Raw genomic sequence first — 57,671 nt, forward strand, 5'->3', positions numbered from 1 at the left:
TAATGATGGCAGAGAGGTCACACCCGTTCCCATACCGAACACGGAAGTTAAGCTCTCTAGCGCCGATGGTAGTTGGGACCTTGTCCCTGTGAGAGTAGGACGTTGCCAGGCTAATATTATTCCGCAGTAGCTCAGTGGTAGAGCTATCGGCTGTTAACCGATCGGTCGTAGGTTCGAGTCCTACCTGCGGAGCCATTATGCTTCCATAGCTCAGCTGGTAGAGCACTTCCATGGTAAGGAAGAGGTCACCGGTTCAAGCCCGGTTGGAAGCTTGGGAATAGGTTTAAAACTTTTTTGGCCCGTTGGTCAAGTGGTTAAGACACCGCCCTTTCACGGCGGTAACACGGGTTCGAATCCCGTACGGGTCACCACTTTTGGAGGATTAGCTCAGCTGGGAGAGCACCTGCCTTACAAGCAGGGGGTCGGCGGTTCGATCCCGTCATCCTCCACCATATATATTTAAAATGTCGGAGGGGTAGCGAAGTGGCTAAACGCGGCGGACTGTAAATCCGCTCCTTCGGGTTCGGCAGTTCGAATCTGCCCCCCTCCACCATTTTCTTTAAAATAACCTGAGAGGGTTTATTTTTTTGAAAAGATAACCATACTAGTAAATATTAATGGGCTATAGCCAAGCGGTAAGGCAACGGACTTTGACTCCGTCATGCGCTGGTTCGAATCCAGCTAGCCCAGCCATTTACGAGCCATTAGCTCAGTTGGTAGAGCATCTGACTTTTAATCAGAGGGTCGAAGGTTCGAGTCCTTCATGGCTCATCATTTTTGCGGAAGTAGTTCAGTGGTAGAATACAACCTTGCCAAGGTTGGGGTCGCGGGTTCGAATCCCGTCTTCCGCTTAATTAATAAGGGGCCTTAGCTCAGCTGGGAGAGCGCCTGCCTTGCACGCAGGAGGTCAGCGGTTCGATCCCGCTAGGCTCCATCTAAATAAAAAAGCTTACATCATACGATGTAAGCTTTTTTTGTGTTTAAAAAGACAACTTTTATACTTGTCGTTTAAAATGAAGAAAACGTAAAAATAAGGGATGGGGAGATAATTGTGAAAGTTGTTATTGCATCTGATTCATATAAAGAAAGCCTAAAAGCTATAGAAGTATGTGGAGCTATTGAAAGAGGTTTTAGAGCAATTTTTCCTAATGCAGAGTATGTGAAAATACCAATTGGAGATGGAGGAGAAGGGACGGTTGAATCACTTGTTGATGCTACAGGGGGGAGAATTATATCAATTAGTGTGACAGGACCGCTTAGAGAAGGTATACAAGCTTTTTATGGCATTTCTAAAGATAAAAAGACAGCGTTTATTGAAATGGCAGCAGCATCAGGATTACAGCACGTTCCAGTTGAAAAGCGCAACCCACTTATTACAACGACAAAAGGAACAGGAGAACTTATATTACATGCGCTAGATCAAGGAGTGGAGTACATAATTTTAGGACTTGGAGGAAGTGCTACAAATGATGGTGGGGCAGGTATGTTAGCGGCTTTAGGAGTAAGGTTTATAAATGGCAAGGGTGAAGTAATAGATCCATCTGGAGGCACATTACACTCGATTGTTACTATTGATTTTTCACGAATGGACCCACGCTTAAAGGGGGTAAAGATAGAAGCGGCATGTGATGTGGATAATCCATTAGTCGGAATGCAGGGAGCATCTTTCGTATTTGGGAGACAAAAGGGTGCAAATATAGAGATGATGAAAGAGCTAGATGAGAATTTACAACATTATGCGAATATGCTTAAACGATATGTATCTTTTGATGTATCTGAAATACCTGGTGCAGGGGCAGCGGGAGGAATGGGAGCGGCTGTTATTTCAGTGTTAAAGGGAGACTTGCGTAGGGGCATTGAAATTGTATTAGATTATACAAATTTCGATAAACATATAGAAGATGCACATCTTATTATAACTGGTGAAGGTAGAATAGATAAACAAACTGCATATGGAAAGGCTCCTGTGGGTGTTGCGGGGCGTGCAAAACGTTTTTCTGTGCCTGTAATTGCTATTGGAGGGTCTGTATCATCTGATTATTCAGCTGTGTACGAGAAAGGAATAGATGCGGTATTTAGTATTACAACGAGACCGATGACACTAGAAGAAGCATATAAAGTAGCAGAAGAAAATATTGAAATGACAACGAAGAATATTGCAACAGTATGGAAAATAGCATCAGAAAAACACTTCTAAATATAGGAGTGTTTTATTATTATTATTTAATAATAGTGATTGCGATTGTTTCATTAAGTTAACTTTATACATAGAATAGTCTTAAAATTTGGTTTTCAACGTGAATATAAGTGAATAAATTGTATATCCATACAGAAAAATGTCGAGTTGAGTCAGACTATATAAAAGATTTAAAATATTTAGTGAAGGCATAAAAGGGGGATACTATCTATGAAAAAAGAAATCTCAGTTATTGGAGTTCCAATGGATTTAGGACAGATGCGTCGTGGAGTTGATATGGGACCGAGCGCGATCCGTTATGCAGGGGTAATTGAAAGAATTGAAGAAATTGGATATGACGTTAAAGATATGGGAGATATATGTATAGAGAGAGAAAAAGAGATAGATGAAAATACAAAATTAAGAAACCTTACACAAGTTGCAACTGTATGTAATGAATTAGCAAGTAAGGTGGATCATATTATAGAAGAAGGTCGTTTTCCACTTGTATTAGGTGGTGACCATAGTATTGCTATCGGTACATTAGCTGGTGTAGCAAAACATTATAAAAACTTAGGCGTTATTTGGTATGATGCACACGGTGATTTAAATACAGAGGAAACTTCACCATCTGGAAATATTCATGGTATGTCACTTGCAGCAAGTTTAGGTTATGGACATTCTTCACTTGTAGATTTATACGGAGCATATCCAAAGGTGAAAAAAGAGAATGTCGTAATTATCGGTGCGCGTGCATTGGATGAAGGAGAAAAAGATTTCATTCGCAATGAAGGTATTAAAGTGTTCTCAATGCATGAAATTGATCGTATGGGGATGACGGCTGTGATGGAAGAAACAATCGCATATTTATCTCATACCGATGGTGTACACTTATCATTAGATTTAGATGGTCTTGATCCTCATGATGCACCAGGTGTTGGAACGCCTGTAATTGGCGGTCTATCTTATCGTGAAAGTCATTTGGCGATGGAAATGTTAGCAGAAGCTGATATTATCACATCTGCTGAATTTGTTGAGGTAAATACGATTTTAGATGAGAGAAATAGAACGGCAACAACAGCAGTTGCTTTAATGGGTTCTTTATTCGGTGAAAAACTAAAATAAATGTAAGAAAAGCAACTGAGAAGTTGCTTTTTTTATTTGAAAATAAGCGTATAATAATGATTTATATTATACTGTACAATAAAAATGTTTGACATCTTACCAATTTGAGCTAAAGGGGGTTGTTTGTAATTGTCGTTTGTTTCATGTATGGTATAATTAACTAGTTGTTGGAAATACATACAGATAGAGCATAAAACAATATTTCAATATATGGATAGAATTGCTCGTAAGTAGGAGGAAGGGATAGCATGCCTTTTGAAGATACGACCATTTTGAAATATCTTAGTACGGCATTAGATATTGCCATTGTATGGTTTATTATATATAAGCTAATTCTTATAATCCGAGGGACGAAAGCTGTTCAACTTTTAAAAGGGATTACAGTTATTATCGTCGTTAAGATGATCAGTATTTTCCTTGAATTGCGTACGCTATCTTGGCTAACTGAACAAGTATTAACGTGGGGATTTTTAGCCGTTATTATTATCTTTCAGCCAGAATTGCGAAGAGCACTTGAGCAGCTAGGGCGCGGGAGTTTATTTTCGCGTGTTGGAACGCATGAGGATGATGAACCTGAAATGGTTGCAACAGCGATAGCAAAAGCAACCGAATATATGGGGAAACGTAGAATTGGTGCATTAATTACTTTGTCAAAAGAGACCGGTATGGGTGATTATGTGGAAACGGGTATTCCGCTTAATGCAAACGTATCATCGGAATTACTTATTAATATTTTTATTCCAAATACACCTCTTCATGACGGAGCGGTAATTATGCAAGGAAGTACAATTAAAGCAGCAGCATGCTATCTTCCATTATCAGAAAGTCCGTTTATTTCTAAAGAATTAGGAACTAGACATCGTGCTGCAATGGGAGTTAGTGAAGTTACTGATAGTATTACAGTAGTTGTGTCTGAAGAAACTGGTCAAATTTCTTTAACGAAAAATGGTAAGTTGCATCGTGATTTGAAGACAGAACAGCTGAAAGATATGTTATTAGCTGAATTTAGTGGAAACGAAAAAACGACTTCTTCGTCTTTATGGAATTGGAGGAGAAAGCGTCATGGATAAGTTAATGGAGAATCATTGGTTTTTAAAAGGAATCTCATTACTATTGGCGTGTATGCTTTTTATGTCAGCGACGTTAACTGAAAAAAATACGACATCAGGTATATTACCTTTTGCAAATGATACGAAAGAAACATTAACTAATTATGCTATTAATCTTAAGTATGATGAGGAGAAATATATTGTAAGTGGTATTCCGGCAGAGGGCGTTAAAGTAAAATTAGAAGGCCCAAAAGCATCAGTTGCTACAGCAAAAGCAAAAAAACAATTTGACATACCGGTTGATTTGCGAGATAGTCCAAAAGGAACTTATGAGATTTCTTTAAAAACGAACGGGCTTCCAGATGATGTGAAAGGAACAGTTCAGCCATCAACAATTAAAGTTACTCTTCATGAAAAGGCGAGAAAATATGTTCATGTAGATCTGAAATTATCAAATGAGGATCAGATGCCAGCGGGGGCTACTCTAGAAAAATCAAGCCTTAAACCGGATACTGTTGAGGTAGTTGGGACGAAAGAAGAAATTGAAAGCATTTCCTCTGCCAAAGCGTATGTTGATTTAAAAGGTGTTAATAAAACTGTTACAAAAACGCCCGAAGTTACATTATACAATAAAGAAGGAAAACGTTTAAATGTAAGAACAAGTCCATCTAAGATTAGTGTAACGTTGAATGTGGCAACGCAAACTACAGCCAATAATACTGAAAAAACTGTTCCTGTAACGTATACGAAGAAGGGGAGTTTAGCAGAAGGATTGGCGGTTACAAATATCAGTGTTGAACCGAGAGAAGTAACGATAGCTGGTCCAAAAGATATTTTGGATAATATACAATCGCTAGAGGGGGTCGAAGTAGATCTTAGTCAATTGACAGAGTCTACAACATTCGATGCCTCTGTTTTATTACCCAAGGGTGTAACAAGTGCAAAACCGAATCAAGTGAAGGTTTCGGTGGGAGTGCAAAAAACAAAACAAACGAAAACAAAAACGATTGATGGTATCCCAATCCAGAAAAATGGACTGTCTAAAGATGTTACTGCTCAGCTACTTTCGCCGCAAGATGGAAAGATAAGTGTTGATATTTCAGGAGAAGCAAGTATAGTAGATAAAATAACAGCTGCTCAAATAACAGCGGTAATTAATCTGCAAAATGTATCCTCAGGGACGAAAGATATTTCCATTCAAGTGAGCGGTCCTGGTAATATTTCAATAGAGCCAAAACAAAAAAGTGCTAAAGTTACTATTGTGAAGAAAGAAAAACCAGATAAAGAAGTACAGGGTAACGGTCAACAACCGGATTCAAATACGGATCAAGAAAATCAAAATGAGAAACCAAAAAATCCTGAACCTGATTCAGAAAAAGAACAGGAAAAGAATCAAAACCAAAATCAAAATCAAGATAAAGATAAAGAAACGAGTCAAGAACCAACAGTAGATAATCAAAAAGAGCAAGAAAAAGGAGCGAATCATAATGGGTAAATATTTTGGTACAGATGGAGTACGCGGAGTTGCAAATAAGGAGTTAACACCTGAATTAGCTTTCAAAATTGGACGTTTTGGTGGTTATGTATTAACAAAAGATACAGATCGTCCAAAAGTAATTATCGGTCGTGATACACGTGTATCTGGTCATATGTTAGAAGGAGCTTTAGTAGCAGGTCTATTATCAACTGGAGCAGAAGTAATGCGCCTTGGCGTTATTTCTACACCGGGCGTTGCTTATTTAACAAAAGCACTAGATGCACAAGCGGGTGTTATGATTTCTGCATCTCATAATCCAGTACAAGATAACGGTATTAAATTCTTTGGTTCAGACGGCTTTAAATTAACAGATGAGCAAGAAGCTGAGATTGAAGCTTTATTAGACAAAGAAGTTGATGAACTACCACGTCCGACAGGTACTAATCTTGGACAAGTGAGCGATTACTTTGAAGGTGGACAAAAATATTTACAGTACATTAAACAAACTGTTGAAGAAGATTTCTCTGGCCTACATATCGCTTTAGATTGTGCACATGGTGCAACTTCTTCTCTAGCTCCATACTTATTTGCAGACCTAGAAGCTGATATTTCAACAATGGGAACTTCTCCAAACGGTATGAATATTAATGAGGGTGTAGGATCTACACATCCAGAAGGCTTAGCTGAATTGGTAAAAGAAAAAGGTGCGGATATCGGACTTGCTTTTGATGGCGATGGCGACCGTTTAATTGCTGTAGACGAAAAAGGAAACATCGTTGACGGTGATCAAATTATGTTCATTTGTGCGAAATATATGAAAGAAACTGGTCAATTAAAACATAATACAGTTGTTTCAACTGTTATGAGTAACTTAGGTTTCTACAAGGCACTTGAAGCAAATAATATTACAAGTGATAAAACAGCAGTTGGTGACCGCTACGTAATGGAAGAAATGAAGCGTGGAGGTTACAACCTAGGTGGAGAACAATCAGGCCATATTATCTTACTTGATTACATTACAACTGGTGATGGAATGTTAAGTGCACTTCAACTTGTAAACATCATGAAAATGACGAAAAAGCCATTATCTGAGCTTGCAGGAGAAATGACGAAATTCCCACAATTGTTAGTAAACGTTCGTGTAACAGATAAAAAATTAGCATTAGAAAATGAAAAAATTAAAGAAATTATTCGTGTTGTAGAGGAAGAAATGAACGGTGATGGCCGTATTCTTGTTCGTCCATCTGGAACAGAGCCACTTATTCGTGTAATGGCAGAAGCACCAACACAAGAAGTTTGTGATGCATATGTACATCGCATTGTAGAAGTTGTGAAAGCCGAAGTTGGCGCTGAATAATTAGCTGAATTTATATGAAAAAGGAGCACAAAAAGTGCTCCTTTTTCATATGTTTTATAGACGATGAAAAAAATTTCATTGACGGTTTATCCATGTTTGTTATAAGATGGTCTTGTTCTTTTTCTCAAAGGAAATATTGTAAATTATAAAAGCGCCAGAACTACAAATAGTGTAGTTGACGAGGTGGGGTTTATCGAGATTTCGGCGGATGACTCCCGGTTGTTCATCACAACCGCAAGCTTTTACTTAAATCATTAAGGTGACTTAGTGGACAAAGGTGAAAGTGTGATGAGAGAAGAGGAACGGATGAAAACTAGCTGTATAAGTATATACGGACTTAAACCCAATCGAGAGGAAGGTGAAAGCCGTTACAAGCTTACAGGGCTAGCAATATGTAATCCGTTTTTTAGTATAAATAAAAATGGTATCGGACTATGTCGTTACATGTTCGCAGAGCAGTGTAAGCATTTGTAACGGCGACTAAACATGTGTGGAATCGTAGGATTTATTGGAGAGCAAGATGCAAAGGAAATTTTATTAAAAGGTTTAGAAAAGTTAGAATATCGTGGATATGATTCAGCAGGTATTGCAGTACAAGCAGAGAACGGTGTTGTTGTATACAAAGAAAAAGGCCGTATCGCAAAACTTCGTGAAATCGTAGATGAGAACGTAGCAGCAAGCGTGGGTATCGGACACACACGCTGGGCTACACACGGTGTTCCAAGTAAAGTAAACGCGCATCCGCATCAAAGTACATCAAAACGCTTTACATTAGTTCATAACGGTGTAATTGAAAACTATGAATTAGTGAAAAAGGAATATTTACAAGATGTAACGTTCGTAAGTGAAACAGATACAGAGGTTATCGTACAGCTTATGGAACAACAAGTGAGCACAGGATTAAGTGTAGAAGAAGCGTTCCGTAATACGCTATCTCTTTTACATGGCTCTTATGCAATCGGATTACTTGATGCTGAAAATCCAAACATGATTTATGTTGCTAAAAACAAAAGCCCGCTATTAGTAGGTGTTGGTGACAACTTTAATGTTGTGGCAAGCGACGCTATGGCGATGTTACAAGTTACAGATCAATTTATTGAGTTAATGGATAAAGAAATCGTAATCGTAACGAAAGAAAGTATTACAATTAAAAACTTACAAGGTGAAACGATTGAACGTGCACCGTTTACAGCGGAATTAGACGCAAGTGATATTGAAAAGGGAACATATCCTCATTTCATGCTTAAAGAAATCGATGAGCAACCACTTGTAATCCGTAATATAATTCAAAAGTATCAAGATGAAAATGGCGAAATTGAATTAAATCAAGACATCCGCAATGCGATCTTAGATAGCGATCGTATTTACATCATTGCATGTGGAACGAGTTATCATGCAGGTCTTGTTGGAAAACAATTTATCGAGAAGTTTGCAAAAATGCCAGTTGAAGTACACGTGGCAAGTGAATTCTCTTACAACATGCCATTATTAACAGAAAGACCATTCTTCATTTACATTTCACAAAGTGGTGAAACAGCTGATAGCCGTGCAGTACTTGTGCAAACAAATGAAATGGGCCATAAAGCATTAACAATTACAAACGTGCCTGGTTCTACGCTTTCTCGTGAAGCTGATTATACACTTCCGTTATACGCTGGACCAGAAATTGCAGTTGCATCAACGAAAGCTTACACAGCACAGCTTGCAGTACTTTCAATTTTAGCGGCTGATATTGCTAAAGCAAAAGGTGAAGTTCTTGATTTCGATTTAACACACGAACTAGGACTTGTAGCAAATGCAATGATAGAACTTTGTGATCAAAAAGAAGAAATGGACGCATTAGCAAAACAATTTTTAGCGACAACGCGTAACTGTTTCTTCATCGGACGTAGCGTAGACTTCTACGTAGGATTAGAAGGTGCGTTAAAACTAAAAGAAATCTCTTACATCCAAGCAGAAGGATTCGCTGGAGGAGAGTTAAAACACGGTACAATCGCTTTAATCGAAAATGGTACACCAGTTATCGCACTTGCTACACAAGAGCACGTAAACCTTGGAATTCGCGGCAACGTGAAAGAGGTAGTAGCACGCGGAGCTAACCCATGTATCATCTCAATGAAAGGCTTAGAAATGGAAGGAGACAGCTTCGTATTACCAGCTGTACACGAAGCGCTAGCACCGCTAGTAGCAGTTATTCCATTACAACTTATCTCATACTACGCAGCACTTCACCGCGAGTGTGACGTTGATAAGCCACGTAACTTAGCTAAGTCTGTTACTGTTGAGTAGGAGATTGGTAGGTTAATAAGTATAGTATTGATTTGAAATAAAGATTAACTGTTTATAAAAAAGACGCGATGTTTTGAATAAAGTCGCGACGTTTATAAAAAAGTTGCGATGTTTTGCCCCTTTGGATTTGTTTATCTAAAGGGGTGTTTTTATAGTGAAAAGTGAAAAGAAGATCTGAGCTGAATAGCGGATTAAGGAACCGTTGAGTAGCAATAAAGTTACTCAACTAAAGGGCCTGTTTGTGGAGGATTTTAACAGGTTTTTTAGAGTTATTATTTAAAAAAGGATTTTGAAGTCTTTTGGTGAAAATTAAATATTAAATCTATAAAAGATAGAGGTTGTTGTGATGTTGAAGCTGTTTCAATATAACTGGCAAGTTCGTGATGATTGGTTTACATTGTGCGAAGACATACCAGATGAAGAACTATTAAAGAAACGGGTCGGTGGGTTCGGCAGTATACTACATACCCTATTTCACATTGTAGATGTGGAATATATGTGGATCTTAGGTTTGCGAGGTGCACCAGTGCCTGAGGAGCCATTGTTTGAGGATTATGCTAGCTTACAAAAAGTGAAAAATCTTTCAGCTCAATATCATGAGAAAGTGAAGCCATTTGTAACATCTTGGACAAATGAAATGGATTCTCGGAAACTTTCAGAAACTGATTTCAATGAAGAACCGATTAGCTCTAGAGACGCACCAATCAGGCGCCGAGTCATTGAATGTACACACGGAGAGATTATACGTCATGTCATTGTCCACGAAATCCACCATATTGGCCAGTTATCTATATGGGCACGTGAAATAGGAAAGGAGCCTGTTTCCGCAAATCTGAGAGGAAGAGGGCTATTCGATAATTAGACTGCCTTTGCCAATTTCACAAACAGGCGCGATTGTTGAACAACATAGGTAGAAATGATCAAACTTTTTTATAAAAACCAAACTTAAATCTGCTGGGGAAGAATCCATTTTGATTAATCTTTTTCAAAATCGATTCTTTTTATTTATCGTAAAACTTTGGATTGCGAGGTATTTTTAATCAAACTTTATTTCACAGCTACATATAGTTATACGTTTGAAATAAATTAAAACTAAGAAAAAACTCTGTAAAAATCATTTTACAGAGTTTTTTTAGTTATTTATTGTTTTACATAACAAATTGTTACTTGTTCGTCTATGTGGAAAATCTGTAACGCTTTACCATCTAAATTTTTAACCTCATATGATGAATAAATAGGTCTTTCCAATTTCACTTCTTGACCATTTTGAGTTCCTTTTTCCACCATTAGCGTTAACTGATGGGAAGAAACGTCTGCTTGGTATGTTCCTGTTAAGTAATTATCTTTATTTGGATAAGAACCATTTGCATATGTTTCAAATGTCTTATCTGCTTTTAGGACTAACGTAGTTTTGACTCCGTCTCCGTAATCAATACCCCAATTACCTACAAGCTCTGTACCGTCTTTATAATTGTTCTGTACATTCTTAAACTTAGCGGAATCCTCGTCTGGTGTATCAATTTTTCCTTTGAATATACCAGTTTTATCTTGGGTACTGTATGTTTTAACTGTATTACCACTAGATAAACTCGGTGAGTTAGAAGAACTAGTACCACTTGTTGTAGAAGTAGTTGTTGAACCACCCTTAGCTTCCGCTTTTAACTTATTAAATACAGGTTTCCAAATGCGTTTTGCTTCATCTAATTTATTGTTTGCTTTATCTATGATTGCATCATCCGTATCTTTAAGTGTTTTAGAGTAATCAAATAACTTCGATACTTCTTTGAAAGATTCTTTTAACTTTTGAACAGCTTTTACAATTTCCTTATGATCTTCCTTGTATTTTCCTGGTGCATCTATACGCTCTATTTTATTAAATACTTTATCTAAGTCTTTAATACTATCTCGTACCTCTTCATTTGACTTACTTCCCTTTTTATTATCCCTCACAGAAGCATCATAGTAATCTAGACGTCTTAATAAGTCTTCTTCAATGTCTACCATAAGTTGTGGGTAATCCTCAGGCAAAACCATAATCATCTTAACATCTTTACTTTCTTCTTTTGAGTTAGTTGATTTTTCCTTTGTTTCAGATGATTTACCTTCTGTCTTAGTTTCTTTACTTTCTTGTTTACCAGATTCAGCATTTGTTTTTTCTTTTTCTCCAAATAAATTTGTTACACTACAAGCTGACATAGAAACTACTAATCCAGATGCTAGTAAAATTTTACCTGTACTCTTTTTGAAATTCTTCATATGATTTTTCAATTCTCCCTTTAAAAACATAAAATAGATGTGCTTTAGCCCCTTTAAAACTAAAAAACATACCCCTTCTATATTTATTTTATAATACCTTTCTACGTATAATATTTTACAATTAATTACAGATACGGTCAAAATTTATCTTAGTTTAACGATGTTCACAAAAAAGATGCGAAGCTTTATTCCTTCAAGTAAAGATTCTAAGTGAGTTTTGATTAAAATTTTTTTATGAAAATCTCATACTTAGTTAAAAAGAGTGATTCTATTTTGATCAATCGTTTTTTCAAAATGAATTTTTTTGTTGTTAAATAAAGATTTGTGACTTCATTTTTATCAAATTTTATTCCAAACCAACATATAGTTATAGCTTTAAAATAAATTTACAAATTTGTATCTAAAAGGGGTGTTTTTGTGTCGAAAAAGAACATCTAGAATTGGTAAGTGGATAGAACTCCATAAATTAAAGTTTTACTTTATCGACTTCACTTTTATTTATCTGAATTTTCCGTTATTATTTTAAGTATTCGTGAACAATTTCCTTTATTACGGCAAAAAGAGACGAGAGATTTATGGACATTTCAAGGGGGTATATTGATGAAAGTGAATGAAAAAACATATTTAAGTATAGAAGAGATTATTTCATTACCAACCGTATCAAGTACAAACATAAGTGATGATGGTAAAAACGTAGCATTTGTTAAGAAGACGGCTGATTGGAAAGACAATATATATAGGAATCATGTATGGATATATGAAAAAGATAAGAAGCAGAGTTACCCATTATCAAATGGGGATATAGATAGTACACACCCATTATGGTCTCCAGATGCTAGGTGCCTCGCATATCTTAGTCCAGTTGGTGATGGGGAAAATCAGATATTTGTTAAGTCACTAGATGGTTATAGAGAGGTTCAAATTACTGATGAGAAAGAAGGAGTCAGTACATTCAAATGGGGGCCTACTGGCAAGGGTCTTTATTATGTTACGCAGTCAAAACAATGTGAGGAGATAAAGAAACGTAAGGACCTATATGGAGATTTTCAACATATAGGTAAGGAACACCAGAATAATTGTTTATATTACATTGAAATAGAAAAGGTGATACAAAGTGATACAGATGAACACGAGAACAGAGTTGTTTATCAATTAACGGATGGTAAGGATTTTCATATCCATGAATTTGATATTTCAAATGATGGTAAAAAGGTTGTATTTATGGTGACACCAAGCTCAAATATGGCAGATTATATAAATGGAGATCTATACATACTCCATATTAAAGCTGGAGAGCTACAAAAGCTGAATGTAGATAAGTTGTTGGGAGGGAGTGTTTGCTTTTCTCCTGACGGGAGTAAAATATGTTACACAGCAAGCATAAGAGAGAAGGATTACTATAGAAACCATATACAAGATAGTACGTTAGAGATATATGATATAAATACCGGAGAGGTAATTCAACCTTTAACAGATTTTGATAGTACGGTTATGCCATTACAGTGGACAGCTAAAGGGGTTTTAATTAGGTGGCAGAATAAAACGAATTATCTTATTGGATTGCTAGCCGAAGATGGCACTGTGGAAATATTAAGCGAAAAAGTAGATGGCTTTATAATGGATGCTTCTATAACAAAGGATGGCAAACATATATCCTACAATAAGGCAATAACAAATGAAACCTTTGAAATCTATTTAGACGATAAAAAAATAACGGATGAAAATAGCTTTTTCAAAGGGAAACTTAGAAGTAACAGGGAAATCATCTCATGGAAAAGTAGCGATGGTCTTGAAATAGAAGGGGTTTTATCAAAGCCAGTAGAGTTTGACACTAATAAAAAATATCCTTTATTAGTAGTAATTCACGGTGGTCCGGCTTGGGCATCTTTTCCGATATTTTCAGACTGCTTCAATGAGAAATATCCGATTGAACAGTTTGTTGAAAAAGGCTTTATCGTTTTAGAACCAAATTACAGAGGAAGTTCAGGTTATGGTAATGAATTTTTAAAAGCTAACTATAGAAAACAGGGGATTGCTGATTACGACGATGTTATATCAGGAGTTGATAAACTAGTTGATCAAGGGATAGTAGATAAAGATAGAGTAGGAGTTATGGGATGGAGCAACGGAGGATATATATCAGCTTTCTGTTCTACATTTAGTAGTAGGTTTAAAGCTATTTCAGTTGGAGGTGGAATAACTAACTGGAATACTCATTATGTAAATACAGATATACCTTACTTTATTAGAATGTATTTAGGAAATACTCCATGGAATGATCCGGAGATCTATACGAAGACATCACCAATGACGTATATTAAATCAGCTTGTACGCCTACCTTAATCCAACATGGCGAAAAGGATGCAAGAATTCCAATTACAAATGCATATGATCTATATCAAGGATTAATGGATATGGAAGTTGATACAGAATTAATTATATTTAAAGGAATGGCATATAGTTCTGACCAACCAGGAGTTCATGTGGCTATTATGAAGCAGAACTTGATGTGGTTTTCACACTATATTCTTGGAGAGAGTATGGAGGGTTTTAGGACTTTGTAATGGATGTTTGTACAAGACATAAGGTTGAAACTGTCTTTATATTGAGATGATTTATTATAAAATATATACTTAAACTACTATCAGTACATACATTAGGGAGGACTAATATGACAGGGAATAAAAATGACTTACTAGTAGAAAAACGTGAAGAGTTATTGAAAGTATTGCAAGTTCGTTTTGAGAAAAACATGAACCGCCATGAAGGTCTTGAATGGGCTAAAGTTGAAGCGAAGATAGAAGCTAATGCTGAAAAATTATGGTCACTTAACGAAATGGAAGTAACTGGCGGTGAGCCGGATGTTGTCGGTTATGATGAAGAAAAGGACGAATATACTTTCTATGATTGTTCAAAGGAGAGTCCTAAAGGCCGCAGAAGTCTTTGTTATGATCTTGAAGCGTTAGAATCAAGAAAAAAACATAAACCAGAAAATAACGTTATTGATGTTGCCAATGCTATGGGCATTGAACTATTAACGGAAGAACAATATCGGGAATTGCAACAACTTGGCGATTTTGACATGAAATCATCAAGTTGGGTACAAACACCTTCAGATATTAGAGAACTCGGTGGTGCTCTATTTTGCGATTATCGCTTTGGACATGTTTTCGTGTACCACAATGGAGCAGACTCTTACTATGCTGCCAGAGGTTTTCGTGGCTCGTTAAAAGTTTAAATTAGGATAAATAAGAAAAAGAGCCTATATTCAGGCTCTTTTTCTTATTTATATTTTAAAAGTAAACTGTTACTACGCAGTTTTACTTAATTTATATGTTCCGTGGTTGTTTTTACGGAAAAGTTTAGGGAAAACAGAGCCATCTAATCCAATACGTCCAGCGTTCTGCCCTGCAACTAAAATGAACATAGTCAAAATAAGCAGGTTTGGGTTTACACTAACAGTTCCACTTAATAAAAATGAAAGATTCATTATGATTCCGAAAAATGCAGCTGTTTTTGTTAATCCGCCTAAAATTAAGCCTAGACCTACTAAAATTTCTCCCCATTGAACTAAAAAGCTAAATAGGTCTGCGTTTGGAAGGACAAAATGTTGAAGAAAATCTGCCCACCAACTTTGTACTGCAGGGTGGTCACCTGATGCTTGAGCAATAGCACCCTTTAGAAAGCCACTTGCGTCAAAAGATTGTCCGAAGACTTTGCCTATCCCAGCAGCGAGCCATGTATATCCTATGTAAAGCCGTAAAAGTAATAATATGAAAGTAGCACGTTTATCAGTTCTAAAAAAATTGATAACCATTGAAATCCCTCCAATATTGTATTTACAAGTTTATTATATATCCATTGTGAAAAGATTCACAATGGATATAATGTGAACAAGGATAGGCTGTGAGTAATTGTTTTATTTTTTGTAACATTTTATCTGTTTTGGTAAACTAAGAATAGAGATATATGGAGAGGAGACAAAGACTCAATATGTGGGTGAACTTGTAATGATTAGAAACTACTAGATAGATGAATTTTTCTCTCGTAAGCGAGGGTTTATTTAGTTATCTGTAAATCATTCAAGGAATGCATATTTGGCTTGTACATCCCTTTTATAAGGATAGGTGCCTATTTTATGTATCTGTCTTTTTTGTGGGAAAGTTTATATCTCTTATATAAAATATGCGTCCTTTAAACTTGGAGGAGTATATGATGAACCAATTAAAAAATAAAGTAGCAGTTATTACAGGGGTAAGTCGTCTAGACGGTATAGGCGCAGCAATTTGCAAAGAATTGGCTGAATCAGGATACGATATATTTTTTACGTATTGGACGGATTATGATAAAGAGATGCCATGGGGCGTTGAGAAAAATGAACAAATACAATTAGAAGAAGAGCTATTACAAAACGGTGTTAGAGTATCAAGCATGGAGTTAGATTTAACTCGGAATGATGCACCGAAAGAGCTTATAAATAAAGTTAATGAACAATTAGGGTACCCTCATATATTAATTAATAATGCAGCATATTCTACGAATAATGATTTCTCTATGTTGACTGCTGAAGAATTAGATAAGCATTATATGGTGAATATTCGTGCGACTACATTGCTCAGTAGTCAATTTGCCCGTGGATTTGATAAAAAATCTGGTGGTAGAATTGTGAATATGACTTCGGGGCAATTTCAAGGTCCTATGGTAGGAGAACTAGCGTATGCAACAACGAAGGGAGCTATTGATGCTCTTACTAGTACGTTGTCAGCAGAGGTAGCTCATTTAGGAATAACAGTGAATGCAATTAATCCAGGACCAACTGATACAGGATGGATGACTGAAGAGATAAAACAAGGGTTAAAGCCGATGTTTCCTTTTGGCAGAATTGGTGAGCCAAAGGATGCAGCTAGACTCATTAAATTTCTAGTAAGTGAAGAAGCTGAGTGGATTACTGGGCAAGTTATTCATTCAGAAGGTGGATTTAAAAGATAAAAAGAAGGTATCTCACCTTGGTGAGATACCTTCTTTTTTAATCTTTCTTCAATCTTCGTGCAACACCATTCCCTAAAGACTGTAATCCTTGAACGAGGATAATTAAAATAAAGACAGTTGCATACATTACTTCAGGCTCGTAGCGTAAATGTCCGAAGCGGTATGCTAAGTCCCCTAGCCCACCAGCGCCTACAAGACCAGCCATTGCTGTTGCGCCGATTAAGCCAATCGTTGCAATTGTTAATCCAAGTACAAGGGAGGGACGAGCTTCTTTCACCATAACGTGCCAAATAATTTTTATAGTAGAGACGCCCATCGCTTGGTAGGCTTCAATGACACCGCGATCGACTTCTAGTAAAGCTGTCTCCATTAAACGTGCGATATAAGGGGCTGTGAAGACGACAAGCGGTACGATAACACCTTGCACGCCAATGGATGTTCCCATTAGAAACTTTGTAAAAGGCAAGATAAAGAATAATAGAATGATAAATGGAAGAGAGCGAATAACATTAATAACCGTATTAAGAATAGGATAGATGATTTTATTTTCATGCTGTCCACCAGGTCTCGTTAAAACAAGTGTGACGCCAAGTGGCAGTGCAATAAGGATAGAGATGAGTAATGAAATAGATGTCATTTGAAAGGTTTGGATTGTGGCTTCCCATATGACTTTACCCCATTCATCCAAAAAGGACTTGTTTCCCATAATCTGTTCTACCTCCTTCTACGATGATTCCTTGCTCTTGTAAAAATGATAAAGCACGGTGGATTTCATTTTGTTCCCCTTGCATATGAACGACTAGTTTCCCATATGCTTCATGTTTTAACTGCGTAATATTACCGGATAAAATATTCGGATACACTTGGAAACGTTTTGTGGCAACGGCTAAGGCAGGTTCCCCTGAAGTAGTGCCAATAAATGAAAGTGTTACAATTTCTCCAGTACGTTGTAGTTCTTTCTGTACCTCTTCTGAAATTTTCGCTGCAAATGCGCTATTTACAAATTTTTTCGTGGTTACATGTTGTGGGTTTGTGAAAATATCTTTTACAGTCCCACTTTCGACTACAGATCCATGTTCCATAACAGCAACGCGGTCACATATACGCTGGATGACATTCATTTCATGTGTAATGAGTAAAATCGTAATTCCGATTTCTTCGTTAATCTTTAATAGCAAATCAAGGATAGAATCGGTTGTTTCTGGATCTAATGCGCTCGTTGCTTCATCACTTAATAACACTTCAGGTTCATGTGATAGCGCACGAGCAATTGCAACACGCTGTTTTTGACCACCAGAAAGTTCGCTTGGATACGCATCTTTTCTATTAAAAAGATCGACAATGCGTAAATACTTTTCTACTCTTTTTTCAATTTCTGGTTTTGGAATGCCAGCAAGCCGTAACGGTAATGCGATATTTTCATAAACGGTAACAGTTTTAAGTAAATTGAATCCTTGAAAGATCATTCCGATTTTTTGTCTCGCTTTTGCTAGTTCTTTTGTCGATAACGTTGTTAAGTCTTGTTCGTTTACAATGATATTTCCTGTCGTTGGTTTTTCTAATAAATTTACACATCGAATCAATGTACTTTTACCAGCGCCACTATACCCAATGATTCCAAATACTTCGCCTTTTTCTACTTTAAGGGAAGTAGACTTAAGAGCCTCAACATTCCCTTTTTTTGTTGTAAATACTTTGGATATGTTTTTTAATTCAATCATTATCGTCAGCTCCTACCAAGATGGTAAAACTGAACCATCAAATTTTTTCTCGATAAACTCTTTTACTTCTTTAGATTGATAAGCTTTCTTTAATTTGTTTACAACGGCATCATCTTTATTTTCAGTACGAACAACGACCCAGTTCACATATGGTGAATCTTTTCCTTCGCGGAAAATAGAATCTTTCGCCGGACTTAATTTCGCACCTAATGCAAAGTTTGTGTTAATTGCAGCTGCTTTCACTTCACTTAGTTGCGTTGGTAATTGAGATGCCTCTAATTCGACAATCTTTAATTTTTTTGGATTTTCAATTACATCTTTTGCAGTCGCTTTTTCTGTAGCCTTTGGATCAACTTTTAAAACCCCTGCTTTTTCAAATAATTTTAAAGCTCGGAGTTCATTCGTTGGGTCATTTGGTACAGCAATTGCGTCGCCCTCTTTTAAGTCTTTTACATCTTTTATGTCTTTAGAATAGACGCCCATAGGGAATGTTACTGTTGAAAATACTTCGGTTAATTTCATATTACGTTCAGCTTTAAATACGTCTAAATATGATTTCGTTTGATAGCTATTTACATCAAGGCTTTTTTCATCGAGGGATACGTTTGGTGCTACATAATCATTAAATACTTTTATATCAATTTCGAGGCCATCTTTCGCTGCCACTTCTTTTACCTTTTCAAAAATCTGCTCATGCGGCCCGCCTGTTACACCGACAGTAATCTTTTTCTCATCTAACGCTTTTACTTGTTTATCTGAACCTGCGCTACATGCGCCTAATAATAGTACCGCTCCGCTTACAATGCTTAATAATACTTTCTTCATCTATGATTCCCCCTTCATATACGTTCCAAAATAAAAAGCACCTCTCAAAATAAGAGAGGTGCCGAATAGACGAAATAGGTTCCTCTCTTATCTTCCAAAACGAAAACTCGTTTTGCAGGAATTAGCACCTTAGCTTATACGTCATAAGCTCGGTTGCCGGGCATCATCGGGCCAGTCCCTCCGCCACTCTTGATAAGAGTATGTGTATGTAGTTTTTTAGTATGGTACTAATAGTAAATCTTACAAAAAGAATTGTCAATTATATTTTCAGAATATATTTTATTTTAAGGTAATCGAAACGTTCCCCTTTTTATGTCCTTTTTCTACATATATATGAGCTTCAGCAATTTCTTCTAATCGGTAAGTTCTATCAATAACAGGTTTTAGCTTTTCTGTTTCAGCTAGTTGTTTTAGTAGGTTCATATCTTCTTTACTGACTTTTGCCATCATTCCGTTCACAGATACATAATTTCCATTAGGCATTAATGCATCTGTACAAAGAGACTTATTATATTTTCCAACTGCATCAAATATAATGTCATAGTGCTCGCCCCGCTTAGTAAAATCTTCTTTCATATAATCAATTACGTTGTCTGCCCCTAAAGCTGTTACTAAATCGAAATTCGAACTACTACAAATGGCTGTGACAGTCGCCCCGAAGTATTTCGCAAGTTGTACGGCAGCTGTCCCTACTGACCCAGAGGCGCCGTATATAAGTACTCGTTGCCCTTTTTTTATCTGTCCTTTTCTAAGGAAGTGCAATGCTGAAGTTCCGCCAAAAGGAATAACGGCAGCTTCTTCATATGTCACATTGGTAGGTTTTAATGCTATTAATCCACTTTCATGCACGCATGTGTATTCGGCATAACCACCAAGGTTTAGTTCTGTTAATGCAAAAACTTGATCTCCTTTTTTAAATTGTGTTACATCTGTTCCAATGTCTTCGATTTCACCGGATAACTCTACGCCAAGTATAGGTTTTCTCGGTTTTCTGAAACCTAATATGATCCGCATAGGAATCCAAAATAAGAGGGGGCTATTAAAGCCACGTATTCTACAATCTCCAGTCGATACACTTGTTGCGTGAATTTTAACTAATACTTCATTTTTTTTAGGTTTAGGCTTTTCTATATTTTGAAGTTGGAGAACATTAGGTGGTCCATACTTTGTGCAAATAATAGCTTTCATAATGACCTCCTGAAATGAGTTGTTATTATTTACATCATATTTAAACTTTTTCTCAAACATGTTGCTATATAGGAAATAAATTTAAAGAAGAATATTACGAATTATATAGATTTCATAGGAAAAGAGGTGATATTATTTTGGGAAAGGGGGCAACAGTATGAAAAAAATTATTTTTGTTTCAAGTTTAGTACTTGCAATCAGTCTAGGGGTAGGGTGTAGTAATGAGAAAACAGCAAAGACGGATGAGCCGAAAAAAGAATCCGTTCAAAAAGAAAAGGAATTAACGGCGAAAGATGTTTTCAAGAAAACGAATGAAGCTTTTAAAAATGAAGAACATGTAACGATGACATATGGTGTAGGGGTAAAAGCTGAGGGAACAGAGATGGATATATTAAAGGCTAAGATGCAATTAGAGCCAAAGACAAAGAATTCTCGTTCTGAAATGAATATTTCCGGTACAGATGTTGTAGTGTATACTGTGGATGGTAAAGTTGCTGGTGAGGTAAAAAACCCTAATACAGGAGAAGTTGTAACCGTACCAGAGGAGCAATTAAACGCTGGTGGAATGAAAGCGACTCAAGATATTATAGATAAATTAGAAGTACCGGAAGTAGTTTTAGATAAAATGAAGCTGGAGAAAAGCGGAGATAAATATAAACTGAAATTTACATTAAAAGGGCAAGAAACAGAAAGTATGTTAACTAGCATGGATGAAACGCAGAAGAAAATGTTACAAGCACAAAATGCGAAGATAGAAGAAGTGGATGCAGAATATATCATTACAAAAGATTTTAAATATGAATCAGCAAAGATAGACATGATTATGAGTAGCAATGGCAAGGATAAAGCACACATTATTACGAACGCAAAATATACGTCGTATGAAAAGTTTGACCCAATACAATTGCCAGCAGCAAAGTAACAGTTTTGATAAGGAGGAACCTAAAATAAGGTCCCTCTTTTTTGTATTCTTTCTTCATAGGAAAATAGGTACAATATAAAGAGGAAAAGATGTAGAAGAGGAGAGTGTCATTTGAAAAAAGGAAAGATAGCGGCGGTCATTGTAGCATATACAGTGTTGCTTGCAACGTCTGTACATACGTATAAAAAACAAATTGATCATCCTATTATGAGTGATGTAGGTAAATTGCTTCCGACAAAAATAAAACGTGTTGAAAGTGCTACGGAAGAGCACTCGTTAATAAAATTAGTGCGAGATGCAAAAGTTTCAGGAGAGAAAATTTCCATTGCAGGCATGCAACATAGCCAAGGAGGACAGACATATTATCCGAATGGCACGATGCTCGATATGAAAGGATATAATAAAATATTAGAATTTGATCCAGAGAAGAAGCGGATTACAGTTCAAAGTGGTGTCACCTGGAATGATATTCAGAAGAAAATAAATCCTTATGGCCTTGCGGTACAGGTCATGCAGTCTCAAAATATTTTTACTGTTGGCGGTTCATTAAGTGTAAATGTACACGGGCGTGATATTCGTCATGAGGCACTGATTGATACAGTAGAGTCATTTAGATTGTTAATGGCAGATGGCACGGTACGTAATGTAAGTAGAGAAGAAAATGCAGAGTTATTTCCGTATGTCATTGGGGGGTACGGTTTATTTGGAGTTATTTTAGATGTGACGCTGAAGTTAACAGATGATGAATTATATGAAATGCACACGAGAATGATAGATTATAAAGAATACGAATCTTATTTCAAAGAGAAAGTGAAAAGAGATGAGAATGTTCGTATGCACTTAGCGCGTATTTCTGTTGCTCCAAATTCATTTTTAAAAGAGATGTATGTGACAGATTATACTTTGGCACAAAATCAAAATATGAGAGAAGAGTACAGTGAATTAAAGGAAGAAAATATTATAGCTGCACCGAAATTTTTACTTGGGTTATCACGTTATAGTGATTGGGGAAAGAATACATTTTGGGATATACAAAGAGGTTATTTTGAACGTACAGATGGAAAGTATGAGACGCGTAATAATGTTATGAGATCAGATAGTGCTTTTATGGAATATGAAAATCCAAATAGGACCGAAGTGTTACAAGAATACTTTGTGCCTATAGATGCTTTCACGGAGTATATAGATGATTTACGTAACGTATTAAATGAAGAAGAGTTTAATTTACTCAACATTACGATTCGTTACGTGGAAAAGAATGGAAATGCAGTTTTGTCCTATGCGAAAGATGATATGTTTGCGCTTGTTCTTTTGATTAACCAGGGACGCTCAAAGAGTGAGATAAAGAAAACAGAGGATGTCATTCGAAAGATGATTGATGTTACTTTAAAGCATAACGGTAGTTACTATTTGCCATATTATTCTTATCCAACGAAAGAGCAGTTAAAGAGGGCATATCCTCGCATTGAAGAATTTCTCAAGAAAAAGAAGGAAGTAGATTCAGAAGAGAGATTTGTGAATTTATTTTATAGGGAGTATACGAAATGACATATAGAAGATTTGTGGCTTCGCAAAGTATCATCATGATGGCAGGAAGTATGGTATTTCCTTTTTATATATTATTGCTTCGAAACGTTGGAAATAGCTTCTCGCAATTTGGCTGGGCGTATGGCTTATTTGCTTTAACATCAGCACTTGTATATCCACTAGTGGGAAAGGTATCTGATCAAGTAGGTGATAAAAAATTATTAATCATATACGCTTGGTCCATGGCAATCTTAATGCTTTGCTTTCCAATTGCCACGGAAGTATGGCATGTATATATTCTTCAAATTGTAATGGGCATTTTAGGTGCTGTGCAGCGTAATACTGAGAAGACTTCGTTAGCACGAAAGGTTGCGCAGGAAAAGGCTGGTTATGAGATTGGAAAATACCATGTGTGGACATCCATTGGCGGAGCAGTAGCGGTTATTGCCACGGGATATTTAGTAGATTTCTTTACGATTGGTACAATTTTTTATATTGCATCTATTCTATATGTAGTGAGCGGGATTGTATTAAGTAGTAAAAAAATATAACTATTCCTATTTTCACCTTAATACCCTTTATTTGTTATACTAAAAGGGAATACAAAAGAAAAGGGGACAGTGCCTTTGATGAAATTTGTAGTTTTAGCTATTCTTACTTTGTTTTTGATTCCATGGACAAGAAGTAGTAGTAAGCTTCGAGCAGTGGATAAGAAGGGAGATAAGAAGGTTGTAAAGGGTAAGAAATCATCTATTTTAGTTATTCCTGTTTTATTTTGGATAGGTATTGCAATCTATGAATACTTTTGGCTAATTGATGATCGGGTAGACTCGATTCTTACTCATTATTCTGTTGCAGTAGCAATTTTAATTGGGCTTGTTTTATTTTCACAAGATCAAATAGGGAAATTAGAAGGTACATTAAAAGGACTTCTAATGTTTATTTTACTCGCAAGTTACGGCTACTTTGGTTATTTGCACGATATAGTAATCTCGCAAAAGAAATATGATTCTGTTGTTAAGATAGAGAAAGATATTTCAGAGCCATTTACTGAAAATGACCAGCCGTTTACAGTGCCGCCAAAGACAGCGGAGAATAAGATGAAAAAAGTATTTGGTGATATTCCGAAAGTAGCTTATTTTGAGCTAGGAGAATTAACGCCACAAATGGTAAACGGCGAAGCTTTATATGTAGCGCCGATTGAAGTTTCAGGATTTTTTAAAGCGCGTAAAGCTGAGACAATTCCAGGGTATGTAACGATGTCAGGTACGAATCCTGATGCGGAAGCGAAACTGCACCTCGGTTATAAAATGAAATATGTGCCAAGCATGTTTTTTGGTAATAATTTAGAGCGTGTGGTAAGGCAAGCAGAACCAAATTTAATCTTTAAAGGAAAACCTAAATTTGAGGTTGATGATAAAGGAAAACCATATTATACAATGACGTATGGTGAATTTATTTCAGGAAGATCTGGATTTGAGGTAGAAGGTGTTGTCGTAGTAGATGCACAAACAGGTGAAGTGAAAAGATATGATAAAGGAAAGGCACCTAAATTTGTTGATGGTGTATTAAATCATGAGACTGCATCTACGTTAAATACGTACTTTGGTAAATATATTCACGGATTTTGGAATACGAAATTCTCACAAACAGATATGAAAATTCCGACTGAGTGGGGAACGAAAGAAGGCGTGACCCCGATCTTTGGTAAAGATGGAACACTGTATTATTTTACAGACTTTACTTCTCCAAAGGAAGGAGTAGATTCAGCCCTAGGCTATTCATTAGTAGATGCACGCACAGGCAAGCTATATTACTATAATGGAAAAGAAGTAAAGGGGATTATGGATGGTTCAGCAGCTACAGAAGTAGTAGATAATTCCTTTAAGAGAGAGAAATGGCATGGGACAATGCCTGTCATTTATAACGTATACGGTAAACCAGCTTGGATTATTCCGGTTGTTGATGACGGAGGCCTAGTACGTGCACATACAGTTGTATATGCTGCTAATGCAAAAATATTTGCGACAGGTTCTTCGCAGAAAGAAGCGCTTGAGAATTATAAAAACGTAATGAGCGGTAATGGTGATACATTTAGACCAACCTCAACAGGAAAAGAAGCGCAAAAAGAAGGTATTGTACAACGGGTATATAAAGAAAAAACAGGTGAAAATACAATCGTGTACGTACTTTTAGAGAATGAACAAAAGGTATTTATGATACCGGTGAAGAAATTCCCATATGCTATGTTTACAGAAGTAGGAGACCCAATTCAAATTACATATTTAGATACGGGAGAGATGATGTCCTCAGTATCTAAATTTACGAATAGCAATGTGAAAAAGTAAAGCGATAGAATTTCTATCGCTTTTTTTACATTATGAAAGAGGAAAATGCGCTGTACTTGACGTATGTTTATGATGTAACTATAATTGTTACGATTCAGTTTGTATAGGAAAGGGTGAATTGAAAAAGTGAATGAAGTTAATCACGAAATATATAAACCTGTAAAGGCAAACAGGTTATGGATGATTCTTGTATTAGGAACACTTACGGCGATTGGACCATTATCTATTGATATGTATTTGCCTTCATTACCGAAGTTAACGGATGATTTGCAAACAGGTGCATCCCTCGCGCAGCTTACATTAACAGCTTGTTTGCTTGGGCTGTCAGTAGGACAATTATTTGTTGGCTCAATTAGTGATATTTACGGAAGACGCAAACCTCTTATTATTGCTCTTATTATTTATGTTGCTTCTTCTTTACTTTGTGCTGTTGCGCCATCTATTTGGACATTAGTGTTATTACGCTTCCTACAAGGAGCTTCAGGATCAGCCGGGATTGTTATATCACGTGCGATGGTACGTGATATGTATTCAGGTTCTGAAATGACGAAGTTTTTCTCACTGCTTATGTTAGTAAACGGAGCAGCACCTATTTTGGCACCGATTATTGGGGGGCAATTATTACAGTTTACAACGTGGCGCGGTGTTTTCATCGTTCTTGGAGCAATTAGCGTATTCATGTTAATATCAGCTACTTTTGTATTGCGTGAAACATTACCTCCTGAAGAAAGAGAAACGGGTGGTTTGTCAGGGACTTTGGCGACGTACGGAAAATTGTTAAAGGACCGTCTGTTTATGGGATATGCATTGTCACAAGGATTAGTAACAGCGGCAATGTTTGCATACATTTCGGGCTCACCATTTGTGTTGCAGAACATATACGGAGCATCACCACAGCAATTTAGTTTATTCTTTGCGATTAACGGCATCGGTATTATTATTGCTAGTCAGGTAACGGGTCGTTTAGCGGGGAAAGTGAATGAGAAGACATTATTTGTTGCTGGTATTATTATCGCAGCTGTTGGTGGCCTATCTTTACTACTGACAATCGTACTAGGAATAGGTTTAATCGGTGTTTTATGTTCGTTATTCCTTGTTGTATCAAGTGTCGGGGTTGTATCAACAACTGGGTTCTCATTAGCGATGAGAAATCAGAAGCAAGCTGCAGGAACAGCGTCAGCTTTATTAGGCTTATTACAGTTCATTTCAGGAGCGCTTGTCGCTCCGCTAGTAGGTATTGGTGGAAGTAATACAGCATTACCGATGGGTGTTGTTATTGCGCTTTGTGAAGTAGGAGCAGTGTTATGTTATCTATTTATGGCCAGAAGAAGTGAGAAGCAGTTTGAACTGCAGCAAAAACAAAATTTAGAGGCTTAACAAAAAAGAACTGATTCAAAGGGAATGTTTGAATCAGTTCTTTTTTCATTTCTTTGAAATACCTCATACAGTTTTTTAAGGTGATGTAGTAAAGCATTGCAAAAGTTATTTGTATAAAGTGACGATACTGTGACAAACATGTTGGTATATATATTACGATGTCGTCTTAAGTGTAAAAAGTAGGATGTTCTCGGTATAATAACAAGTGGAGATAAAAGAAACTATAATGAGTAGTAGCTGTAGATAAAAGGAGAAGAAGAGATGAAGAAGGTTTTGGGTATTGCTGTAATGGGAAGTATGATCCTTCTAGCAGGATGTAATGGAAATAAGGATACGAAAGAACCGAAAGAAAAGGTAGAGCAATCTACAGAACAAACAGAAGAAATGAAAGAATACCTTGCAGTACATGAAAAATACGATTTGAAAATGAATAAAGAAATTAATAACGCACTGCAGTTATTTGAAGTGGCAAAAGAAAAGGGCGGTAAGGAAATAACGACTGCTACATATAAAGAAGATGTGCAAAAGGTAACAACGAGCATGTTAGAAGATATTGATCATATACGAAAAGAAATTCGTGTTCCGAAGTCGAAAGAGCAAGAACATGAGGTATATGTCGGTTTCTTGAATGAATCGGAACAAGCAATGAAAAAATTACAGAAGTTAGCTAAAGAAGAAGATTCATCGTTGATTCGTGATATAGAAATTAATTTTGCAACAGCATCGACATACTATAAACGTTTTCAAGCAGAAACGAAAAAATAACCTTGCCTGTGCAAGGTTATTTTTTCTTCTTACTACGGCCTACTTCTTTATTTTATTTCTCTTTTATATTCTTTTTTCGTTCCATCAGAGAAGACAACTTCTAAATCGAATTTTTGATAGTCTTTATCAAGTTTGAACACGTTTACTACTTGATCAATTACTTCTTGGTCAGGAGTATCTTTATCAAATTTTAATTCTTGTAGAAGTGGGCTTAATTTTGTGATAGCTTCGTCTCCTGTTAAATTTACATCTGCTTTATGATCTTCAATTTTTGCTTCCATTTTCTTATCAGCCGCTACATTTTTATAATCTGCTTCGTAGTCTTTCTTTGTATCCTGATAGTCTGTATCTAAACTAAATTCATTAAAATTAAGTTTTAAATCTGCAGGGGCCTCATTTTTTGCTTCTTCAGTCGTCTTTTTATTAGAAGTTGTGTCTTCTTTGGCAGGAGCTTTACATCCTGTTAATGCAGGTACTAGCATAAGAGCTAATAAAACTGATAGTAGAATTCTCATTATAAATTCCTCCTTATGTAAATTCGTTCTATACAAGTTTTTCCCAAAAACATGTAATTATGTATGTGTTGAAAATAAATTATTATCCTGCAGTCACAAGGACTAATCCGCAATTTAAATCAAAAACGATTTGTATGTATATGGTAAATTGAAGTTGTGAGGGAGGGGCTAAAATGCATGAAGAATATAAAGAGATAATAAAAAAATCAATTGAATATATAGAGAATCACTTACATGAGGAGCTTACAACAGAAAGAGTGGCATCTCACAGTGCAGTATCGATGTACCATTTTCATCGCATCTTTCAAAGATATGTTGGGATGAGTGTAACAGATTATATTCGAAAGAGAAGGTTAACTCATGCTGCGCAAGTTTTAGTGTCAACGGAGAGAGCTGTTATTGATATTGCAGTGCAATACGGTTTTTCCTCACAAGAGGCATTTACGAGAGCTTTTAAAAGAATGTTTCAATTGCCACCAAAGAAATATCGAAAGTACTTTCAGTCATTTTATATAGAAAGAGAGGGTGTTTCAATGCAAAAAGGTATACCGAAAGGATGGATCTTAAGTGGAAGTCATCCTGCTGAATATGAGATGGGTTTAGATTATGAAGTTGTCCATCAAGGAAAAGTATCTGCATACATAAAAGCAAAAGAGAATGTTACGCATGGAGGATTTTCAACATTAATGCAAATGTTCCGAGCGGATAAATATGTAGGGAAGAGATTACGTTTTACAGCATTTATTAAGAGTGAAAATGTAAGAGATTGGGCAGGATTGTGGATGCGAGTAGATGGAAAAGATACAGAACCGCTCGCTATGGATAATATGCAAAATCGCCCCATTAAAAATACGAATAACTGGCAATCGTACTCGGTTGTATTAGATATAAAAGAAGAAGCACTTGGTATTGCATTTGGTGTTTTATTATCAGGAGAAGGTTGTGTGTGGCTAGATAGTATTCGATTTGATGAAGTAGATGAAAAAATCCCTTCAACAGATTTGGCAGAGAACTTTTATGAAACACTTTTAGAAGATCCGGTGAATCTACAGTTTGAAGAAGTAGAAAAATAAAAACAAGGAGAAAAGATATGCTCAAATATGTAAAACTAATAAGTATTAGTTTAGTAATATCGTCTTGTATTATGGGAATTAATTATTTAGTTAGCTATCTTTGGTCAGGGCATATACCTTCTTTGACGTGGAGAACATATTTGATGTTTGTGTTTATATTTATGATGAGTTTTGGTTCAATGCAAAAAGAAGGAAAAGAGGATTATTGACAATAGTCTTTTTCGCCTTTCTTTCATTAACACAAATGGTTGTAACTGTGCCACATGAAATGCTTGCTAAAACATATCAAACAATTAGTGAATTATTTCCTGCAACATATGCAGCGAATGGCTATTATACAATAATATTTGGAGGAGTTAGTTTAGAGAGAAATATTATTTCATTATTAGTTATTGTATTGGTTACACAATCAGTAGCAGTGATGACTTTAGCTATAAAAGGAATGGTAAAGGGAAGAAGAAGCTCTGTAGTTAAAGAAGTATAAAATAAAAAGGTATCCTCGGTGGGATACCTTTTTATTAGCACTTATTATTTTGTAACTTCTGTCCACTTGTAGTTAAACTCACCACCGAAGTCAGTTGTTACAAGTCCTTTAATGAAAGAGCGTTGTAAGTAAGAACGGCCTTGTTGGTATAAAGGAGCGACAGCGCCGTCTTGTAATAGAATTTTTTCAGCTTGCTTCATTGCTTCAAAGCGTGCTTTTTCATCGCCAGCTAAATCTGTTTTCACTTTATGAATTAGCTCATCGTACTCTTTGTTAGAGTATTTATCGAAGTTATAAGCACTATCTGTTGTAAATAAATCTAAGAATGTAATTGGATCAGCGAAGTCAGGGCCCCAGCCGTCAATACCAATTTCATAGTCACCACTTAATAGTAGTTTTAGCTGTTGTTTACGTGGTTGTGGTTTTAAATTCACTGTTAATCCATCTAGGTTCTTTTCTAATTCACCTTTTAAATATTCACCAGTCTTTTTAGCTAAAGCATTGTCACTTGTTAATAGTTCGATTGTTACTTTGTCAGTACCAAGTTCTTGTTTTGCTTTTTTCCAGTTTTCTTTCGCTGTTTTCACATCATCCTTGACTAGATTTCCATTTTCTTTACGGAAGTCATTGCCTTCTGGGCTCTTTGCAAATTTCGCAGGAACCATTCCTTCAGCTGGAACAGCGCCGTTATTTAAGATTGTTTCTACGTAAGCTTTTTTATTCATTGCGCCGTTAATAGCAAGGCGTGCATGTTGATTTTTTAATGTTTCATTTTTCTGATTTAATCGTAAGAATTGAATACCGACTTCAGCGCGTTCTTTGAAGTTTGGATCGCTCTTATATTTATCAACAAACTCTGCAGTTAAAGCAACACGATCAATTTGTCCTGAATCATATAAGTTTACTTCTGTAGACTTATCTTTAACGACATTGAAGTTGATTTCTTCTAATTTTACAGTTTTAGCATCCCAATAGTTAGGATTTTTCTTCAATTGGAAGCTTTGTTCATGTTTCCAGTTATCTAATGTGAAAGCACCGTTATAAATTAAATGATTTGTTTCTAAACCATATTTATCGCCTTGAGACTTTAAGTACTCTTCATTAATTGGTAAGAATGTTGAGAATGTAGTTAAGCTTAAGAAGTAGGGAACAGGACGGTCTAGTTGTACTTCTAACGTTTTATCATCAACAGCTTTGACCCCTAGTTGATCAATTGGCAATTGTTTTTGGTTTATTTGTTTCGCATTCTTTATATCGAAGAATAAGAATGCGTATTCAGCTGCTGTATCAGGATTTACGGCACGTTGCCAAGCGAAGGCAAAGTCCTTTGCTGTAACAGGAGTACCGTTTGACCATTTTGAATCACGGAGATGGAATGTATATTTTGTTTTATCGGGACTAATGTCAACCGACTCAGCGACACCAGGAACCGGTTTATTATCTTCTCCCATTGCATATAGCCCTTCAAAAACATTACGCATTACGTTCATGGATTCCCCATCCGTTGCTTTTGCAACATCCATTGTTGGAATTTCTGAAGCGAATGATAAGTTAATTGCCTGTTTATCAGGTGCTTTATCTTTTGCTTTCGCTCCGCTTGCATTATCTTTATTTCCCCCGCAAGCAGTTAGTAATAGACTTGCCCCTAAAACAGATGCAACAACAGGTACAACTTTTTTCTTCATTGTTCGTTCCTCCCTAAATGTGTTGTTCGTAACGTCATAATGTCCGTGTCTTGAAGTAGCTATAGAAGGAGATAAAACCTATTATAAATATTTGTTTATAGGTAATCAGGTGTTCTATATGTATATACATGTCGAACTATAATCTATCGTTATATGTTTCAACGTAGTAGACATTATATTTTGATGGTGAAATATTTTGTTTCTTTGATTATTTAGAATATTAACACTGAAAAGAACTATATGTCAATAATAAAAATAGATTGTTAATTTCTCAGAATAATATATTAAAAAAAGCAGATTCTCATGTGTGAGAGAACCTATTTTTAATATATTTTGCTAAAAAAACAATTGGTGTGGGCTAATAATAAGTGGGGATGAAGAAACCCCCACTTATTAAAGTTTCACTTTATTTTTCAATTTTTGTCCACTTGAAGTTTAATTGACCTGCAAAGTCTACTTGCACAATTCCTTTCACATAAGAACGTTCTAAATAAGATTCGCATTTTTGGTAAAGAGGAGCGATAACAGAGTCTTTAAATAATATTTTCTCGGATGCTAGTAATGCTTCCCAGCGAGCTTTTTCATCACCAGCTAAAGTTGTTTTCACTTTTGCTATTGTTTCATCGAATTCCTTATTAGAGTAATGATCTAAGTTATAAGGGTTATTCGTTGTAAATAGCTCAAGGAATGTAATTGGATCCGCAAAGTCAGGGCTCCAGCCATCAATTCCGATTTCGTAGTCACCTTTTAATAAAAGCGAAACTTGTTGCTTACGCGGCTGAGGTTTTATATTTACTGTTAATCCATCTAGATTCTTTTCTAGTTGTCCTTTTAAGAATTCACCAGTTTTCTTATCAAGGTCAGCATCACTCGTTAATAATTCTAATGTTATCTTTTCAGAACCAAGCTCTTGTTTAGCTTTTTTCCATAACTCTTGTGCAGATTTTGTATCAACTTTTGTTAAATCGCCGTTTGCAGTACGGAAGTCTTTTCCTTCAGGTCCTTTTGCAAAGTTTTTTGGAACGAGACCAAATGTTGGTGTAGAGCCATCATTTAATAACGTATTTACAAAGGATTTTCTATCAATTGTTTGATCAATTGCTTGGCGTGCAGAAACGTTTTGAAGTACTTTGTTTTGTTGATTCATACGTAAAAATTGTACGCCTACGTTTGGACGTTCTTTAAAGTTAGCATCCTTTTTATATTTATCGACGAAGTCAGATGTTAGTTTTATACGATCTAATTGTTTTGACTCGAATAAATTTACTTCTGTTGATTTTTCTTTTACGACATTAAAATTGATTTCTTCTAGTTTGACAGTATCTTTATCCCAATAGGTAGGGTTCTTCTTAAATTTAAAGCTTTGTTCGTGCTTCCAATCGCTTAGTGTAAAAGCTCCATTGTACAAGATTGTATTATCTTCTAAAGCGTATTTATCACCTTGTACTTTAAAGAATTCCTCATTAATTGGTAGAAATGTTGGGAACGCTGTTAAGCTAATAAAATAAGGAACAGGACGCTCTAATTCTACCTCAAACGTATGGTCATCAACTGCTTTTACACCAAGTTGGTCGGCTGGAAGTTCTTTGTTGTTAATTTTTGTTGCGTTTTTAATATCAAAGAATAAAAATGCATATTCAGAGGCTGTTGCTGGATCTACGGCACGTTGCCAAGCGAACACAAAATCTTTAGCTGTAACAGGAGTGCCGTTTGACCATTTTGAATCTCGCAAATGGAATGTGTATTTCGTTTTATCGCCACTTACTTCATGAGATTTTGCAACACCAGGAACAGGTTTGTTACCTTCACCAAGATTATACAAACCTTCAAATACGTTTCTCATTACTTGACCAGAATCAGTATCTGTAGCACGAGCCGTATCCATTGTTCGTATTTCAGTAGGTGAAGATAAGTTTAAAACCTGTTTACTAGGTGCCTCGTCTTTTGCATTTGCTCCGCTTGCTTCGTTTTTATAACTACCGCAACCAGTTAATAAAATACTTACTCCTACAACTGATGCAATACCGGGTACAAACTTCTTTTTCATTTGATTTTCCTCCTAAATAATTAAGTTTGGATGATGATGAGGGAAATGAAAAATAAAAAATCCCTCTTTTCATATTGAGAAAGAGGGATTTTTACGTACAAGTTATGCACCCGTATATAAACGAAGTCCCTCATTCTATCTTTCAAGCATAAAGCTTGCAGGAAGTGGCACAGTATTCAAAATGAACCTGTTGCCGAGGTTTCAAAGGGCCAGTCCCTCCACCTCTCTTGATACAATGAGTAAACGAATAAATTTTATTAATTTTTGTGTTTCTTTGATAATTCAAAATCTTACACCTTGAATAATGAAGTGTCAACTAAATGAAATATAGTTTAAATTTTCAGTTTTCTTAAATGAAAAAACCACTGCATATGGCAGTGGTTTTTCTACTAGAAGTTAAAGTTATCTGGATCTGGACCAACGCGACGATCTTCATTTAAAGCTTGAATTGCTTTCATATCATCAGCACTTAATTCAAAGTCGAAGATGTTTGCATTTTCAATAATGCGATGTTCTTTAATTGATTTGGGAATTGTTACAACTTCGTTTTGTAAATCCCAACGTAAAATAATTTGCGCAGTTGATTTATTATATTTTGTCGCAATTTCTTGTAACGTTGGATTATCTAGTAGTTGTCCTTGCATTAATGGTGACCAAGCTTCAAGCTGGATATTATGTTCTTTACAGAATGCATGTAACTCTTCTTGTGCTAAACGTGGGTGGTATTCCACTTGGTTGACCATTGGCTTAATTTCAGCAATTTCAAATACGTCTTGTAAGTGGTGAATGTGGAAATTACTCACACCGATAGCGCGAACACGGCCATCTTTATAAAGTGTTTCTAATGCTTTCCATGATTCAGTATATTTCCCTTTTACAGGCCAATGTACTAAATATAAATCTAAATATTCTAGACCTAATTTCTCTAATGTAGTTTCAAATGCTTGAAGCGTTGTTTCATATCCTTGATCGCTATTCCATACTTTTGAGGTAATAAATAATTCTTCACGTGAAACACCGGATTCACGAATCGCTTGCCCAACGCCTTCTTCATTTTGATAGATTGCTGCAGTATCGATGCTGCGGTAGCCATTTTTAATTGCTGCTTTTACAGAATCAATTACTTCTGAACCATCTTCTACTTTAAAAACACCTAAACCAAACCAAGGCATTTTTACACCGTTATGTAATGTTGTATAGTCTTTTAAACTTGTTAAAATCATATTATTTCCCCCTAGCTTTTTTGTTTGTTGCTTCTACTGCTTTTTGAATTGCCTCTGAAAAATTATATTCGTATAAAGTTTTGAGACCTTCAGCTGTGGAACCACCTGGCGTTGTTACTTGTTCGCGAAGGTTAGCTGGATTTTGCGTTTGTTCAAGCATAGAAGCAGAGCCAGAAATCATTTGAATGACAAGATGTTTTGCGGTTTCTTCATCAACTCCATAACTTTTTGTTGCTTCAATTAAGCTTTCAGCAAAGTAATAAAGGAAGGCTGGTGCACTTCCAGTAACTGCAGTAAGCTGATGAACTTCTTCCTCATTACAAAGTTGCGAAGTACCAATACCTTTTAAAAGTAGTTGCAGGGTTTCTTGATGTATCTCGTTTACTGATTGTCCCATTGTATATAAGGAGATAGACTTTCCAATTTCAGCAGCTGTATTAGGCATAATCCAAGCAACAGGCGTGCCTTTTGGGAGTCTAGCTTCTAAATAAGATGGTCCAATGCCAGCTGCTACTGTTACGACTAGTTGATTTGATATTAACGGAGATAGCTCAGCTAATAACTCTTCATGAGCCGAAGGTGGCATTGCTAAAACAACCGTATCAACAGATGTAACATGCTGTTTCCAATCTGTTGTAGTAGACACATTATATTGATGTTGTAACTGTTTTAGCTTTTCTATGTTGCTTCGGTTAGAGACGATAATTTCTTCGATGTACTCTTTGCTTGTTTTAAGTAATCCGGAAAATATAGCTTCTGCCATACGACCGGCACCAATAAATAAAATTCGATGTTTAGTTAGCATATCCTTTATTCCTTTCTAGTAGAGATATGTTATAAAAACGATATCATCTTTAAGAGAATTTTGTAAAAAGAAAAGACTTATCGTAGATGGAATGGATAATGAGAAGGAGGAAATTCATGCTAATATTAGCTATTATTAATCTCTTTATATGTGTAGCTGGTTTGCTAGAGTGGAAGAGCAATTATAAGAGGCAAGAACATACAAATAATTATATCTAGAAAATAATTAGAATTAAAAAACCCCTGAAGTACATATGCTTCAGGGGTTTACTAATAGAATATAAGATTATGCTTTTGTCATACCAAGTAATACAGCGCCGCCAATAATTAAAACACTACCGAGTGCAATAAAGATCAATTGACGTTTTGTTTTCTTTTCACCTAAGAATACAATCGCACCGAATGTTGAGATAACGATTCCAGTTTGAGATAATGGGAAGCTTGTTGCTACTCCAACACGTGGTAATGAAAGAAGTAAGAATAAGTTTCCAGTTCCCCATAGTAAACCAGACAAAGCATTACGGATTGCATATTTGTTAAATGGTTTATGTTTAGACGTCAGTACAACCGCACCAACAAACATACCAACTGCTTGTGGTAAAATAGCAGACCAACCATCGATATTATACCAACGAATAATAATTACATATACAAGATAGCCGAAAGTAGAAACAATTAAAGTAAGAAGTCCTTTTTTCAATTGTCCAGGTGGCTGAGCATTTTCTTTATCATCTAATGATGTGAATACAACACCAACTACGATTAATAGGATTGCAATCGTTCCCAGAATGATCGTTGTAGTAGTAGTCCACTCACGGAAAGCGATAACCCCAAAGATAGAAGTTGCAACAAGTTGCATACCAGTAGAAATCGTTACAGTAGTTGAAACACCTAGTTTTTCAACTGTTTTTAATTGGTTTACTTGTCCTAAAGCCCAGAATAAACCTGAAATAAAACCAACAATTAAGATTGTCATTGTTAAAGCTGGTTGAGTAAATACATACATAATTGTTGCGAAGAATAGAGCACCGATTGTCATACCTACCGTTTGGCTATATGCACCACCGCCCATTTTTACGCTTACTAATAAGATGTTTCCCCATGCAATTGCAGGAAGAAGCGCTAATAAAATGTCCATTACAAGACTCCCTTCGGTTTGCTATACCAATATAGTTACATATCGTTCTAACGATCGGTAATGCCCCACTAATAGAGTAGAAGATTACCGATCGCTAAAACAGGATGAAGAATTCACGATATAAATGCGTTTTCATTTCTTCATTTTTTGAAACACCTCCATATAATAACAGGAAATTGCCTATTTTAGAAAGTGAATTCAAATAAAATGTATATTTTAATAAGAGGTAAAATTCAGTTATTTCCCGGTGGTATATTTTATTTCCTAAGAAATAAAGAAGCAGCTTCGAAAAAAGCTGCTTTAAGAGTTAGTAATTCTTTTATTAATAAGTTGAATACATAGTAGAAATACGAGTGACATACCGATAGTAATAACTACAAGTGTCCATGCGAGTTGCATATTACTTGCATCAATAGCCATGTAAATTGCAGTTGGGATTGTCTGTGTTTTACCAGGAATGTTCCCGGCAAACATAAGTGTAGCACCAAACTCACCGAGCGCGCGGACAAAGCTCAAAATCATCCCGCTTAGTAAGGCAGGAAATGCGAGCGGAAGTGTAACGTGCAGAAAAACTTGATATTCACTTGCGCCAAGGTCACGAGCACTTTCTTCAATTTGTACATTTGCGATAGAAAATCCCGTTTTCGCTGATTGATACATAAGCGGAAATGCAACAACTGTAGAAGCAATGATCGCAGCAGTAGATGTGAACATAATAGACTGCTGAAATAATGATTCAACCCACTTTCCGATCAGGCTGTTGTTTCCAAAGATGATAATGAGAAAGAAGCCGATAACAGTTGGTGGAAGTACCATTGGTAATAAAAATATGGTTTCTAATAGTACTTTATATCGCCATGAGGAGCGAGCTAGTGCTCGCCCGACAATTGTCCCTAAAATTGTAACGAGAATAGTGGCGCATGCAGCTACTCTTAAAGATAGAAAGACAGGCGATAAAATAGCATCAATGCTCATAGTAATTACGACAGGACTGTAAATCCATATTTTTTAAAGATAGATTGTGCATCTTTTGACTGCAAATACTCATAAAATGAAGTCGCCTCTTTCTTATGTTTAGATTCCTTTATAACACCTAAAGGATAGTGGATTGGCTCATGAGAAGTAGCTGCTGCTGTCTCACCAATCTTTACTTTATCCGAAATGAGAGCATCTGTTTTGTATACAATACCAGCATCGACATTCCCTGTTTCTACATATGTTAACACTTGGCGAACATCTTTTGTAAATACGACTTTATTTTGAACATCATTCCAAAGGTTTTCGTGTGTTAGAGAAGCCTTTGCATATTTGCCAGCAGGTACAGATTCAGGTGTACCAAGTGCAATTTTTTTTATTTTTTCATCTTTTAAATCTTGAATTTTTGTAAGAGAACTATCTTTTGGGACGACTAGAACGAGTTCGTTTCCAAGGAGATTTTTCCCCTCTTTTTCATTAATGAATCCTTTTTTTACAAGGGTTTGGAATTTATCTTCTGCTGCTGAGAAGAATAAATCAGCAGGTGCACCTTGTTCAATTTGTTGTTGAAGTGCTCCAGAAGCACCGAAGTTAAAAGAAAGTTTGATATTTGGCTCTTTTTCTTTATATTGTTTTTCGATTTCTTTTAATGCATCTTGTAAGCTTGCAGCAGCTGAGATAGTCAGTTCAACTGTTTTATCCTCTTTAGCAGCTGACTTTGTATGCTTTTCCCCACTTGTACAAGCAGCGCTAAATATAAGAAGGAAAGAAAGTATAAGTACCCCGATGGAACGTAATATAAATTTATTCATAAAAAAATCCCCTTTCATTTTGACACATCTAATTATAACTAAATATAACTAAATATAACTAGTTATAATTGAATATAATTTGAACATATGTCTATTTTTAAAAAATAGGAGAAATATTCTTTTCTTTGTTACAATGAAAGGAGAAAGTGAGGAATCGTCTATGGATCATCATTCCTACACAACGGAAGAAGTAGCAAAGCGATTAAAAGTATCAAAATTAACTGTATACGACTTAATTAAAAAAGGAGAACTTCCTTCTTATAGAGTTGGTAGACAGATGCGCATTGATGCAGCAGATTTAGATCAATATATAAAGCAAATGAAAACAGGGAAAGTACAAGTTAATCCTGTAAAAAACGATGGTAGTAGTATCTTGAACACGTGTATTATTAGTGGTCAAGAACTAACGTTAGATATGTTAGCTAAACGTATAGAAAATCGTTTGCCAAGTTCTAATGTTTTAAGAGCGTATCAAGGTAGCTTAACGAGTTTAGTGAAAATGTATCAAGGAGAAGGAAGTATCGTTAGTTTGCATTTGTTTGATGGTGAAACGGGTACATATAATATTCCTTACGTAAAACGTATTTTAGTAGGACAGCCATGTCTTATGATTAATTTATTGTCCAGAAATGTAGGGTTTTATGTTCAAAAAGGAAATCCGAAGAAAATAAAGACATGGGCTGACATATCCGGGTCCACTATAAAGTTTGTGAATCGAGAAAAGGGTTCTGGTATTAGAGTGTTAGTGGATGAACAATTAAGAATCCGAAAATTAAATAAAGCTGATATTAGTGGATATGAATGGGAAGAATCGAATCATCTTGGTGTTGCCACGCAAGTTGCAAATGGAAAAGCTGATGTAGGAGTAGGTTCAGAAAAGTTTTCGCAAATTGTAAATGTGGACTTTATTCCAATCATGAAAGAACAGTATGATTTAGTAATTTTGAAGAATAAAGAAAATGAAGAGCTGATTGAAGTTGTGAAAGACATTCTGCAATCGGAAGAATTTCATAATGAATTAAATGCGATTGGCGGATATGATATTACGAAAACAGGTCAAATTGTATATGAAATAAAGTGAAACTTTAATCAGTGGGGGGTCTTCATCCCCCACTGATTATTAGTTGAACCAATCGGGCTGCCCATTAAAGCGGGACAAACTAAAAAGCTGCTTGTCTATAAGACGAGCAGCTTTTTCTATATATAAAGGGGTTTGGGGAAACAAAGTGTTAAATAAGACCTTGAGCAAGTGTATAAATGAAAGCCGTAAGAAGAGTAGCTCCACTTGCAAGTCCGATAAAGTCTGATTTGTTGAAAGTAATGTTGTTCATTATAATCTCTCCTTATTTGTTTAATGTAGTTGCAACAGCTTTTGCATCGACAAGTGCGGATAGCACCATGCCCATTGTATTTAAAAATTTATTTGATTTCATATTGTTCATCATGCGTATCCGCTCCTTTTCGAATAGTTGTTGCCCTGCTTATGTCTTAATTATAGGGAATATGGATACTTCCAACTATCGAATTAGCTTACGAAAGACTTACACTTTTGTAAGAAAAAAAGACATTCATGTAAGAATGTCTTTCACAGCATATTGATATGATGATGGTCTTCAATTGTTTTTAAAAAACTACGCATTGAATTCGTCATATAGCTATCTTTACGGCGTATGAAAACCGTTGAAATACTGCCGTATTTTTCAGGGATTGCATGACAATGTACCTTACCTGCTTTAGAAAGATGATGGACAGCAGACTGTGGTACGAGTGTAATTCCGAGACCGAGTGCAACACTGTTTAATATTGTCTCTAATATATTGAATTCCATAATTCTTTTTGGTAGCAAACCTTCGTCTTTAAGCCAACGTTCTAGTTTGGAGCGGTATCCACATCCTTGGTTAAAAACGAGTAGAGGCGTTGTTGTAAATTCTTCTATATGAAAGGCTTTATTTTGTGTTATAAGCATTAATTTCTCTGTACTAACATCGTATTGTTCGATTAGTGGATGTTTAATAGGACCTGATATAAAGGCGCCATCTAATTGATGATCAAGTACTTCTCTAATTAATTCTTCTGTTAGACCCGCTTGTAATGATAAATCGACATTCGGATAGCTTTTATAGTAAGAAGATAAAATGGTAGGCAGTGTACTTACTGTTTCGACTGTACCGATTTTTAATATACCAGAAGGTGTTTCGCTATCTAAAAATACTTGTTTTAGTTCGTCGACATCTTGCAAAATTTTACTAACATAAACGAGCATTTTTCTTCCTTCAGCTGTTAAAGTCATTCCTCGTTTATGGCGGTAAAAGAGTGGGGTTTTTAATTCGTTTTCTAGTTGTTTAATACGTGCAGTTACATTTGATTGTACATAATTTAATTCCTTTGCTGCGCTACTTACACTACCCTGATCGGCAACGCTTTTAAAGATTTGTAAGTCTCTTAATTCCATTTTGTAATCCCCCTTGATGTTAACTATCATTATAAATGATAGTTAACATCATTTTGAATCATTTTACGTGATATATTTTTTCTTTTACAATTCTCTTTGTGCAAATAGAAAGAAACGGGGGATTGCGGTGAGAAGAGGTCAAATGATAATAGGGGCTTTGGCGTGTTTAATTGCGAGTATGTCATGGGGAGCGATGTTTCCAGTTGCTGATCATGCGCTAGAATACATAGATCCATTTTATTTTTCGCTTATTCGCTATGGAGCAGTGGCGATAATGCTGATTGTATTGTTGTTAGTGAAAGAAGGAAAACAGGCATTTTGTTTAGAGGGAAGAGGAAAGTTACTCGTCTTTTTTGGAACGATGGCATTTACAGTATATAATGTCCTCATATTTTTAGGGCAAATGTTAATGGGTAAGTCGGGTGTAATGGTAGCTTCCATTATGGAAGCACTTATGCCGATGATTTCTATTTGTATTTTATGGGGATATAAGCATATAAAACCGAAGAAGTATATGATAACGAGTATGGTTATTGCTTTTGTAGGAGCTGTGTTTGTTATTACAAAAGGTGACATGAGTTTCTTTGTAACATTGAAAGATAATATGTTCCCATTAGCATTTATATTTATTGGTGTTGTAGGGTGGGTTATTTATACGATGGGTGGTCAAACTTGTAGTGATTGGTCAACATTACGTTATTCTACGTTGACGTGTGTATTCGGTACGACTGTTACAGCGATTATAACGGTAATTATTACGTCGCTTGGATATATTTCAGTTCCAAGTATGGGAACGATTTCTATTGTGAAATATGATTTGTTATTCATGATGACATTGCCAGGTATTGTAGCGCTACTTGCTTGGAACTATGGTGTGAAAATTTTATCATCCATTAATGGGATTTTATTTATTAATTTTGTACCAATTACGACTTTAGCTATTATGATGATGCAAGGGTATCAAATCACAATGTTTGATATTATAGGGACTGTACTTGTTATTGCAGCGCTTATTCGCAATAACGTTTGCCAGAGAAAAGAAGAAAATATAAATAAGAGAGTTTTACAAGAAGAACAATTACGTCAAGCTGTTTAATAGGCAAATGGAGGATTTCACATGTTAGAAAGTTTATTGTTTTTCTTCGCCGTCGGAGTTGCCTGTGAGCTTGCAGCAATTAATCGAAATGGTCGTAAAAAGATAAAACAACAAGCTGAGCTGATACAGCTTTTAAAAGAATTGAAAGAAAGAAAAAATTAAAAAGACGACCGGGCATAGACGGTCGTCTTTTTCTATATAAAGGGGAAAGGGGACACAAAGTTATACAAGCGTAGCAGCGTAAATGAAAGCAGTAAGAAGAAGAGAGCCGCTAGCTAATCCTAAAAAATCTAATTTGTTAAAAGTAATGTTATTCATAATACATTCTCCTTACTTGTTTAATGCAGAAGCAACAGCTTTTGCATCGAAAAGAGCCGATAATACCATGCCCATTGTATTTAAGAAATTGTTCGTTTTCATTTTGTTCATCATATTGATCCACTCCTTTTCGAATAATTGTTGCCCTGTTTCTGACTTAATTGTATGAAATATAGTAAGAAGTAGCTATCGAATTAGCTTACAAGAAAATTACACTTTTGTAAGAATTGAAATTTAACAATTCATCCTCAATTTTATTACCAACTCCTAAAACTTAGTGTTATAATTATTATAAGAATATGATTATACTTCGGATGTTTAGAAAGGAACGAAATAAATGTATAAACCAATTACATTTTTGTTGAAATATATATTTAAAACAGCTGGGAAAGTAGAAGTACAAGGAAGAGAAAAGCTACCAGAAGGTGGACCCTATGTTGTTGCATGTACACATACAAGTTTTATGGATGTATTAATGTTAGCTACAGGGATGTATCCAACTCAAATTCATTACATGGCCAAAAAAGAATTATTTGAAGGGAAATTCAAAAATTGGTTCTTTAAAAATGTAAATGCATTCCCTGTAGATCGTGCGAATCCAGGACCAAGTACACTTAAAATTCCATCACGTTTATTAAAAGAAGGAAAGGTAGTAGGGATTTTTCCGAGTGGAACAAGATCAGCGGAAGATGTTTCATTAAAAGCGGGTGCTGTGACAATTGCGATGCGTTCCAATGTTCCATTAGTACCAGCAGCTTATGTTGGTCCATCAAGTGTAAAAGAATTAATAAAGGGGAAAAAGGCACAATTGATTTTTGGAGATCCAATTCAAATTGAGGCTGGAGAACAAATAGATCGAAAAACCGCTATGAAAATGATGACGGATCAATTAAATGAGAAGTTTGAGGAGTTAAAAGAAGCTTTGCAATCAAATCAAAAATAAGAAAAGACGACCGGGCATAGACGGTCGTCTTTTCTATTACTATTTATAATAAAGGGGAAAGGGGACACAAAGTTATACAAGCGTAGCGGCGTAAATAAAAGCAGTAAGAAGAATCGAGCCACTAGCTAGTCCTAAAAAATCTAATTTGTTAAAAGTGATGTTATTCATAATACATTCTCCTTACTTGTTTAATGTAGAAGCAACAGCTTTTGCGTCGATAAGAGCGGAAAATACCATGCCCATTGTATGTAAGAAATTGTTCGTTTTTATTTTGTTCATCATATTAATCCGCTCCTTTTCGAATAGTTGTTACCTTGTTTCTGACTTAATTGTATGAAATGTTGCGGAAAGTCACTATCGAATTAGCTTACAGAAAAATTACACTTTTGTAAGAGAAACGAATGAAGGTGTAATGATAAGAAGATTTGACATATGTTCATGAGATTCATTAAGTTAAAGGTAGAGGTGAGTGTATGGCTAATATTAAAGATATTGCAAAGATGGCGGGAGTTTCAGTTACGACTGTTTCGAGAGTGTTGAATGATCACCCATATGTAAGTGAAGAAAAAAGAAAAGCGGTTATAGAGATAGTTGAGAAATTGAATTACTCGCAAAACGCAAATGCTGTTCATTTATCAAAAGGAAAAACGAATATTGTTGGTGTGATTTTACCGTATATTAATCATCCGTGTTTTGATGCGATGGTGAGCGGAATGATGGAGACTGCGTTAGCGCATAATTACAGGGTGCTACTTTGCCAAACGAATTATAATAAAAAAGAAGAAATGAAAAGTTTACATATGTTAAAAACAAAACAATTGGATGGTCTTATTATTTGTTCACGTGCAAATGATTGGGAAACGATAGAACCGTATGCTTCTTACGGCGCAATAATTGCTTGTGAAGACAATGATATTTCAAACATCTCAAGTGTATATACGAATCATTCAGCGGCCTTTCAATTAGGAATGGATTATTTGATTGAGAAAGGTTATAAAAAAATTGGTTATTGTACGGGAAGAAAATTAGGGCCGAGTAGTCAAAAGCGTTTTGATGTTTATAAACAGCAATTGCAATCTATAGACGAAGAGGTTAATGAAGAATGGATTTTTACAGAATGTTTTACACTAGAAGATGGTGTAAAAGTGGCTCATAAGTTAAAAGAGATGCAGGATCTTCCTGAAGCATTAATAGTAGCAGGTGATGAAGTTGCGATTGGGGTTATGACAGAGGTTGAAAAATTAGGGATTCAAGTTCCTGAGGATTTAGCGATTATTGGCTTTGATAATCAACCTATCTCGCAAGTGTTACAATTAACAACTATTGATCAAAATTTAAAGGAGATAGGGAAAACTGCTTTTGAAATGTTGCATAGAAAAGTGAATGAAGAGAGTTCTGAACAAGAAAAGCTGGAAATTCCATACGAACTTGTGGAACGCTCTACAGTTTAATCGTAATCCGTTATGTGTATAATCGCATAACGGATTATTTTTTTGAAATATCTTTGACAGGAAACGCGTTTCATACTTTATAAAGGAGTTAAACCGGTCTGTAATAATCCATGGATTCTTTTCAAGTGTTAATGCAGTGAATAGAATTTGGAGGAATATGCATGAATGAACTTTTATCGAGTATGAAAAAGTATGTAGATGATGATGAAAAGATTCTGGCTTTTGTGGTAGGGATATTTGAGAAGGATAATTTTATATTATCGTATCAACATGGGGTTTTTGTTGCCACTACTAGACGTCTCCTTTTTTACGGGAAATTTCCGTACTATTCTTCAACATTTAAAGAGTATTCATATTTGTATATAGATAGCATAGATTTTCATCCGTATTTTGAATTTACTTGTAGTCATGAAACCATTCGCGCTAAGTATATTCAGAAAGGGAATGTGGAGCGATTTGTCCGTGCAGTTAGAGCAAATATGAATAATTAATCAACCCTCTGTTTAAACATAATATTTCAATTTTTAAGAGGGAAAATGCGGAATAAAAACCACTTCTAAACCTCTAGGAGATAGTGATACAATGTCAAATGGGGGGAGGGTATGAACTATGGTTAATCAACGTATAAAGGAAATAACACTAATTACAATTGGTTCATTATTATTCGCAATTGGTATTAATTACTTTGCAATTCCAAACCGTTTATCGGAAGGTGGAATTATTGGTTTAACGGTTGTTACGTACTACTTATTTGATTGGTCACCAGGAATTGTGAACTTTGCTATAAATGCAATTTTACTAGCTGTTGGTTATAAATTTTTTGATAAGAAAACAATGATTTATACAATTTTAGGGATTGTAGAAACATCTTTGTTTTTATACGTTACAGAACATATTGAGTATCATGTAAATAGTGATACATTATTAGCAGCTTTATTTGCTGGTTTATTTGTGGGAATTGGATTAGGTTGTATGTTCAAAGCCGGAGGTACATCGGGAGGATCAGCAATCTTAGCTCAGTTAGCAAATCAATATTTAGGTTGGAGTGTAGGTAAAGGCGTACTAATTATTGATATTGTTGTAATTGCTGGTTCTGTATTTATAATAGGGCAAGAAAAGGCGATGTATACACTTGTGGCTGTGTTCATTGGAGCGAAGGTGATTGATTTCATTGTAGAAGGAATGGACACAAAAACGGCTGTTACAATTATTTCGAATCAACCAGATTTAATTCGTGAAGCTATTACGAAAAATATGACACGCGGTGTTACTGTATTAGAAGGGCGCGGCGGATATACTGGTAAAAATAAAGAAGTTTTATATGTTGTTATTAATAAACAAGAGCTTGTTAAGTTAAAACAAGTTATTAGCCGGGTAGATGAAGATGCTTTCGTTGTTATACATGATGTACGTGATGTACTTGGCGGTGGCTTTAAAGCAAGCTAAAAGGTGAACGAGCAAATTCGTTCACCTTTTTTAATTCTTACAAAAATGTAAGTGTAATGTAATGAGATTCAATAGTAGATTTTATTCCACCTTTTTAAAATGGATGTATATATATCCTGCAGAGGAGGAATGTTTATTATGAAGAAAAAAATGATCACTACTATAATAGCGATGATAGTGATAGTAGTAATGTTACTGCCTACGAAACTTGGACCAGTTATCGATAAATATAATCCATTTTATAAGACGAAAGAATACTATACGGTTGTGAATACAATTGGTCAGCATATTGGTGATGAGTGGTATGAATATGAATTTATTGCATTCGATGAACGTGGTAGAGAGCAGAAAATAAAGAAAACGGTTAAGCATATGTTAAAGAGAGATGAAGCATTAAAGGTTTTTGCAAAAGGACGTTACGGTGAATCGATTGAAGAGATTGAGGTTGCAAATATTCCTATAAATGCGAAGAGCAAACTTTTAACGATGAGATAGTGAAATATACCCCCGGCTATTTTTTGTCGAAAATAAAAATACTGGGTAAGGGTATTTTTGAGATTAACAAAAAAGCCTTAGTCCATATAGACTAAGGCTTTTTTATTATATAAAGGGGAAGGGGGTACATTGTAGTAGCATGGGTGAAAGGTATAAGAAGAGTAGCTACTAGCAATGTAATTTGGTTATGTGAGTGTTCTTCTTATTTGGCTTACTTTCTAACTTTATTGTACGAAATATAAGTAAGGGGAACTATCGAATTACATTACACATAACTTACAAACATGTAAGCCTTCTGTAATGTAATTCGATAGTTAAAAGATAGTAATTTTCATATAGTGTAACTAGAAAGTCTCAATGTATTACTTTCTGTTTGTAATGAAGAATGAAAAACCAACTAACTTTTAATAATCCTCATCTGAATAAAGATGGGGATCCTTTTTTAAACCTTACAACATTGTAAGGTTTACGTAAGTTAATTCGATAGTAAATTTGTCATATTTTTTGCATAATAGATACAGATAGAAAAATAATTAGGGATCTAGTAAGAAGGGAGAAGAATGGGATGCGTAAAGAAGAAGTAGTGAAGTTACCAATTAAAGATTTCTGTAGCTACTTTACTGTTGCCGTAGTGTGTATTGGATTATTTGATATCATAACAAACTTAATTGTTAAATAATATAGATGCTAAAACAAGAAAGGAAGTCCTTTCTTGTTTTTTTATGGGGGCATAAAGATGAAATGGATTGATAGTCATATACATGTTGATCAATATAAGGATGAAGAGAAGAGCAGATTACTAAAAGAGGTGGAAAATAGTAAGGAAATAAAGGGGCTTATTGCGGTATCTATGAATTATCAATCTTGTAAGGAAACGTTATCTTTAGCGAAGAAGTATCCCTTTATATATCCAGCGATAGGGTTTCATCCAGAGCAACAGATTCATAAAGAAGAGTGTGAACAGATTTATCAACTTATTGAACAGAACGCAGAGAAAATTGTTGCGATTGGTGAAGTAGGTTTGCCCTATTATTTGAGGAAAGAAGATGAAAGAATTGCTGTAGATCCATACATAGCTGTATTGAAAAAATTTATAGAACTAGCTAGTAAGTATAATTTGCCGATTGTATTACACGCAGTTTATGAAGATGCTGACATTGTATGTGATTTGCTAGAGAAATATAAAGTTTCACGTGCACACTTCCATTGGTTTAAAGGAAGCGATGAAACAATGAAACGGATGATGAGAAATGGTTATTATATTTCGATTACACCGGATGTTTTACATAAGGAGAAGATTAGAAAAATCGTTTCGTATTATCCGCTTGAATATATGATGGTAGAAACAGATGGTCCGTGGGAATTTCAAGAAGATGTTATAACGCACCCAAGAATGATTCGAGAGGTATTAAAGGAAATTAGTTCTATAAAAAACATATCCATTGATAAGGTCGCAGAAACAATATATGAAAATACAAGTCGATTTTATTTGAAAGGATAGGAGAATTATAGTTTTAATCATGTAACGGAAGAAGTAAAAGTTGAATTTATTTAATAAAATGCCACGGTTTGATATAGGACAAAAAACCACCAAGCGGTCCGCTCGGTGGTTTTGTATTAGGATTCTAATTTTTTCGCACGTTTTAATAATAAAAGAAAGACAATGATAACGAACCCTAGTATAAGGAAGATGCCATATTGCTTTATATAATCAATTATGTCATTCGCACTGGTTGGTTTTTCAACGTGAATGCCTTCTTTATTCGTCGTAATATGAATATCTTTCATTTTTACTTCATTCTTTTCCTTTTGTAAATCAATCCATTCTATATTTGGAATACTTTCTAGGTCCTTTAACACTTCTTTTAATGGTTTCACACCTAAGTAAGGATGATAGAATGCTCCAATAACTCCATCGGATAATTTAGAAACAGATAGAGCACGTTCTTTCATTTTAGCAATAGTTTGTGGTTTATTTTCTTCAATAAATCCGACTGTTTCAGGCAATAGTTTCATTCCATGTAAAAATGACGGAGTACTTGTATAATATGGTGAGTGCATGGATTTCCAAGTTGTATCATTTAACTGTAGTTGTCCTACATAAGTTGAAAAGTATCTTGATAATATTTCATATCCTTTTTGAGACATCGTGTAATGAGGTGCTTCAAAGGCAACAGGATATAGTTTAGCAGCTACAAGTTCTTGAATTCCTTTTTCGATATGATCTTTCGTATATTTTTCCTCAAACTCTTCCCCTTTTTTTACATATTGGTTATATGCCTCTATATTTGGAAAGTCATCTTTTGTCTTCGGTTTTTCATGTTTCGGTTGGCGAATTGGTTGATCTGTCTTTACGTCCCAAAATTCAAACCCTTCACCGGTTTCACTGTCATAAAATTGGTGAGTATAACCATGCATAATAATTGCTGCCCCATCATTTTGCATAGAGCGTAAAAGATCGACTAGTTCGGGTTTATCTTTTAGATGTATTGTCTTTCCCGTATTTGGATCTTTATATACAGGGATGACCGTAATCATATAAGGAATTTTTTTCCCTTTTAGTAATTCAGCAATTTCTTTTAATTGATTTATATCTGCGGCCGGATGAACGTCCTCAAGACGTAAATAAGCTTCTACTTTATTTGTCGTTGGCTCTTTTCCGAAGTAAGAAAATAACATTTCACCGATGTAATGAGACATCCAGTCAAAGAGATTTGGCGTTGCAACGTAATAAGATGTTTCATGCTGAACGATTAGTGGGTTAGTGTTATTTGAGCTTAAGGCGCTAGCAAGCACAGTTCCATTCGTATCAAATGATTGAATTAATCGTTCCGCTTCTAAAGTATTTTTTAGCTTCTTGTCTGGATATTCAATTTTATTAACTCGTATATCATCACTATTCAATGTAATGAAAGAAAAACGCTTAGATAATTGTTCAACATTTTGTCCTAATACTAATACAGGGCCGGAGAAGTTTTCTAGAAATTGTTTCGTTTCATCGGAAAACACTTCTTTTGTTTCACCGATATAAACAATATGTGTATAGGAGGATACGTTATTAATTGAAGTTGCTTCTTTTAAGTTTTTTACGGTTATATCATTTGTAAAATGTCCTAATTGAGTATTAAGGATTTGAACATTATTTGAAAATTTATCGTCTTGTGTACTATACAAAACAAGTACTTTTGGTTTTGATGATGTTTGTGCAGAGGTGTAGGTAGGGATGAGTAGTAAAATGCTGAACAAGAGTGTTAGGCATTTTTTCATTTTGTATGCTCCTATTCTATATATAGAGTTCAGTTTACAATTATATACAATAAATGCGTTATAGTCTATGAAAGTTACATTTTTGCACGTATTTACCAGCTGTTTTTTCACAAAATCGGTCTAAAGCATGATGATAATATGTATAGTTATTTGCTATGATAAAAGAGTAATAGAATGTAGGTAATTGTAAAGGGAAGGCTGAAAGGGGACAAATTTCAGCGGAGAAAGAGGTAGAGGTAGTGAAGAAATTCTTTGTAGGATTTTTAGTTGTTCTTGGAGTATATTTATATTTCCAAGGAAAGTCTGAAGGAATGGATAAGCTAGTGAATGGAACAAGCTATGTTGATTCAGAAGAAGCAAAACAGATGAAACAAATCATTATAGAGGAAGCGAAGAAAGTAAATCTTCCAGAATGGATACCTCTTGCAATTGCCGAGCATGAAAGTCGATTAAATCCAAGAAGTGTTGGAGATAATGGAACTTCATTCGGATTGTTTCAACTACACCGCGGCGGCGGGCTTGCACCAGAGCATTTAACTGATGATGAGCTGAAAGATCCACGTACAAATGCGCAAATTGCAATGCCGCATTTAATGAAAGGATATAAGCGTGGGGTGCAAAAAGGTTTGACTGATTTTGCATTACTGAAATATATAGCGAATACATCTGGATGGCCAGGGAATTTAGGGCCAGAGTGGACGGATAATAACATGAAGTATAACATCGGATTAGAAGATGTGTACTATCGAAATAAAGGTGTAATAAAAGAGTAGGTTTTGATACCTACTCTATTTTTTTTGATAATCGTGTCATTTTGTGAAATACTCCGCTAGTTGTATTTTTACGTCTTCTAGTTTTGTAGAAACTTGCGGTATTTTATATCCTACATACAGCGGTGAAACGACAAACCTAGGAACAACTTTACAAATAATTTTTCCATTTAAGTAATAGAAGAATAAGTTATAACTACTGCATCCTTTATGAAAATCTATCAGTATGTAACGTACAGTTTGCTGAATGTAATTTGCCATTTCATCTATATATGAAATATTATCAATGATTATATTGAATTCAGTGAAGCCAATAATGGGACGCTCTGAAATATTAAGCTCAATGCGTTCATTTTTTTGAACAATTACTCCTTGGAAATTTTCCTCTTTAATATTTTCAAGATAATCTACATATTTCATTCCGATAATTTGCATGTGTGCATGATGCAAACTTCCACCTGAAAATGGACCGTGATTTTTATATAAAATCACAGATGCGAACTCTTCGTTCTTCTGTAAGTGTAACCAATGTTGAATAGAAAATTGCATTAATTTTCTCATATGTTCTTCTGTATATGTTGCGATATGATCTTCGCAATTATTGGTTTCGATTAACACTGTTTGAAATGTATCTTGTAATGTAGGAAATTTATTTTTTAACCAAATAATAGAACCATCAGTTGCTAAAATATCCGTTAATTGTTCTTTATCGCAAAATGGACATGCAGCGCTTCTATTCCGAATACTTTCTGGTTTTTGTTTACCGATATCGTTTAAAAAATATAGTTGTTGTGTATCCATTTGTATATATGCCCCTTTAAAATATGTGTAAAAATCCCGCTTAATACATTCGGGAAAAGGAGAAGGAAATCCTCTAAAGGAATAGGGGAAAAATAAAAGACAAGATATCCTCATTACGATAGGGTACCTTGTCTTTTATTTTTTCTCTAATAGTGTGTATGGATAATATAGAACATTTTCATTATTTTTCTTTTTTCTCTTTTTTATTGTGTATAAGGTAATTGCTGTGCTTGCAATGATAATAATGGCTTTCTTCATATTCATATACCCCTTTTTATTGTTGGTTTAATTCTTGGCTAACTGCTTTTGCATCGACTAAAGCGTGTAAAATCATTTTCACCATGTTCATCATATTTCTTCACTCCTTTTTATAGTTCATTTAGTTCTTTTACAACTGCTTGTCCGTTCACTAATACCTCAAAGATTGCTTTTACGATTTCTTTCATCATGTTTGTTTCCTCCTTTTGTTTGTCTCGCTTGTTTACATCTTTATTGTATAGGGAGGCATCTTTTCGTACTATCGCTTTCCATTACGTGAACATAACAGTTTTGTAAGATTTGATGTCACTTATTGAAATGTTTAGTCTATCTTCATTATTTTCAGAAAAATGACTATTCAAACATGAAATTGGAAAGTATAATAAAGAAGTAAGTATTAAATTCCGTACGAAAGGGGTGAATGAGATGAAACGTTCTTTAGCTGCGCGTGCCAAATTTTTAGATTTTATTTATTTTTGTCGTGCGATTTTTCATGATGTAGTTGTTAACGGGATACGTATGCCCTTTTTTAACAATTGCATAGTGACTATTGAACGATAGAAATCTCTTCACCCATTTTTAATAAACGTGTGAAAAGGGAGCTATTTGGCTTCCTTTTTCTATGCCGAAAACCATGGGGAATGTTTCTTTCTCATGGTTTTTTATATTGAAAGGAGTACGGAAAATGACTATTTGTAGTGTAAATAATGTAATGAAATCTTTTGGTGGAAACATCATATTTGAAAATATATCGCTTGAAATAAAGAATGGTGAACGTGTTGGGTTAGTTGGTCGTAACGGTAGTGGGAAGACAACAATCTTTGGACTTCTAACGGGAAAGGAGAGTTTGGATGCAGGAGCCATCCATATGAAGAAAGGTACACGTATTGGTCATGTCGCACAAATTCCGAAGTTTGATGAGGTCATGAATGTATATGATGTATTGAGTTCCGCTTTTAAAGTAGAAAAAGAATTAGAAAAAGAAATGCATGCTCTAGAAAAAAATATGGCGGAGGAGCAGGAACAATCTGCTTTGGAAAAGCTAATGGAGAGGTACGGAGTCATTCAAGAAAAATTTGCATTTCTCGGTGGTTATGAAATAGAGGCAAATATAATGAAGGTAGCAAATGGCTTACAAGTAACAGACTTATTTCCAAGAGTATTTACGGAATTAAGTGGAGGAGAACAGACGAAAGTTAGCCTTGCATATATGTTATTGCAGAAACCAGATTTACTTCTATTAGATGAACCAACAAATCATTTAGATTTGTTTGCAGTTGAATGGTTAGAGAAATTTTTAAAAGAATATACTGGAACAGTTATGGTTATTTCACACGATCGCTATTTCCTTGATGAAGTTGTAACGAAAATTTTTGATTTGGAAGATGGAGAGATACACGTGTACCATACGAATTATTCTCAGTTCGTTGAGGAGAAGGAAGAAAGATTACTTCAAGAGTTTCAAGCTTATCAGGAGCAACAAAAGAAAATAAAGAAAATGAAAGAAGCAATTAAGCGTCTACGTGAATGGGCAAATCAAGCGAACCCTCCGAATGAAGGATTGCATAAAAGAGCGAGAAATATGGAACGTGCGTTAGAACGTATAGAGAAATTAAAGAGGCCAATTTTAGAACGAAAACAGATGGGTCTTCAGTTTGAAGGGCAAGAGAGAAGCGGGAAAGATGTTGTTGTAATGAAAGAAGTGAGTAAAGGTTTTGCTGGACGACCTTTATTTGAACAAGCGAATTTACATGTTCGTTTTCAAGAGCGTGCGGCTATCGTTGGTCGTAATGGTACAGGAAAGACTACATTATTAAAACTACTATTAGAAGAAATAAATCCAGACGTTGGTGAAATTCGAATTGGTAGTAGTGTCAAAATTGGTTATTTATCACAGCATACGTATGGAAATGTGAAGAGTAATGTATTGGAAGCGTTTAGAGAGTATGTAGCTGTAACAGAAGGAGAAGCAAGACATATATTGGCTAAGTTTTTATTTTATGGTCCAGCAGTATTTAAGAAAGTAACGCAACTGAGCGGTGGAGAAAAAATGAGGTTAAGACTTGCGCAACTTATGTATCAAGACATCAATTTTCTAATTTTAGATGAGCCGACAAACCATCTTGATATTGAATCAAGGGAAGTTTTAGAGGAAGCCCTTGAGCAATATAATGGAACAATCCTAGCTGTTTCACATGATCGTTATTTTTTAAATAAGTTATTTGAAAAGACGTACTGGATTGATGAATGTAAATTATTTGAGTTTGCAGGAAACTATGCATGGGCTCGTCAAAAATGGGAAGAAAAGCTTGAGAAGCAAGTAATAAAGCAAAAACGCCAAGGGAGAAAGAGTGTTGAAATGGTTCCAGTAAAAGAGAAAAAAGCTAGGAATCTTGAAGAGATTGAAAATGAGTTAATGCATGTAGAAGAAGATATATATGCAATAGAATGTGAAATGGAACATGTAGCTGATGTTGAAAGACTTGAAAAATTATATGAGGAAAAAACGATGAAAGAGTTGTTACGAGCGAAGTTATATAGTGAGTTAGAGAATATTGTGGAGTAAAGAGTAGAAAGCCACTTCCTTTCAGTTTTGTTGGAGGAAGTGGCTTTTTCATAATGATATTTTGCTTTAAAGATTAAATGAAGCGATGTGTTTCACGTGAAACAGTAACTTAGATAAATCCGTGTTCCTCAATTTGCATAGCTTGTGAAGCGTATGAAATGATAAGGTGAAAAATAAATGTCATTAGTGGCTTTTCAATAGGAGTAATCACAAAAACAAAGGCTAATTATTTCCCGAGAGATAAATTGAGGGCTTTTACGGGCAGCCCGACCCCGACCTAACTTCTTTTGCTTTCGCTGAATTTTGAGGTGGGGTTCTTACTGCCCGGCAAATAGCGGGATAAATATGTATAAAAGAGACTAGTGAATGAAAACGAAAAGAGAGCAAAGTTACAGCTTTACGCGCTGAACCCTGCTCTCTTTTTGCGTGGCATCTTCTCTCGTTGAAATTATAATAGCGATCCCGAGCATGATAAAAAAAGCTAAAAAGAGGACGAACTTTGGGAAGAACGGGAATAGTAATAGCGCTCCGACTATCATAATTGTTAATAATACGTAGTGCAGGACGTATTGGAATAGGTTGTCCATATTTTCGCCCCCTTTTTGGTAATTGTTTATTAGTATTCTATGTTTCATGTTGAAGGAATAGAAGTAGATTTTTAAGTTTTTTAATACGAATTATAGCTGAGTTTTCTTAAAGTATAAATGTAGAGTGGTAATTTTGGGAAAATTCTCAAAATATTTATTTAGAAAGAATTGACAAAACATAATGAACGATATAAGCTAATAACCATAAAGTCTATCGGAAAGGTCGGAATAAGATTGTTACCCCTCAAAAACATCTATTTTTTTACGATTAAAACCGACTTTTCCGATTGGCTATAAATGTTGCTGTGGGAGGCATACATAAGGTAATTCGTTCAGAGGGTATAATCATAAAAAGTTAGGGTGGGGACAATGAAGAAAAAGACAAAAAAATGGGCTGGTGTATTTTCGGTATTAATGAGTAGTTCGCTTGTGTTGTCTGCTTGTGGGGGACAGGAGGACGCGGCTTCTACAGAGCCGGTTAAACAGCAGGATTTAAAAAATGTGAAAATTGAAAAGATCGCTGCGACAGATAAAACGAAAGTGCCAGACAAAGCGAAGAATAGAAAAGATACGTTAGTAGTTGGTATTAGTAAGCCAGGCGGCGTATTTTTGCCATACTTCCAACAAAATGGTTGGGATGGAAACGTAACTTCAGTTATTTTTGCATCTCTCGTATCAACCGATAAACAAGGGAAACCAATTCCAGAATTAGCTGAGAAGTGGGACGTTTCTTCTGATCAGTTAACATATACATTCCATTTACGTAAAGATTTGAAATTTAGTGATGGATCGCCATTAACGGCGGATGATGTAGCTTTCACATTGACGCTTTTACATGATAAGGCATATGAAGGTGAAGTAGATATCTCTCAATATGCGGTTAAAGGTGGTAAAGAATATAAGGAAGGAAAAGCAACTTCAATTGAAGGTATTCAAGTTGTTGATCCACAAACAATTAAAATTACAACTGAAAAAGTGAATTCACAAGCTATATTTGTTTTAGGAGGTACAGTACTATCAAAAGCTTATTATGGAAAAGATTATAAGCAAAATACAAGCTTAGATTACTTAAAAGATTTATATGGAAAGCCATTAGCTGCGGGTCCATATAAATTTGAAAAGTATATTCCAGGTCAAGAAGTTCGTTTTGTAGCAAACGAAAATTATTATGCGGGTAAACCAAAAATTCAAAACTTCATTTATAAAATTACTTCTGGTGATACGAAGCTTCAGTTATTCCAAACAGGAGAAGTTGACCATACTGGCTTAGGTACTGGTGATGAGGTTCTTGAACAGGCTAAGGCTTTAGAATTCGCCAATATCCAAATCGAAACAGCACCGTCATTTAGTTATATTTATATGAATAATAATAAGCCTTACTTAAAGGATAAAAAGGTTCGCCAAGCACTTATTTACGGATTAGACCGCAAAAAATATGTTGATACAGCGTTAAAAGGATACGGTACAGTAGCCAATGTACCAATTCATCCAACTTCTTGGGCTTATACGGAAGAAGGAGTTAATAAATACGAATACGATAAAGAAAAAGCGAAAAAATTATTAGATGAAGCAGGGTGGAAAGTTGGTTCGGATGGAATTCGTGAAAAAGATGGTCAAAAATTAAAACTTTCTTATTTCGGTCCAAGTTCGGCTAAAGATAGTGATTTATTAATTCCGATTGCGAAAGAGAATTATAAAGAAATAGGTGTAGAGTTTAATCCTGAATTTATGGACTTTAATACGATGCTTTCTAAGGTAAACAAAGGGGATTATGATTTAGCTTCTGTTTCGACACCGATTACAAGTGATCCGAGTGAAACAGCTGGTGAATATTTGTCTACTGCAAATGAAACTAGTCTTGGTTATAAGAATGCAAAAGTAGATGAGCTAATTCAAAAAGGTATTGAAACTGTAGATATCGAAAAGCGTAAACCTATTTATAAAGAATTGTATAAAGAATTAAGTGATGATCCACCAGTAATTCTATTAAACTACCGTAGAACAATTACTGGTTATAACGGGAATATAAAAGGAATTGATCCTGAAAAGTACAACAGTATTAGTGCAAACTTACCAGTATTATCATTTGAAAAATAACGATAAGAATGTATAAGTAGAAGACATTTTTTCATTCGGTTAGTAATGTGCCGCTTTGAAAAAATGTTCTTCTATTTTAAGCATAAGATTGGAGAGAAAAAGGGTGAAAACATATATTGTTCGTAGGTTGTTACAAATGATTCCTACACTGCTTGGTACATCAATTATTATCTTCGTCCTGTTCGCACTTCTTCCTGGGGATTATATTGATTCAAACCCGAAAATTACACCGGAAAGAGCAGCTGAACTGAGGGAGTTATATGGGTTGAACAAACCAATTGTTGAGCGTTATTTTCATTGGTTAGGTAATGCATTGCAAGGGGACTTTGGCTTCTCGCTTCAATATCAAGAGCCTGTAACGTCATTATTAAATAAATTTATTTGGAATTCTTTTAGTGTAGCAATTATTGCATTGTTTTTTATTTGGCTAATTGCACTTATTATCGGTGTATTCTCGGCGACGAAGCAACATTCTTTATTCGATAAACTTGTAACAATCGGTGTTTTTGCAGCAATGTCATTCCCTTCATTCTTTATCGGTTTGTTTTTAATCAAGGTGTTTGCGGTTGACTTTAAGTTATTACCGATAGGTGGAATGATTGATGTTGGCAGTAATTCAACAGGATTTGCTTACGTGATAGAAGTTGCAAAACATATGATTTTACCAGTATTTATTTTGACACTTCTTGGGGTCGGCTCGCTAACTCGTTATTTTAGAACAAGTATGTTAGAGGTTGTAAGACAAGATTACATACGAACAGCAAGAGCGAAAGGTTTGAAGGAGAAGACGGTTATTTATAAGCATGCATTAAAAAATGCAATTTTACCGGCAATTACGTTATTAGCATTTGAATTACCTGGATTGTTTTCTGGGGCAATTATTATTGAACAAATTTTTAACTGGCCAGGGATTGGTAATATTCAATTAGAAGCATTAAATTTCCGTGACTATACAGTATTGATGGCATTTACGATG

General features: G+C 35.3%; 56 protein-coding genes, 9 tRNA genes, 1 rRNA gene and 2 riboswitches (1 of these 68 running past the window's edge). Of the genes, 44 read left to right on the forward strand and 22 right to left on the reverse strand.

What is annotated here, in order from left to right:
• The 18 genes from rrf to ACTFO4_RS27235 form a co-directional block, all read left to right on the forward strand.
• Nucleotides 1-111 (forward strand): 5S ribosomal RNA (gene rrf, locus ACTFO4_RS27150); the annotation flags it as partial.
• 9 nt (nt 112-120) lie between these two features.
• A tRNA-Asn gene (locus tag ACTFO4_RS27155) sits at nt 121-195 on the forward strand.
• A gap of 4 nt (nt 196-199) precedes the next feature.
• Nucleotides 200-272, forward strand: a tRNA-Thr gene (locus ACTFO4_RS27160).
• Between the two features lie 24 nt (nt 273-296).
• A tRNA-Glu gene (locus tag ACTFO4_RS27165) sits at nt 297-371 on the forward strand.
• A 5-nt stretch (nt 372-376) separates the two neighbouring features.
• A tRNA-Val gene (locus tag ACTFO4_RS27170) sits at nt 377-452 on the forward strand.
• A 17-nt stretch (nt 453-469) separates the two neighbouring features.
• Nucleotides 470-553: transfer RNA gene (locus ACTFO4_RS27175), tRNA-Tyr, on the forward strand.
• Nucleotides 554-618: 65 nt separating this feature from the next.
• Nucleotides 619-693: transfer RNA gene (locus tag ACTFO4_RS27180), tRNA-Gln, on the forward strand.
• Between the two features lie 5 nt (nt 694-698).
• Nucleotides 699-771: transfer RNA gene (locus ACTFO4_RS27185), tRNA-Lys, on the forward strand.
• 8 nt (nt 772-779) lie between these two features.
• A tRNA-Gly gene (locus ACTFO4_RS27190) sits at nt 780-851 on the forward strand.
• Nucleotides 852-861: 10 nt separating this feature from the next.
• Nucleotides 862-934: transfer RNA gene (locus ACTFO4_RS27195), tRNA-Ala, on the forward strand.
• Nucleotides 935-1,051: 117 nt separating this feature from the next.
• Entirely contained in the window at nt 1,052-2,197 is a 1,146-nt protein-coding gene (locus ACTFO4_RS27200) for a glycerate kinase (protein ID WP_000869587.1), read from the forward strand.
• A 210-nt stretch (nt 2,198-2,407) separates the two neighbouring features.
• The gene (gene rocF / locus ACTFO4_RS27205) at nt 2,408-3,301 is read left to right on the forward strand and encodes an arginase (protein WP_000711563.1); all 894 of its coding nucleotides are present in this window, start codon (nt 2,408-2,410) and stop codon (nt 3,299-3,301) included.
• A gap of 248 nt (nt 3,302-3,549) precedes the next feature.
• The gene (gene cdaA, locus ACTFO4_RS27210; RefSeq protein WP_001115697.1) at nt 3,550-4,371 is read left to right on the forward strand and encodes a diadenylate cyclase CdaA; all 822 of its coding nucleotides are present in this window, start codon (nt 3,550-3,552) and stop codon (nt 4,369-4,371) included.
• Nucleotides 4,364-5,845, forward strand: coding sequence for a CdaR family protein (locus tag ACTFO4_RS27215; protein WP_000359601.1), 1,482 nt, complete (start codon nt 4,364-4,366; stop codon nt 5,843-5,845). The genes cdaA and ACTFO4_RS27215 overlap by 8 nt, the downstream gene beginning before the upstream one ends.
• On the forward strand, nt 5,838-7,184 hold the full coding sequence (glmM, locus tag ACTFO4_RS27220) for a phosphoglucosamine mutase (RefSeq protein ID WP_000521476.1): 1,347 nt from the start codon (nt 5,838-5,840) through the stop codon (nt 7,182-7,184). Before ACTFO4_RS27215 ends, glmM begins: the two co-directional genes overlap by 8 nt.
• 288 nt (nt 7,185-7,472) lie before the next feature.
• Nucleotides 7,473-7,658 (forward strand): hypothetical protein, encoded by a 186-nt coding sequence (locus ACTFO4_RS27225; protein ID WP_001206405.1) that lies wholly within the window; start codon nt 7,473-7,475, stop codon nt 7,656-7,658.
• A 12-nt stretch (nt 7,659-7,670) separates the two neighbouring features.
• Nucleotides 7,671-9,473 carry a glutamine--fructose-6-phosphate transaminase (isomerizing) gene (gene glmS, locus ACTFO4_RS27230; RefSeq protein WP_000334163.1) on the forward strand — a complete coding sequence of 601 codons (1,803 nt, stop codon included), beginning with the start codon at nt 7,671-7,673 and terminating at the stop codon, nt 9,471-9,473.
• A 346-nt stretch (nt 9,474-9,819) separates the two neighbouring features.
• Nucleotides 9,820-10,335, forward strand: coding sequence for a DinB family protein (locus ACTFO4_RS27235; RefSeq protein WP_000915546.1), 516 nt, complete (start codon nt 9,820-9,822; stop codon nt 10,333-10,335).
• 278 nt (nt 10,336-10,613) lie between these two features.
• On the opposite strand, the gene ACTFO4_RS27240 is transcribed toward ACTFO4_RS27235, so the two are convergent.
• Entirely contained in the window at nt 10,614-11,741 is a 1,128-nt protein-coding gene (locus tag ACTFO4_RS27240; RefSeq protein ID WP_011109777.1) for a DUF3994 domain-containing protein, read from the reverse strand.
• Between the two features lie 588 nt (nt 11,742-12,329).
• Between ACTFO4_RS27240 and ACTFO4_RS27245 the strand changes: the two genes are divergently transcribed.
• Nucleotides 12,330-14,294, forward strand: coding sequence for a S9 family peptidase (locus ACTFO4_RS27245; RefSeq protein WP_017674445.1), 1,965 nt, complete (start codon nt 12,330-12,332; stop codon nt 14,292-14,294).
• A gap of 107 nt (nt 14,295-14,401) precedes the next feature.
• A complete protein-coding gene (locus ACTFO4_RS27250; protein WP_000147398.1) occupies nt 14,402-14,968 on the forward strand; it encodes a DUF4256 domain-containing protein in 567 nt (188 codons plus the stop codon).
• Nucleotides 14,969-15,040: 72 nt separating this feature from the next.
• Here the strand turns inward: ACTFO4_RS27250 and ACTFO4_RS27255 are convergent, their stop codons facing one another.
• Complete coding sequence (locus tag ACTFO4_RS27255) at nt 15,041-15,547, reverse strand: DoxX family membrane protein (protein ID WP_000236334.1); 507 nt, start codon at nt 15,545-15,547, stop codon at nt 15,041-15,043.
• Between the two features lie 395 nt (nt 15,548-15,942).
• On the opposite strand from ACTFO4_RS27255, the gene ACTFO4_RS27260 reads away from it, so the two are divergent.
• On the forward strand, nt 15,943-16,719 hold the full coding sequence (locus tag ACTFO4_RS27260) for an SDR family oxidoreductase (protein WP_031312425.1): 777 nt from the start codon (nt 15,943-15,945) through the stop codon (nt 16,717-16,719).
• 37 nt (nt 16,720-16,756) lie between these two features.
• Here ACTFO4_RS27260 and ACTFO4_RS27265 read toward each other — a convergent pair whose 3' ends face one another.
• From ACTFO4_RS27265 to ACTFO4_RS27280, 4 genes are all read right to left on the reverse strand, one after another.
• Nucleotides 16,757-17,425 carry a methionine ABC transporter permease gene (locus ACTFO4_RS27265; RefSeq protein WP_048534860.1) on the reverse strand — a complete coding sequence of 223 codons (669 nt, stop codon included), beginning with the start codon at nt 17,423-17,425 and terminating at the stop codon, nt 16,757-16,759.
• Nucleotides 17,400-18,440: an ATP-binding cassette domain-containing protein gene (locus ACTFO4_RS27270; protein ID WP_326235279.1), complete on the reverse strand. Its 1,041-nt coding sequence runs from the start codon at nt 18,438-18,440 to the stop codon at nt 17,400-17,402. The genes ACTFO4_RS27265 and ACTFO4_RS27270 overlap by 26 nt, the downstream gene beginning before the upstream one ends.
• Nucleotides 18,441-18,452: 12 nt before the next feature.
• Nucleotides 18,453-19,265: a MetQ/NlpA family ABC transporter substrate-binding protein gene (locus tag ACTFO4_RS27275; RefSeq protein WP_017674448.1), complete on the reverse strand. Its 813-nt coding sequence runs from the start codon at nt 19,263-19,265 to the stop codon at nt 18,453-18,455.
• An 84-nt stretch (nt 19,266-19,349) separates the two neighbouring features.
• Nucleotides 19,350-19,464: riboswitch (SAM riboswitch) on the reverse strand.
• Between the two features lie 80 nt (nt 19,465-19,544).
• Nucleotides 19,545-20,453 carry an NAD(P)-dependent alcohol dehydrogenase gene (locus ACTFO4_RS27280; RefSeq protein WP_061456701.1) on the reverse strand — a complete coding sequence of 303 codons (909 nt, stop codon included), beginning with the start codon at nt 20,451-20,453 and terminating at the stop codon, nt 19,545-19,547.
• A 157-nt stretch (nt 20,454-20,610) separates the two neighbouring features.
• On the opposite strand from ACTFO4_RS27280, the gene ACTFO4_RS27285 reads away from it, so the two are divergent.
• The 6 genes from ACTFO4_RS27285 to ACTFO4_RS27310 all read left to right on the forward strand — a co-directional run bounded on the left by ACTFO4_RS27285 (nt 20,611) and on the right by ACTFO4_RS27310 (nt 27,392).
• Nucleotides 20,611-21,375, forward strand: coding sequence for a DUF6612 family protein (locus ACTFO4_RS27285; protein WP_000720094.1), 765 nt, complete (start codon nt 20,611-20,613; stop codon nt 21,373-21,375).
• Nucleotides 21,376-21,486: 111 nt separating this feature from the next.
• The gene (locus ACTFO4_RS27290) at nt 21,487-22,923 is read left to right on the forward strand and encodes an FAD-dependent oxidoreductase (RefSeq protein ID WP_410988255.1); all 1,437 of its coding nucleotides are present in this window, start codon (nt 21,487-21,489) and stop codon (nt 22,921-22,923) included.
• Nucleotides 22,920-23,453, forward strand: a complete 534-nt coding sequence (locus ACTFO4_RS27295) for an MFS transporter (protein WP_410988256.1) — start codon at nt 22,920-22,922, stop codon at nt 23,451-23,453. Before ACTFO4_RS27290 ends, ACTFO4_RS27295 begins: the two co-directional genes overlap by 4 nt.
• Nucleotides 23,454-23,531: 78 nt before the next feature.
• Nucleotides 23,532-25,250, forward strand: coding sequence for a DUF3981 domain-containing protein (locus tag ACTFO4_RS27300; RefSeq protein WP_061456699.1), 1,719 nt, complete (start codon nt 23,532-23,534; stop codon nt 25,248-25,250).
• A gap of 117 nt (nt 25,251-25,367) precedes the next feature.
• Nucleotides 25,368-26,627: a multidrug effflux MFS transporter gene (locus ACTFO4_RS27305; RefSeq protein ID WP_224200803.1), complete on the forward strand. Its 1,260-nt coding sequence runs from the start codon at nt 25,368-25,370 to the stop codon at nt 26,625-26,627.
• Between the two features lie 261 nt (nt 26,628-26,888).
• Nucleotides 26,889-27,392, forward strand: a complete 504-nt coding sequence (locus tag ACTFO4_RS27310) for a hypothetical protein (protein WP_000756525.1) — start codon at nt 26,889-26,891, stop codon at nt 27,390-27,392.
• A gap of 47 nt (nt 27,393-27,439) precedes the next feature.
• On the opposite strand, the gene ACTFO4_RS27315 is transcribed toward ACTFO4_RS27310, so the two are convergent.
• Nucleotides 27,440-27,907 carry a YusW family protein gene (locus ACTFO4_RS27315; RefSeq protein WP_061456698.1) on the reverse strand — a complete coding sequence of 156 codons (468 nt, stop codon included), beginning with the start codon at nt 27,905-27,907 and terminating at the stop codon, nt 27,440-27,442.
• Between the two features lie 173 nt (nt 27,908-28,080).
• On the opposite strand from ACTFO4_RS27315, the gene ACTFO4_RS27320 reads away from it, so the two are divergent.
• Genes ACTFO4_RS27320 through ACTFO4_RS27330 form a run of 3 tightly spaced genes read left to right on the forward strand, consistent with a single transcriptional unit; the run spans nt 28,081 to nt 29,464 of the window.
• Nucleotides 28,081-28,980 (forward strand): helix-turn-helix transcriptional regulator, encoded by a 900-nt coding sequence (locus tag ACTFO4_RS27320; RefSeq protein WP_000544202.1) that lies wholly within the window; start codon nt 28,081-28,083, stop codon nt 28,978-28,980.
• A 17-nt stretch (nt 28,981-28,997) separates the two neighbouring features.
• On the forward strand, nt 28,998-29,189 hold the full coding sequence (locus ACTFO4_RS27325; RefSeq protein WP_000922547.1) for a hypothetical protein: 192 nt from the start codon (nt 28,998-29,000) through the stop codon (nt 29,187-29,189).
• Nucleotides 29,186-29,464, forward strand: coding sequence for a hypothetical protein (locus tag ACTFO4_RS27330; RefSeq protein ID WP_326235284.1), 279 nt, complete (start codon nt 29,186-29,188; stop codon nt 29,462-29,464). Before ACTFO4_RS27325 ends, ACTFO4_RS27330 begins: the two co-directional genes overlap by 4 nt.
• A gap of 44 nt (nt 29,465-29,508) precedes the next feature.
• Here ACTFO4_RS27330 and ACTFO4_RS27335 read toward each other — a convergent pair whose 3' ends face one another.
• The 7 genes from ACTFO4_RS27335 to modA form a co-directional block, all read right to left on the reverse strand.
• Entirely contained in the window at nt 29,509-31,149 is a 1,641-nt protein-coding gene (locus ACTFO4_RS27335) for a peptide ABC transporter substrate-binding protein (RefSeq protein ID WP_326235285.1), read from the reverse strand.
• Between the two features lie 406 nt (nt 31,150-31,555).
• Nucleotides 31,556-33,196, reverse strand: a complete 1,641-nt coding sequence (locus tag ACTFO4_RS27340; RefSeq protein ID WP_440014524.1) for a peptide ABC transporter substrate-binding protein — start codon at nt 33,194-33,196, stop codon at nt 31,556-31,558.
• A gap of 132 nt (nt 33,197-33,328) precedes the next feature.
• Nucleotides 33,329-33,433: riboswitch (SAM riboswitch) on the reverse strand.
• A gap of 152 nt (nt 33,434-33,585) precedes the next feature.
• Nucleotides 33,586-34,419, reverse strand: a complete 834-nt coding sequence (locus ACTFO4_RS27345; RefSeq protein ID WP_000604203.1) for an aldo/keto reductase — start codon at nt 34,417-34,419, stop codon at nt 33,586-33,588.
• 1 nt (nt 34,420) lies between these two features.
• Entirely contained in the window at nt 34,421-35,224 is an 804-nt protein-coding gene (gene proC, locus ACTFO4_RS27350; RefSeq protein WP_017674453.1) for a pyrroline-5-carboxylate reductase, read from the reverse strand.
• 285 nt (nt 35,225-35,509) lie between these two features.
• Nucleotides 35,510-36,361: a GRP family sugar transporter gene (locus tag ACTFO4_RS27355; RefSeq protein ID WP_000353544.1), complete on the reverse strand. Its 852-nt coding sequence runs from the start codon at nt 36,359-36,361 to the stop codon at nt 35,510-35,512.
• A gap of 300 nt (nt 36,362-36,661) precedes the next feature.
• A complete protein-coding gene (modB, locus tag ACTFO4_RS27360) occupies nt 36,662-37,336 on the reverse strand; it encodes a molybdate ABC transporter permease subunit (RefSeq protein WP_119682844.1) in 675 nt (224 codons plus the stop codon).
• Between the two features lie 5 nt (nt 37,337-37,341).
• Nucleotides 37,342-38,148, reverse strand: coding sequence for a molybdate ABC transporter substrate-binding protein (modA, locus tag ACTFO4_RS27365; protein ID WP_119682845.1), 807 nt, complete (start codon nt 38,146-38,148; stop codon nt 37,342-37,344).
• 160 nt (nt 38,149-38,308) lie between these two features.
• Here modA and ACTFO4_RS27370 point away from each other — a divergent pair, with 160 nt between their 5' ends.
• Nucleotides 38,309-39,229 (forward strand): substrate-binding domain-containing protein, encoded by a 921-nt coding sequence (locus ACTFO4_RS27370; RefSeq protein WP_002180310.1) that lies wholly within the window; start codon nt 38,309-38,311, stop codon nt 39,227-39,229.
• 148 nt (nt 39,230-39,377) lie between these two features.
• Here the strand turns inward: ACTFO4_RS27370 and ACTFO4_RS27375 are convergent, their stop codons facing one another.
• Together ACTFO4_RS27375 and ACTFO4_RS27380 are read right to left on the reverse strand one after the other, a co-directional pair.
• Nucleotides 39,378-39,479 (reverse strand): DUF3948 family protein, encoded by a 102-nt coding sequence (locus ACTFO4_RS27375; protein ID WP_001060017.1) that lies wholly within the window; start codon nt 39,477-39,479, stop codon nt 39,378-39,380.
• A gap of 254 nt (nt 39,480-39,733) precedes the next feature.
• Nucleotides 39,734-40,600 carry a LysR family transcriptional regulator gene (locus tag ACTFO4_RS27380; protein WP_000423031.1) on the reverse strand — a complete coding sequence of 289 codons (867 nt, stop codon included), beginning with the start codon at nt 40,598-40,600 and terminating at the stop codon, nt 39,734-39,736.
• A 127-nt stretch (nt 40,601-40,727) separates the two neighbouring features.
• On the opposite strand from ACTFO4_RS27380, the gene ACTFO4_RS27385 reads away from it, so the two are divergent.
• A complete protein-coding gene (locus tag ACTFO4_RS27385) occupies nt 40,728-41,696 on the forward strand; it encodes a DMT family transporter (RefSeq protein WP_002180311.1) in 969 nt (322 codons plus the stop codon).
• 21 nt (nt 41,697-41,717) lie between these two features.
• The gene (locus tag ACTFO4_RS27390) at nt 41,718-41,858 is read left to right on the forward strand and encodes a YrzO family protein (RefSeq protein ID WP_000894065.1); all 141 of its coding nucleotides are present in this window, start codon (nt 41,718-41,720) and stop codon (nt 41,856-41,858) included.
• Nucleotides 41,859-41,918: 60 nt separating this feature from the next.
• Here ACTFO4_RS27390 and ACTFO4_RS27395 read toward each other — a convergent pair whose 3' ends face one another.
• Entirely contained in the window at nt 41,919-42,014 is a 96-nt protein-coding gene (locus tag ACTFO4_RS27395) for a DUF3948 family protein (RefSeq protein WP_001060007.1), read from the reverse strand.
• 337 nt (nt 42,015-42,351) lie between these two features.
• Here ACTFO4_RS27395 and ACTFO4_RS27400 point away from each other — a divergent pair, with 337 nt between their 5' ends.
• Nucleotides 42,352-42,957 (forward strand): lysophospholipid acyltransferase family protein, encoded by a 606-nt coding sequence (locus ACTFO4_RS27400; protein ID WP_000277778.1) that lies wholly within the window; start codon nt 42,352-42,354, stop codon nt 42,955-42,957.
• Nucleotides 42,958-43,029: 72 nt separating this feature from the next.
• On the opposite strand, the gene ACTFO4_RS27405 is transcribed toward ACTFO4_RS27400, so the two are convergent.
• Nucleotides 43,030-43,125, reverse strand: a complete 96-nt coding sequence (locus ACTFO4_RS27405) for a DUF3948 family protein (RefSeq protein WP_001059999.1) — start codon at nt 43,123-43,125, stop codon at nt 43,030-43,032.
• Between the two features lie 305 nt (nt 43,126-43,430).
• Between ACTFO4_RS27405 and ACTFO4_RS27410 the strand changes: the two genes are divergently transcribed.
• From ACTFO4_RS27410 to ACTFO4_RS27430, 5 genes are all read left to right on the forward strand, one after another.
• Nucleotides 43,431-44,408 carry a LacI family DNA-binding transcriptional regulator gene (locus ACTFO4_RS27410; RefSeq protein ID WP_074790799.1) on the forward strand — a complete coding sequence of 326 codons (978 nt, stop codon included), beginning with the start codon at nt 43,431-43,433 and terminating at the stop codon, nt 44,406-44,408.
• Between the two features lie 161 nt (nt 44,409-44,569).
• A complete protein-coding gene (locus ACTFO4_RS27415; protein WP_001004246.1) occupies nt 44,570-44,899 on the forward strand; it encodes a PH domain-containing protein in 330 nt (109 codons plus the stop codon).
• Nucleotides 44,900-45,017: 118 nt separating this feature from the next.
• Nucleotides 45,018-45,854, forward strand: a complete 837-nt coding sequence (locus ACTFO4_RS27420) for a YitT family protein (protein WP_000248045.1) — start codon at nt 45,018-45,020, stop codon at nt 45,852-45,854.
• Nucleotides 45,855-45,992: 138 nt separating this feature from the next.
• Nucleotides 45,993-46,349 carry a YxeA family protein gene (locus ACTFO4_RS27425; protein WP_000728422.1) on the forward strand — a complete coding sequence of 119 codons (357 nt, stop codon included), beginning with the start codon at nt 45,993-45,995 and terminating at the stop codon, nt 46,347-46,349.
• 736 nt (nt 46,350-47,085) lie between these two features.
• Nucleotides 47,086-47,850 (forward strand): TatD family hydrolase, encoded by a 765-nt coding sequence (locus tag ACTFO4_RS27430; RefSeq protein ID WP_119682846.1) that lies wholly within the window; start codon nt 47,086-47,088, stop codon nt 47,848-47,850.
• A gap of 116 nt (nt 47,851-47,966) precedes the next feature.
• On the opposite strand, the gene ACTFO4_RS27435 is transcribed toward ACTFO4_RS27430, so the two are convergent.
• Nucleotides 47,967-49,616, reverse strand: a complete 1,650-nt coding sequence (locus ACTFO4_RS27435; protein ID WP_326262942.1) for a polysaccharide deacetylase family protein — start codon at nt 49,614-49,616, stop codon at nt 47,967-47,969.
• A gap of 239 nt (nt 49,617-49,855) precedes the next feature.
• Here ACTFO4_RS27435 and ACTFO4_RS27440 point away from each other — a divergent pair, with 239 nt between their 5' ends.
• Nucleotides 49,856-50,389 (forward strand): transglycosylase SLT domain-containing protein, encoded by a 534-nt coding sequence (locus ACTFO4_RS27440; protein ID WP_000713249.1) that lies wholly within the window; start codon nt 49,856-49,858, stop codon nt 50,387-50,389.
• A 36-nt stretch (nt 50,390-50,425) separates the two neighbouring features.
• Here the strand turns inward: ACTFO4_RS27440 and ACTFO4_RS27445 are convergent, their stop codons facing one another.
• Both ACTFO4_RS27445 and ACTFO4_RS27450 read right to left on the reverse strand, forming a co-directional pair.
• Nucleotides 50,426-51,187 (reverse strand): DUF4931 domain-containing protein, encoded by a 762-nt coding sequence (locus ACTFO4_RS27445; protein ID WP_000381030.1) that lies wholly within the window; start codon nt 51,185-51,187, stop codon nt 50,426-50,428.
• 135 nt (nt 51,188-51,322) lie between these two features.
• Nucleotides 51,323-51,451, reverse strand: a complete 129-nt coding sequence (locus ACTFO4_RS27450; RefSeq protein ID WP_002023099.1) for a hypothetical protein — start codon at nt 51,449-51,451, stop codon at nt 51,323-51,325.
• A 420-nt stretch (nt 51,452-51,871) separates the two neighbouring features.
• Here ACTFO4_RS27450 and ACTFO4_RS27455 point away from each other — a divergent pair, with 420 nt between their 5' ends.
• Together ACTFO4_RS27455 and abc-f are read left to right on the forward strand one after the other, a co-directional pair.
• Nucleotides 51,872-52,006, forward strand: coding sequence for an RAxF-45 family protein (locus ACTFO4_RS27455; protein WP_000830643.1), 135 nt, complete (start codon nt 51,872-51,874; stop codon nt 52,004-52,006).
• Between the two features lie 73 nt (nt 52,007-52,079).
• Complete coding sequence (gene abc-f / locus ACTFO4_RS27460; RefSeq protein ID WP_440014526.1) at nt 52,080-54,011, forward strand: ribosomal protection-like ABC-F family protein; 1,932 nt, start codon at nt 52,080-52,082, stop codon at nt 54,009-54,011.
• A gap of 389 nt (nt 54,012-54,400) precedes the next feature.
• Here abc-f and ACTFO4_RS27465 read toward each other — a convergent pair whose 3' ends face one another.
• Nucleotides 54,401-54,598, reverse strand: coding sequence for a hypothetical protein (locus ACTFO4_RS27465; protein ID WP_000369254.1), 198 nt, complete (start codon nt 54,596-54,598; stop codon nt 54,401-54,403).
• A 369-nt stretch (nt 54,599-54,967) separates the two neighbouring features.
• Here ACTFO4_RS27465 and ACTFO4_RS27470 point away from each other — a divergent pair, with 369 nt between their 5' ends.
• Together ACTFO4_RS27470 and ACTFO4_RS27475 are read left to right on the forward strand one after the other, a co-directional pair.
• Nucleotides 54,968-56,695, forward strand: a complete 1,728-nt coding sequence (locus tag ACTFO4_RS27470) for an ABC transporter substrate-binding protein (RefSeq protein ID WP_000730692.1) — start codon at nt 54,968-54,970, stop codon at nt 56,693-56,695.
• A gap of 103 nt (nt 56,696-56,798) precedes the next feature.
• Nucleotides 56,799-57,671, forward strand: partial view of an ABC transporter permease gene (locus ACTFO4_RS27475; RefSeq protein ID WP_000860748.1) — the 5' portion only. Its footprint extends 84 nt past the window's final position; only the first 873 of its 957 coding nucleotides appear in the window; its start codon is at nt 56,799-56,801; its stop codon lies beyond the right edge, outside the window.

The organism is Bacillus cereus group sp. MYBKT14-1, assembly GCF_051915185.1.
Lineage (GTDB): Bacteria > Bacillota > Bacilli > Bacillales > Bacillaceae_G > Bacillus_A > Bacillus_A cereus.

Excerpts from the sequence above, each read along its gene's own strand:
- rocF (WP_000711563.1), top strand. The coding sequence starts at position 2,408 with ATGAAAAAAGAAATCTCAGTTATTGGAGTTCCAATGGATTTAGGACAG.
- cdaA (WP_001115697.1), top strand. The coding sequence starts at position 3,550 with ATGCCTTTTGAAGATACGACCATTTTGAAATATCTTAGTACGGCATTA.
- ACTFO4_RS27215 (WP_000359601.1), top strand. The coding sequence starts at position 4,364 with ATGGATAAGTTAATGGAGAATCATTGGTTTTTAAAAGGAATCTCATTA.
- glmM (WP_000521476.1), top strand. The coding sequence starts at position 5,838 with ATGGGTAAATATTTTGGTACAGATGGAGTACGCGGAGTTGCAAATAAG.
- ACTFO4_RS27225 (WP_001206405.1), top strand. The coding sequence starts at position 7,473 with ATGAGAGAAGAGGAACGGATGAAAACTAGCTGTATAAGTATATACGGA.
- glmS (WP_000334163.1), top strand. The coding sequence starts at position 7,671 with ATGTGTGGAATCGTAGGATTTATTGGAGAGCAAGATGCAAAGGAAATT.
- ACTFO4_RS27235 (WP_000915546.1), top strand. The coding sequence starts at position 9,820 with ATGTTGAAGCTGTTTCAATATAACTGGCAAGTTCGTGATGATTGGTTT.
- ACTFO4_RS27245 (WP_017674445.1), top strand. The coding sequence starts at position 12,330 with ATGAAAGTGAATGAAAAAACATATTTAAGTATAGAAGAGATTATTTCA.
- ACTFO4_RS27250 (WP_000147398.1), top strand. The coding sequence starts at position 14,402 with ATGACAGGGAATAAAAATGACTTACTAGTAGAAAAACGTGAAGAGTTA.
- ACTFO4_RS27255 (WP_000236334.1), bottom strand. The coding sequence starts at position 15,547 with ATGGTTATCAATTTTTTTAGAACTGATAAACGTGCTACTTTCATATTA.
- ACTFO4_RS27260 (WP_031312425.1), top strand. The coding sequence starts at position 15,943 with ATGATGAACCAATTAAAAAATAAAGTAGCAGTTATTACAGGGGTAAGT.
- ACTFO4_RS27265 (WP_048534860.1), bottom strand. The coding sequence starts at position 17,425 with ATGGGAAACAAGTCCTTTTTGGATGAATGGGGTAAAGTCATATGGGAA.
- ACTFO4_RS27270 (WP_326235279.1), bottom strand. The coding sequence starts at position 18,440 with ATGATTGAATTAAAAAACATATCCAAAGTATTTACAACAAAAAAAGGG.
- ACTFO4_RS27275 (WP_017674448.1), bottom strand. The coding sequence starts at position 19,265 with ATGAAGAAAGTATTATTAAGCATTGTAAGCGGAGCGGTACTATTATTA.
- ACTFO4_RS27280 (WP_061456701.1), bottom strand. The coding sequence starts at position 20,453 with ATGAAAGCTATTATTTGCACAAAGTATGGACCACCTAATGTTCTCCAA.
- ACTFO4_RS27285 (WP_000720094.1), top strand. The coding sequence starts at position 20,611 with ATGAAAAAAATTATTTTTGTTTCAAGTTTAGTACTTGCAATCAGTCTA.
- ACTFO4_RS27295 (WP_410988256.1), top strand. The coding sequence starts at position 22,920 with ATGACATATAGAAGATTTGTGGCTTCGCAAAGTATCATCATGATGGCA.
- ACTFO4_RS27300 (WP_061456699.1), top strand. The coding sequence starts at position 23,532 with ATGAAATTTGTAGTTTTAGCTATTCTTACTTTGTTTTTGATTCCATGG.
- ACTFO4_RS27310 (WP_000756525.1), top strand. The coding sequence starts at position 26,889 with ATGAAGAAGGTTTTGGGTATTGCTGTAATGGGAAGTATGATCCTTCTA.
- ACTFO4_RS27315 (WP_061456698.1), bottom strand. The coding sequence starts at position 27,907 with ATGAGAATTCTACTATCAGTTTTATTAGCTCTTATGCTAGTACCTGCA.
- ACTFO4_RS27320 (WP_000544202.1), top strand. The coding sequence starts at position 28,081 with ATGCATGAAGAATATAAAGAGATAATAAAAAAATCAATTGAATATATA.
- ACTFO4_RS27325 (WP_000922547.1), top strand. The coding sequence starts at position 28,998 with ATGCTCAAATATGTAAAACTAATAAGTATTAGTTTAGTAATATCGTCT.
- ACTFO4_RS27335 (WP_326235285.1), bottom strand. The coding sequence starts at position 31,149 with ATGAAGAAAAAAGTTGTACCTGTTGTTGCATCTGTTTTAGGGGCAAGT.
- ACTFO4_RS27340 (WP_440014524.1), bottom strand. The coding sequence starts at position 33,196 with ATGAAAAAGAAGTTTGTACCCGGTATTGCATCAGTTGTAGGAGTAAGT.
- ACTFO4_RS27345 (WP_000604203.1), bottom strand. The coding sequence starts at position 34,419 with ATGATTTTAACAAGTTTAAAAGACTATACAACATTACATAACGGTGTA.
- proC (WP_017674453.1), bottom strand. The coding sequence starts at position 35,224 with ATGCTAACTAAACATCGAATTTTATTTATTGGTGCCGGTCGTATGGCA.
- ACTFO4_RS27355 (WP_000353544.1), bottom strand. The coding sequence starts at position 36,361 with ATGGACATTTTATTAGCGCTTCTTCCTGCAATTGCATGGGGAAACATC.
- modB (WP_119682844.1), bottom strand. The coding sequence starts at position 37,336 with ATGAGCATTGATGCTATTTTATCGCCTGTCTTTCTATCTTTAAGAGTA.
- modA (WP_119682845.1), bottom strand. The coding sequence starts at position 38,148 with ATGAATAAATTTATATTACGTTCCATCGGGGTACTTATACTTTCTTTC.
- ACTFO4_RS27370 (WP_002180310.1), top strand. The coding sequence starts at position 38,309 with ATGGATCATCATTCCTACACAACGGAAGAAGTAGCAAAGCGATTAAAA.
- ACTFO4_RS27375 (WP_001060017.1), bottom strand. The coding sequence starts at position 39,479 with ATGAACAACATTACTTTCAACAAATCAGACTTTATCGGACTTGCAAGT.
- ACTFO4_RS27380 (WP_000423031.1), bottom strand. The coding sequence starts at position 40,600 with ATGGAATTAAGAGACTTACAAATCTTTAAAAGCGTTGCCGATCAGGGT.
- ACTFO4_RS27390 (WP_000894065.1), top strand. The coding sequence starts at position 41,718 with ATGTTAGAAAGTTTATTGTTTTTCTTCGCCGTCGGAGTTGCCTGTGAG.
- ACTFO4_RS27395 (WP_001060007.1), bottom strand. The coding sequence starts at position 42,014 with ATGAATAACATTACTTTTAACAAATTAGATTTTTTAGGATTAGCTAGC.
- ACTFO4_RS27400 (WP_000277778.1), top strand. The coding sequence starts at position 42,352 with ATGTATAAACCAATTACATTTTTGTTGAAATATATATTTAAAACAGCT.
- ACTFO4_RS27405 (WP_001059999.1), bottom strand. The coding sequence starts at position 43,125 with ATGAATAACATCACTTTTAACAAATTAGATTTTTTAGGACTAGCTAGT.
- ACTFO4_RS27410 (WP_074790799.1), top strand. The coding sequence starts at position 43,431 with ATGGCTAATATTAAAGATATTGCAAAGATGGCGGGAGTTTCAGTTACG.
- ACTFO4_RS27415 (WP_001004246.1), top strand. The coding sequence starts at position 44,570 with ATGAATGAACTTTTATCGAGTATGAAAAAGTATGTAGATGATGATGAA.
- ACTFO4_RS27420 (WP_000248045.1), top strand. The coding sequence starts at position 45,018 with ATGGTTAATCAACGTATAAAGGAAATAACACTAATTACAATTGGTTCA.
- ACTFO4_RS27425 (WP_000728422.1), top strand. The coding sequence starts at position 45,993 with ATGAAGAAAAAAATGATCACTACTATAATAGCGATGATAGTGATAGTA.
- ACTFO4_RS27430 (WP_119682846.1), top strand. The coding sequence starts at position 47,086 with ATGAAATGGATTGATAGTCATATACATGTTGATCAATATAAGGATGAA.
- ACTFO4_RS27435 (WP_326262942.1), bottom strand. The coding sequence starts at position 49,616 with ATGAAAAAATGCCTAACACTCTTGTTCAGCATTTTACTACTCATCCCT.
- ACTFO4_RS27445 (WP_000381030.1), bottom strand. The coding sequence starts at position 51,187 with ATGGATACACAACAACTATATTTTTTAAACGATATCGGTAAACAAAAA.
- ACTFO4_RS27450 (WP_002023099.1), bottom strand. The coding sequence starts at position 51,451 with ATGAATATGAAGAAAGCCATTATTATCATTGCAAGCACAGCAATTACC.
- ACTFO4_RS27455 (WP_000830643.1), top strand. The coding sequence starts at position 51,872 with ATGAAACGTTCTTTAGCTGCGCGTGCCAAATTTTTAGATTTTATTTAT.
- abc-f (WP_440014526.1), top strand. The coding sequence starts at position 52,080 with ATGGGGAATGTTTCTTTCTCATGGTTTTTTATATTGAAAGGAGTACGG.
- ACTFO4_RS27465 (WP_000369254.1), bottom strand. The coding sequence starts at position 54,598 with ATGGACAACCTATTCCAATACGTCCTGCACTACGTATTATTAACAATT.
- ACTFO4_RS27470 (WP_000730692.1), top strand. The coding sequence starts at position 54,968 with ATGAAGAAAAAGACAAAAAAATGGGCTGGTGTATTTTCGGTATTAATG.